The sequence below is a fragment of the Pseudomonas sp. EggHat1 genome, assembly GCF_014892995.1.
Taxonomy (GTDB): Bacteria; Pseudomonadota; Gammaproteobacteria; order Pseudomonadales; family Pseudomonadaceae; genus Aquipseudomonas; species Aquipseudomonas chaetocerotis.
This window is the reverse complement of the sequence record NZ_JACKQK010000010.1, coordinates 113,862-171,532: the sequence shown is the minus strand read 5'-3', so window position 1 is coordinate 171,532 and position 57,671 is coordinate 113,862. Positions and strand designations below refer to the sequence as shown.

Genomic DNA, 57,671 nt, shown 5'->3' with positions numbered 1-57,671 from the left:
TTGTCCACCAAAGGCGGCACCCCTGCCTTCCGGCAATGGTGGATAAACACAGCGTTATCCACCCTACGGCGGATTTACCCGCCTCCGCCTGTAAACGCCCGGCACATGCCGGGCGTTTACATGACCGCCAACTCACTCGAACGGCTGCGGCCGCGGCGTATCGTTGTTCGACGGCGGCAGGATCGGCAGGGCAAAGCTCGGCTGCTCGCCGGTCAGTGTCTTGAGGAAGGCGGTGATCTTGCCGATCTCCTCCTCGCTCAACTTACGCCCCAACTGCAAGCGCGCCATGATGTCCACCGACTCCTCCAACTTCCAGTAGGCGCCGTCGTGGAAGTAGGGATAGGTCAGTTCGACATTGCGCAAGGTTGGCACCTTGAACTTGAAGCGGTCGGCATCCTTGCCGGTCAGGCCAGCCACGCCCTCGGCCGGATTGCTGGTTTCGTAGGGTTCGACCAACCCCATCTTCTGGAACGAGTTACCGCCCAGCGCCGGGCCGTTGTGGCAGGCGACGCAGCCGATGGACTTGAACAGCTGGTAGCCCTCCAGTTCGGTCTGGGTAATGGCCTGCTGGTCGCCCTTGAGCCACAGGTCGAAGCGCGAATTGGGCGTGACCAGAGTCTTTTCGAACTCGGCGATGGCGTCGGTCACCTCATCGAGGGTGATTTCATCGGTCTTGTACACGGCCTTGAACGATTCGCGGTATTGCGGGATCGAGCGCAGCACGTCGATGGCGAGAATGTGAGTGAAGGCCATCTCCATCGGGTTCGCGATGGGGCCAGCAGCCTGTTCCTTGAGATCGGCGGCGCGGCCATCCCAGAACTGCGCGAGGTTGAGACTGGAATTGAGCACCGTGGGCGAATTGATCGGCCCTTGCTGCCAGTTATGACCGATGGAGCTGGGCAGGTTGTCACTGCCGCCCATCGACAGGTTGTGGCAGGAGTTGCAGGAAATGAAACCCGAGCGCGACAGGCGCGGATCGAAAAACAGCTGCTTGCCCAGTTCCACCTTGGCCGGATCGGTGATCTCGGCCGGTGAGATAGGCTCGACGGGTTCGTTGATCGGTACATTGGCCCAGGCGCTGGCGCCCAGGCACAACCCGACCATCAGGCTCAGAGTGCGCATGCGTATATCTCCTCGGGTATTGGCTGTTCTGGTTATGCCTTGACCATGCCCAGCGCAAACCAAGGGCGACTTGATCTGAATCAAACCGCGTACGCATCTCGCCTCAGTGGATATGTTTCATTTCATTTTGCAGGTGTTGATACCCAGTAGTGGATACACAGGGCAGAAGCGGAAGATGCCGGTTGCCAGTGGCACTACACCGATCCAGCCCCACAGACCGATCACGCCGGCCAGACTCAGCGCGATCAGAATCAGACCTGCGACGATGCGCAGACTGCGGTCGAGCGTTCCAACATTGGCTTTCATCGAGTTTCTCCAGGTCAACGTCCGCGCCGGCCTTCCAGCGCAGTAAAGATCAGCATCCCGGCGAGCATCGCCGCGACGAACAGTAGTGCCTGCCAGTGCCCGGTCAGCAGGATGGCAACGGCCGGCCCCGGACAGATGCCGGCGATACCCCAACCGACACCGAAAAGCAGGCTGCCACCAATCAGACGAACATCGAGGTCGCGACGCCTCGGCAACTGCATGGCGCCGCCGAGCAGTGCCTTGGCGCGCCGCTGCGCCAAACTCAACGGCAGCGCCGCGACGCCAATGGCGCCCGCCATCACCAGGGCGAGAGACGGGTCCCAGTTACCGGCCAGATCGAGAAAGGCCAGCACCTTGGCCGGATCGGCCATGCCCGCCAACAGCAATCCAAAACCAAACAGCAGGCCGCAGGCGAATGCACTGAGTCTGACCATGTTCATGCCCCCAGCAGATGACGCAGGACAAATACCGTGACGAAACCGCTGGCCATGAAGCCCAACGTGGCCACCAGCGAGCGCGGCGACAGACGGGAAATACCGCAGACGCCATGGCCGCTGGTGCAGCCCGAGCCATAGCGGGTACCGATACCGACCAGCAAGCCGGCAACGATCAAGCCCAGGCTGCCCGTCTCGAATCGAATAGCCGGCAATGCCGCGAACACTCCCCAGAGCAAGGGCGCCAGAAGCAGGCCAAGAAGGAATGCCGCCTTTTCACCTCGCCCCTCAGCACCGCGTTGCAGCAGACTGCCGAGCAGGCCGCTGATACCGGCAACCCGGCCATTTACCAGGGCGAACACGGAGGCCGCCAGGCCGATCAGGGCACCGCCAGCCAGAGCACTCCAGGGCGTGAAAGCAGCCCAGTCGACGTTCATTGCCGGCCCTCGCAGAACAGGTGGTAGAGGGTTTCGATCACCGCCAGCGCCGCCGGACTGCTGATGCGATAGAAGATCTGCTTGCCGTCGCGACGGGTTGCCACCAGCCCTTCACGACGCAGCACGGCCAGTTGCTGTGACAGCGTGGGCTGCTGGATACCGAGCAGCGTCTCCAGTTCGCTGACATTGAGCTCGCCCTGCGACAGCTGGCATAGCAGCAGCAGACGATCCGGATTGGCCAGCGCCTTGAGCAGTTGTCCGGCAGCGTCGGCATTGGCGCGCAGTTGCTGGATATCGATGGATTCGACCATGGAACACCTTCACTTAATACAATATGTATTTTTATATATTGTATTTTGGAAAAGTGATAGCCCAGCTGACCAGCGGTTAAGGAGGGGATTGAACAGGCCTTACAGGAGCGCGCCTACCTGCATCAACCGATGCATGCACAATCGTGGGAGGGGCTTTAGCCGCGACAAGAGCTCGCCGCTGAAGCGCCTCCCACAAGGGTATCGTCACTCCCCGGATTACATCCGGGCTACCACTGACGCCCTACAAGCGACTTCATTAGCGGAGCCCAGAAACGCAGAAACCCGCCGTAGCGGGTTTCCGGGTCGAGGCCAGATGAATCAGGCGTCGGCGTCAGCAGCGGCTTGATAGGCTGCAGCGTCCAGCAGCTTGTCCAGCTCGCTGGCGTCGCTCGGCTTGAGCTTGAAGAACCAGCTGCCGTATGGGTCGCTGTTGACGCTTTCCGGGCTGTCGGTCAGCGCTTCGTTGATGGCGATCACTTCGCCGCCAACGGGTGCGTAGATGTCGGAGGCAGCCTTGACCGACTCCACCACGCCCGCTTCCTGGCCAGCATTCAGTTGCTTGCCAACTTCCGGCAGCTCGATGAACACCACGTCGCCAAGGGCTTCCTGGGCATGGTCGGAGATGCCCACGGTCACGCTGCCGTCAGCCTCCAGGCGCGCCCACTCGTGGCTGGCGGCATAACGCAGATCGGCGGGGATATTGCTCATGTGTCTTTCCTCGTAAGCGATGACGGCAAGTGGGCCGTCAGGACAATTTAGCAGGCCGCGGCGCCAGGGGAAGCCAGCACCGCGACCTGATGATTCAGATAAGGGTTTTGCCGTTGCGCACGAAGCCCGGCCTGACCACCCGCACCGGGTACCACTTGCCACGGATCTCCACCTCGGCCCGATCCCCGGTCGCTGCCGGCACCCGTGCCAACGCGATGGATTTGTTCAGCGTAGGCGAGAAGCTGCCACTGGTGATCTCGCCGTCACCGATACCTTCGACGCGCACCACCTGATGCGCGCGCAGCACGCCGCGCTCCTCCAGTACCAGGCCCACCAGCTTGCTCGGGCAACCGGCAGCGCGCTGCGCCTCCAGCGCCGGACGGCCGATGAAATCGCGATCGACCGGCTCCCAGGCGATGGTCCAGGCCATATTGGCGGCCAGCGGGCTGACCTGCTCATCCATGTCCTGGCCATAGAGGTTCATCCCCGCCTCCAGGCGCAGCGTGTCGCGTGCGCCAAGGCCGATGGGAGCGATACCGGCACCGACCAGATCGTTGAGCAAGGACACCACCTCGCTCACCGGCAGGACGATCTCCAGCCCGTCTTCGCCGGTATAACCGGTACGGGCGATGAACCAGTCGCCCTCGGGCAACCCCTGGAACGGCTTGAGCTCATGGATCAGCGCTGCACGTGCCTGGCTCAACAGTTCCGATACCCGTGCCCGCGCCTTGGGCCCCTGAATGGCGAGCATGGCCAGGTCACGACGCTCACGCAGCTGCACATCGAAATCGCCAGCCTGGGCGTGCATCCAGGCCAGGTCCTTGTCACGGGTGCCGGCGTTGACCACCAGCCGATAGCCCTGCTCCTGGGAAGATGAGCTGGTGAGGTAGACGATCAGGTCGTCGATCACCCCGCCCTGCTCATTGAGCATGGCGCTGTACAGCGCCTTGCCGGGGCTCTCCAGACGGGCCACATCGTTGGCCAGCAGACGCTGCAGAAAGGCCTGGGCCTGGCTGCCACTCACGTCCACCACGCACATGTGCGAGACATCGAACACGCCGCACTCGCGGCGCACCTGATGATGCTCCTCCACTTGCGAACCGTAGTGCAGCGGCATGTCCCAGCCGCCGAAATCCACCATCTTGGCCCCCAGTGCCAGGTGCAGGTCATAGAGGGGGGTGCGCTGTCCCATGGGTTATCTCCTTCCGGGCTTGGCGAAGCGATTTAGCCCCCTAGAAGCTACCTCCGTTGCCATTGCTGCGTTGAAAGTGGGCTCGAAATGCTCATGTACAAAAGTACATTCCGCTTTCTCTCCCACTGTCGCCTTGCACTGGCTGCCTCGGCTACGCTTCTAGATGAGTCCTGTCGGGCTGCCCCGACTCGCGAATGGCGCGCATTGTAGCCGCATGCGTCCGGGGGGTCATCCTGGCTTCAGGTCGTAGAGCGGGTGTAACCCGCCATGCCCCGACACTGGCGGGTTGCACCCGCCCTACAGCGCTGTATTGATCAACCGAAACCGCGTGCCGAACGACGAATCAGCAAAATCACCGGCAGCAGTCCGACCAATACCAGGGTCAACGCAGGCAGCGAGGCGCGCGCCCATTCGCCCTCGCTGGTCATTTCGAAGACTCGTACCGACAGCGTGTCCCAGCCGAACGGGCGCATCAGCAGGGTCGCAGGCATCTCCTTGAGCACATCGACGAACACCAACAACGCCGCCGACAACGTGCCAGGCAGCAGCAGCGGCAGATAGACCCTGAAGAACAGCCCGAAGCTGCCAACACCCAGGCTGCGCGAAGCCTCCGGCAGGGACGGACGAATACGCGCCAGGCTGGTTTCCAGAGGCCCGAAGGCCACCGCCATGAAGCGAATCAGATAGGCCACCAACAGCGCCGCCAGGCTACCCAGCAATAGCGGCTTGCCGGCACCGCCCAATACCGTGGACAGTGGAATTATCAGCTCACGATCAAGAAAGCTGAACGCCAGCATGATCGCCACCGCCAGCACCGAACCCGGCAAGGCATAGCCGAGGTTGCCCAGCGCCACACCGAAACGCACGCCGCGATTCGGCGCCTGACGCCGGGCGAAGGCCAGCAGCATGGCCACGCTGACGGTGATCAACGCCGCCATGCCGCCCAGATAGAGGGTATGCAGGATCAGCCCGGCGTAGCGCTCATCGAGGTCGAAGCGGCCGCGCTGCCAGAACCAGGCCAGCAGTTGCAGCAGCGGGATAACGAAGGCGCAGGCGAACACCAGACCGCACCAGGCGCTGGCGGCGAAGGCCTTCCAACCGTGCAACTGATACAGCGCCTTGCCCCGTGGCCGCTCGTTGGCTGGCCGCGCGGCGCCACGCGCACGGCGCTCACCATAGAGCACCAGCGCCACCGCCAGCAGCAGCAGACTCGCCAACTGAGTGGCGCTGGTCAGGCTGTAGAAGCTGTACCAGGTCTTGTAGATCGCCGTGGTGAAGGTGTCGAAATTGAACACCGACACCGCACCGAAATCGGCCAGAGTTTCCATGATCGCCAGAGCCAGGCCGGCACCGATGGCTGGCCGCGCCATCGGCAGCGCCACACGCCAGAACGCCTGCCACGGGCTCTGCCCCAGTACCCGCGCCGCCTCCATCAGGCCCTTGCCCTGAGCCAGGAAGGCACCACGGGCGAGCAGGTAGACGTAGGGATAGAACACCAGCACCAGAACGATGATCACGCCACCGGTAGAGCGCACTCGCGGCAAGCGCAAGCCGCTGCCGAACCATTCGCGCAGCAGCGTCTGCACCGGGCCGGCGAAATCCAGCAAGCCTACGAAGACGAAGGCCAGGACATAGGCGGGAATGGCGAAAGGCAGCATCAGCGCCCAGTCCAGCCAGCGCCGCCCGGGGAACTCGCAGAGGCTGGTGAGCCAGGCCAGGCTGACGCCCAGCAGCGTCACACCCACACCGACCCCCATCACCAACGTCAGCGTGTTACCAATCAGCCGCGCCATCTGCGTCTGCCACAGGTGCGACCAGATTTGCTGATCGACCTCATGCCAGCTCAACAGCAATACCGACAGGGGCATCAGCACAAGAACGGCGACGGCAAGAACGATGGGATACCAGCGACGCTGGACGGGATGCGGCACGCGGATTCCTCTACTACGGAAATGACGACGCCCCGGCTAGGCGGGGCGTCGCAGTATAACGGCAGCGCTGTGCTCGTCGATGATCGTTCCCACGCTCTGCGTGGGAACGCAGCGCTCGACGCTCCAGCGTCAGAAGCCAACAGGCGTGACGCGGAGCGTCACTGGCGACGTACCCACGCCGGAGCGTGGGTACGATCTCCTTTACTGCCAGCCGGCGCGATCCATCAGCATGGTCGCTTCAGCCTGACGCTTGCCCGCCACTTCGGTCGCAACCGAGTCAGCCTTGAAGGTACCCCAGGCAGCCACTTCCTCGGACGGTGCGACCGCCGGGTTGGCCGGGAACTCCTGGTTGACGCCGGCGAAGATGCTCTGCGCTTCCGGGGTGGTCATCCACTCCAGCAGCTTCTTGGCCTGTTCGGCGTGCGGTGCATGCTTGGTCACACCGGCACCGGCCAGGTTGACGTGCACGCCACGGTCGTCCTGGTTCGGCCAGAAGGGTTTGACCTTCAGATCCGGCTGCTGCTTGTGCAGACGGCCGTAGTAGTAGGTGTTGGTAATGCCCACGTCGCACTGGCCGGCGTCGATGGCCTGCAGCAGCGCGGTGTCATCCGGGAATACGTCGGTAGCCAGGTTGTTGACCCAGCCCTTGACGATCTCCTCGGTCTTCTCGGCGCCATGGGCTTCGATCAGAGTGGCGGTCAGCGACTGGTTGTAGACCTTCTTGCTGGTCCGCAGGCACAGGCGGCCTTCCCAGTTTTTGTCAGCCAGGGCTTCGTAGGTGGACAACTCTTGCGGCTTGACGCGCTCGGTGGAGTAGAAAATGGTCCGCGCACGCAGCGACAGGCCAGTCCAGCTGTCGGTGCTGGAGCGGTACTGGGCGGGGATGTTGGCGTCGATCACGTCGGACTTGGTCGGCTGCAGCACGCCTTCCTGCTCGGCCTGCCAGAGGTTGCCGGCGTCGACGGTAATCAGCAGGTCGGCCGGGGTGTTGGCGCCTTCGGCCTTGAGGCGGGCGATCAGCGGGGCTTCCTTGTCGGTGATGAACTTCACCTTGACCCCAGTTTTCTCGGTGTAGGCATCGAACACCGGCTTGATCAGCTCATCGATGCGGGCGGAATAGACCACCACTTCGTCGGCAGCCTGAACGGCGGTTGCCAGGGTGCTGAGAGTGAATGCAGCGAGAAGCGCGTTGCGAGCCTTCATGGGACCAGCCTCTTGTGGGTGAGCAAAGTGGCTGAATAGTAGTGAATGTTATTTGCCTTCTCAACGTAAACAGCAAGACAACACGCAGCAGTTATTACAAGTTGCGTCCGCTCAGGCCCGCGCCAATTCCGGCAGGTCACCGGCTAGCCCAAGCGCCTGACGCACGAACAGCGCCTTGGCCTCGGCCTGACCGTCGACCAGATCGAGACCGACATTGCGCAGCAGGCGCAGCGGCAAGGGGTCGGCCTGGAACAGGCGCTGAAAGCCTTCCATCGCCGCCATCATCGCCAGGTTGTGCGGCATGCGCCGACGCTCGAAACGGCTCAGCACGCGCTCATCACTGAGGTGCTCACCCCGTTCGGCGGCATGCAGCAGCACCTCGGCCAGCACAGCAGCGTCAAGGAAACCCAGGTTGACCCCCTGCCCCGCCAGTGGATGGATGGTGTGCGCGGCATCGCCGATCAGCGCCAGCCCAGGCTCCACATAGCGCTTGGCATGACGCTGGCGCAGCGGGATGCACAGACGGCGATCAGCATGCAGCACCTTGCCCAGGCGCGATTCGAAGGCCTTGCTCAGCTCGATGCAGAAGGTTTCATCGTCCAGCGCCATCAGACGCTCGGCCTCCACCGGCACGGTCGACCAGACGATCGAGCACCAATGCTCGCCAGCAGGCCCTGCCAGCGGCAGGAAGGCCAGTGGACCATCGTCGGTGAAGCGTTGCCAGGCGGTGGCCTGATGCGGACGCTCGCAACGCACGCTGGTGACGATGGCATGGTGCAGATAATCCCATTCGCGCGTGGCGCAACCGGCCAGGCGCCGCACCGCGGAATTGGCGCCATCAGCCGCCACCAGCAGCGGCGCACGCAACTGACGGCCGCCTTCCAGGGTCAGCAGCCAGTCATCGCCGCTGCGGCGCAGTTGCTCCAGGCGTGTGCCGGGCAACAGACCGATCTGGCTGTCGTGCAGACGTTCGAGCAGGGCATCCTGCACCACGCGATTCTCGACGATATGACCAAGCGTGTCGGCATGCACGCTGGCGGCGGCGAAGTGGATGCTGCCGGTGCCGGAGCCGTCCCACACGCGCATCTCGCCATAAGGGCAGGCACGCCGCGCGGCGATGCCCTGCCAGGCGCCCAGGCGCTCGAGAATGCGCTGACTGGCCATCGACAATGCACTGACGCGCGGCTCGAACGGCGCCTGCGCATCGAACGGCGCCACGCTCAGCGGGCTGCCATCGACGATCACAATCTCCAGACCGCTGTGTTCCAGCGCCAGCGCCAGGGTACTGCCGACCATACCGGCACCGACGATGATCAGATCCGCGCGCATATCACTCCTCAAACCGTAGGGTGCGCTGTGCGCACCCTGGCTTCCGATTGGTGCGCACGGCCTGGGCGGCCCCGCGACACCCTAAGGAATTGCTCATAGATTGCGGGTTCCCATGCCCATGGCCTGGCGGGCGAACCAGCGCTTGGCCGGCGGCAGCAGGTCAAGGCCGAGCAATCCCAGGTTACGCCCGGCGGTCAGCAGCGGCTGCCCATTGCTGAACAGACGCGTCACCTGGTCGGAGAAACCGACGGTCATTTGTTGATCGAGCTTTTGCCGTTGCTGGTAACGCTGCAGAGTGGCGAAATCCCCCAGCGCTGCCTCGCTACCGATCAGCACCTCGGCCAGCGCCAGGGTATCGCGCAGCGACAGGTTGTAGCCCTGACCGGCGATAGGGTGCAGGCTGTGCGCGGCGTTGCCCAGCACCACCAGATGCGGGCGCACCTGCTCCTGCGCCTCGACCAGGCTCAGAGGATAGAGATGCCGTGCTCCCACCTGCTTCAAGGCGCCCAGGCGATAACCGAAAGCCTGCTGCAATTCACCGAGAAAGCTCGCCTCGCTGGCGCGCAGCAGGCGCTCGGCGTCAGCGGCGGCGCGCGTCCAGACCAGTGCACAACGGTTATCGCTCAGGGGCAGCAGCGCCATCGGCCCGTCATCGGTAAAACGCTCGAAGGCCTGCCCGCGATGCGCCTCCAGCGGGCTGATGTTGGCGATCAGCGCACTCTGCCCGTAAGGCTTGATGCTGACGCCAATACCGAGCTGCTCACGCAAGCCGGAACGTCCACCGTCGGCGAGAATCGCCACGTCGCAGTCGAGGCAGGTTTCGTCGTTCAGGGTCAGCCGATAACCGTCGTCGAGACGCTGCATGCCGACCACTTCGGCCGGGCAGCGCCACTCGATCACATCCTGATCCAGCGCCTGCCACAGACAATGGCCGAGCCAGGCGTTCTCCGCTACGTAGCCGAGCGCCGGCACGCCTTCCTCGATGGCCTGCAGACGCGTGGCACCGAAACGGCCACGGTCGGAAACATGGATTTGCTGAATCGGCTCGGCACGCTGGGCAATGCTCTGCCACAGGCCCAGGCGCTCGTAGATCAACCGGCTGCCATAGGACAGCGCGGTAGAGCGGGCGTCATAGCTGGGCTGGTATTCGCTGCCCGGGGCGAAGGGTTCGATCAGGGCGATGCGCCAGCCACGCTGGCGTGCCGTGTCCTGCAGGGCCAGCGCCAGGCTGGCGCCGACCAGACCGCCGCCGATGATGGCCAACTGTACCCGCGTCATCGACATGCCTCCGCCGTCAGCATCAGGCTGGCACCGAACCATTCACCAACAGCCCCGCCACCGATGATCGTCAGATTCACACGTGACATGGGCTCAGGCCGCCTCGGTGCGCGCGGCCGCCATCAGTGCCTCGATCTCGGCAACGGTCTTGGGCACACCGCTGGTGAGAATCTCGCAGCCCTTCTTGGTCACTACCACGTCGTCCTCGATGCGCACGCCGATGCCGCGCCATTTCTTGGCGACCTTGTCGTTGTCGGTGGCGATGTAGATGCCCGGCTCCACGGTCATCGCCATGCCGACTTCCAGCACCCGCCATTCGCCGCCAACCTTGTAGTCGCCGACATCGTGCACATCCATGCCCAGCCAGTGGCCGGCGCGGTGCATATAGAAAGGTTTGTAGGCTTCGCTGGCGATCAGCTCGTCGACATCGCCCTCGAGCAGGCCCAGTTCAACCAGACCGGCAGTGATCACCCGCACTGTGGCTTCGTGGGCCTCGTTCCAATGCTTGCCCGGTGCGATTTCCTTGAATGCGGCTTCCTGCGAGGCCAGCACCAGCTCATAGATAGCCTTCTGCTCGGGGGAAAACCTGCCGCTGACCGGGAAGGTACGAGTGATGTCGCTGGCGTAGCAGTCGATCTCGCAGCCGGCGTCGATCAGCACCAGGTCGCCGTCCTTGAGCACCGCGTCGTTCTCACGGTAGTGCAGGATGCAGGCATTGCGGCCGGCGGCGACGATACTGCCGTAGGCCGGCATCTTCGCTCCACCCTTGCGGAACTCGTAGTCCAGCTCGGCTTCCAGGTGATATTCGAACAGCCCGTCGCGACTCGCCTGCATTGCGCGTATGTGAGCACGCGCACTGATCTCGGCCGCTTCCTTCATCACCTTCACCTCGGCAGACGACTTGTAAAGGCGCATGTCGTGCAGCAGATGGTTGAGGGCGACGAATTCGTTTGGCGGCGTCGCGCCCTGGCGCGCCTTGGCGCGGATATGGTTGACCCACTCCATCAGCCGATGATCGAACTCCTGATTGCTGCCGATGGCGTAGTAGACACGCTCGCGACCTTCGATCAGCCCCGGAAGAATGTCGTCGATGTCGCCAATGGGGAAGGCATCGTCGGCGCCAAACCGGCTGATCGCACCGTCCTGGCCGGCACGCAGGCCATCCCACAACTCGCGCTCCGGATCGCGTTCACGGCAAAACAGCACGTACTCACCGTGCTCGCGCCCAGGGATCAGCGCCATCACCGCCTCCGGCTCAGGGAAACCGGTGAGGTACTGGAAATCGCTGTCCTGACGGTAGACATGCTCGACGTCACGGTTGCGGATATACACCGGCGCCGCTGGCAGAATGGCGATGCTGTTGGGTTCCATCTGCGCCATCAGCGCCTTGCGCCGACGGGCATATTCGGACTTGGGGATGCTGATCAAGGCAGGCTCCGACGAACAATCAGTGCAGGGACGGTTTGGCAGCAGGCGCCGCAGGTTTGGCGCACTCGGTGAACAGCAACAGCGGTGCCACGCGCAGGTATTCCATCACCTCCATGTAGTCGCTCTCGCCATCTTCCGATTCTTCCAGGGCACTCTGCACCTGGGCGATGGCGGAGAGATCCTGCAACACTTCCATGGCTTCGGCGCTCAGCGCACCGTCGCGAGCGGTCAGGCCGAAGCCACCGAGAAAGCCCTGACACCACTGGCCCAGTGCGACCGCGCGCTGCGCCAACGGGGTTTCGTCATCCGGCAGCAGCAGCACCACGGTGACGTCTTCGCTGCACAGCTCACCCTTGACCATTTCCTGCAGACCGATCAGCGCCTGGCGCACGCTGTCCTGCGGCTCGCCGCCGAGCAGGTCGGCAGCGTCGAGCAGCCAGGCATCGGCATCGAAGCCGGCGCCGGCACAGCTGCGGCCCAGCAGCAGGCCATGCAGTTCAGCAGGGGAAACGGAATGCCCGGCGCTGCTGAGCAGGGCGGCGAAGGCGGCGTAGGGAGAGCTTGGAATCGACATAGATAGCTAGGCGCCAGACGGCGCAATCTCTAGAATGGAGGCCTCGTATCCTAGCACCGGCAGACGCGGCAAGACCATCCGAGGCCGCCGGGGTGATGCCGTCATCTGCATCACACCACTGCTATCTGGGTTTGACCCCTAACCGGGACAGGCCTATACAGTCCAGCCAGCCATCCCATAGCGAGAGCCCATGGAAGACGCCGATCTGCACGCATTGACCGCCAAGCTGGAACTGCTGATCCAGCGAGTCGAGCAGCTAAAGGCTCACAACCGACTCCTGCTGGCGAATGAACAGGCCTGGCGCGAGGAACGCGCCCATCTGATCGAAAAGAACGAAATGGCCCGGCACAAGGTCGAATCGATGATTTCGCGCCTTAAAGCCCTGGAGCAGGACTCATGACCCAGTCGAACACCGTGACCGTCCACATTCTGGACAAAGAATATTGCATCGCCTGCCCGCAGGACGAACGCGCCAATCTGGAAAGCGCGGCTCGCTACCTGGACGGCAAGATGCGCGAGATCCGTACCAGCGGCAAAGTGATCGGTGCCGACCGCGTCGCCGTGATGGCAGCCTTGAACATCACCCACGACCTGCTGCACAAGCAACAGCGCCTGGATCAGGACGCCAACTCCACCCGCCAGCAGGTGCGCGAGCTGCTCGATCGTGTCGACCATGCGCTGGCCGACGACCCGAGCGCCTGAGCACCGTCATGCCTGCCAGTTCGTCGCAGGCCGCCCCGCAGACCCTCTGTTCGGGTATACTGGGCGCAACTTCCTGGGGTGTGCGCCAGTCGGTGATGTCCCTGAGCCGATACGCACAACCACGGGGGTTGCACGTTGGGGCCGGTGTGCATGTCCGCCTGACGGAAAGCCTTAACGCCTCCTGCAACCTCCACCTTGAACTTTCGGGTTCAAGGGCTAAACCGACAGCGGCACGCCGGGAAGTCATCATTTCCAGCAGTGACCTTCAGCGCTGCTACCCGCCTCGTCCAAGCCCCAATTCATGACTACGCCAGCCACGCTCAGTCGCCCGCAACTGCGCCGCGTGCTGCGTCAGCGTCGTCGCGCGCTCAGCCGCAGCCAGCAACGTCTTGCCGCACGCAACCTGTATCGCCAGTTGGCACAAAGCCCGCAGTTTCGCCGCGCCAGGCATATCGCCCTGTACCTGCCCAACGATGGCGAAATCGACCCGAGGCCTTTGCTGGCCGCTGCACAGAAGCGCGGCAAACGCACCTACCTGCCGGTACTCAGCGCCTGGCCGCGCACCAAGATGGTGTTTCAGCGCGTCACTCGGCACGAGAAACTGGCGGGTAATCGCTTCCGCATCCTCGAGCCACGCACACAGCCCAAGCGCCAACGCAAGGTCTGGGCGCTGGACCTGGTGCTACTGCCGCTGGTGGGCTTCGATGATCGCGGCGGCCGCCTGGGCATGGGCGGCGGTTTCTACGACCGCAGCCTGGCTTACCTGCGCATGCGCAAAAATTGGCACATGCCGACACTACTGGGCCTGGCGCATGAATGTCAGCGCGTGGAAGAACTGGCGATGGCCAGCTGGGACGTACCCTTGCAGGCAACGGTGACGGACAAGGCGTGGTATTGAATCGAAAGATGCGGCACCGCGTTCCCTGCGGCGCTTACGCTGGCAGCCTGCGAATCAGGGCTGCTGCGTTACATTGATCGGAGCGTCGCTCTGGCGCTCCCAAAAGCTCTGGGTGTAACCCGTGGTAACCACGCCCAGGCTGAACAGTACGACGAGAACCCACAAAAGATCTGGCTTGCGTTTCATCTATTGCCTCCCCCTTCAAGGCAATGCGCGCGTTGGTCGCGCGTTATTGTTGTGTGCAATACGACGGCGCCAAGCTTAAGCCGGGCATTGTCCGTCAGCGCCAAGCACTGTGCAATTTCTGGCGCCAACCGGCCGTCGGAGATATCCCTCAAACGAGCGTCCGCTTACGGACAGACCTGCAGGAGCAAAGTTCATGCCTTATTGGCTGATGAAGTCCGAACCCGATGAGTTGTCCATCCACGACCTGCAACGACTGGGCAAAGCGCGCTGGGATGGCGTACGCAATTACCAGGCGCGCAACTTCATGCGGGCGATGAAGCCCGGCGATCTGTTCTTCTTCTATCACTCCAGTTGCCCGCAACCCGGCATCGCCGGCATCGCGCGCATTGCCGGCGAGATCTACCCGGACCCCACCGCACTGGACCCGCAAAGCCATTATCACGATCCCAAGGCCAGTACCGAGAAAAATCCCTGGAGCGCCCTGGACGTCGAGTTCGTCGAGGCCTTCGACGAGGTGCTGGCGCTGCAGCAACTGAAGAACAATCCGCTACTGGCCGAACTGGCATTGGTACAACGTGGCAGTCGCCTGTCGGTGATGCCGGTGAGCGATGCCGAATGGGCAGCAATTCTCGCCATGCGTTGAGTAGCATGCGGCACTGTGCTATCACCACACAGAGCCAAGGAGTTTTTCCATGCCGGCATCCTCCGCCTGGCCGGCGCGACTTGCGCTGGCGTTCCTGTTACTGGTGCTGAGCGGCGCCAGCGTCCTGCTTTGGCGTCAGATCGAAGCCGTGCAGCAGCAGCGCGTCGATGAACGCATCGGCTACCAGGCACGCAGCCTGGCACGTCAGCTGGAGAGCACGCTGCACCTGGAAGTGGCCAGCCTCGAACGCATCGCTCGCTTGTGGAACAGCCTGGGCCGCCTGCCGCGCGCCAGCTGGGACGAGGAGGTAGAGCGCGCAATACGCGGCTTTCCCGTCTATCAATCAATCCAGTGGGTTGGCGATGATCTGCGCATGCGCTGGCTGCTACCGGTAGCCGGCAACGAAGCGGCGCTGAATTTTCGCCTGCACCCTGAGCACCCCAACTACCCGCTGGCGATGGAAGCCCGCGAGAGCGGCGAGCAGCGCTTCTCCAACAGCTTCGACCTGGTCCAGGGTGGACGCGGCTTCGTCCTCTACACACCGCTGTACCGCGAACAGGACGGCAGCAAGGTGTTCGACGGTTTCCTCCAGGGCGTTTTTCGCGTCGAAACGCTGATGCTGCAGTTGCTCACCCAGATCGATCGCGAAGCCTTCAACCTCGAGCTGCTGGAGAACAGTCATAGCTTGTTCCGTCATGGTGCAGCGGACACCGATGCGCGGCACAGCCTGCAACTGGGCCTGAGTCTGCTCAACAATCAGGACTTCCGTCTGCGCCTGAGCCCTACCGAACAATTGCTCGATCAACTCGAGTCGCCCCTGCCCGGCGTGGTACTCGGCGCCAGCCTGGCGATCAGCCTGCTACTGGTGGCCGCCCTGGCCCTGGCGCTGGAAAACAGCCGCCGTGCCCATGCCCTGCAACTGGCCAACCGCCGCTTCAAGCTGGAGGCCGAACGCCGCGAAGAGACCGAGCAGCGCCTGCGCGAAAACCGCGAACGCCTGCAGCTGGTGCTCGACCTGACCGACTCCAGCCATGACGGTCTGTTCATCTTCGATAGCAGCACCCGCGAACTGCTGCACATGAATCAGGCCACCTACGCCACGCTCGGCTATCGCCCGGAACAGTTCGCCGAGCTGCTGCGCGATGATCCGGAAAAACTCCTGCCAGGCTTCCATCGCTGGCTGGAGCAGGCGCGCCAGGCGCAGCGCGACAATCTCTCGCGGATATTCCAGCGCGAGCTGATCCGCCGCGACGGCAGTCGCCAGCCTGCCGAGATCAACACCCAGTTGGTGCAGTTGCATGACCGCGAATACCTGATCGCCGTTTCCCGCGACAATAGCGAGCGCCTGCAACTGGAAGCGCAACTGCAACGCCTGTCGCAGCTCGACGGTCTTACCGGGCTGTACAACCGCCGTTACTTCGATCAGCAACTACTCGCCGAATGGCGCCGCCTGCGCCGTCTCGGCGCGCCCTTGGCGCTGCTGATGCTCGATATCGACCACTTCAAGGCCTACAACGATGCGCTCGGCCATCTCGCTGGCGACGACGCGCTGCGTAAAGTCAGTGCAGCCCTGCGCGAAAGCCAGCAACGCGAAGGCGACACGGCCTGTCGCTACGGCGGCGAGGAATTCGCCATCATTCTCGCCAACACCAACCTGGAGGGTGCCGAACAGGTCGCCGCACGCATCCATGCGGCAATCGCCGGCCTGGATATCCATCACCCCGCCAGCCCGTTCGGTCGGCTGACCCTGAGCATCGGCCTCACGGTGGCCGACCCGGTGAGGGACGAACAGCCAGGCGAACTGCTCGCCCAGGGCGATCAGGCGCTATATCGTGCCAAGCATGAGGGTCGCAACCGTACCAGCCTGTGGCAACCGCCCGAGCTTGACCTGCATCAAGCCCCCTGAGGCGTACCTGGCAGACAATGGATATGTCGTGAAAGCCCCAGCCATGGGGCTCTACAGGTAAGCCGAAATGATCAACGCCAAACGTCGCCTGCCCTACCTGATCGCCGTCGGCCTGGCCGCGCTGGCAGCCGTGGCCTGGTGGCAACTGCGCCCGACGGGGCTGGGCGAGGGTTTCGCCGGCGGTAACGGGCGCATCGAAGCCACCGAAGTGGATGTGGCGACCAAACTCGCCGGGCGCGTCGCCAGCATCGACGTCGACGAAGGTGACTTCGTCGAGCCTGGCCAGATTCTCGCCCGCATGGACACCCAGGTGCTCGAAGCCCAGTTAGCGCAGGCCCGTGCCCAGTTGCGCCAGGCAGAGAATGGCCAGATCACCGCCGCCAGCCAGATCAGTCTGCGCCAAAGCGAAAAGCTCGCAGCCGAGGCCGTGGTGCGCCAGCGCCAGGCGGAACTGGATGCCGCACGCAAACGTCACGCGCGCAGCGCCACGCTGGTCAAGCGCAACGCCCTGGCTCAGCAGACGCTGGATGACGACCTGGCCCGCCTGCAGAGTGCCGAAGCTGCGTTGGCAGCGGCGCGAGCTCAGGTCAGTTCCGCCGAGGCCGGTATTGCCGCCGCACAATCGCAGGCCATCGAAGCGCAATCGGCGACCGAAGCGGCCCACGCCAGCGTCGAGCGCCTGCAGGTGGACATCGACGACAGCCAGCTCAAGGCGCCGCGTGCCGGCCGCGTGCAATACCGCGTCACTCAACCCGGCGAAGTACTGGGTGCCGGCGGCAAGCTGCTCAACCTGGTGGACCTCACCGACGTCTACATGACCTTCTTCCTGCCCGAGCGCCAGGCCGGTCGCGTCGCCCTAGGCAGCGAAGTACGCCTGGTGATCGACGCCGCGCCGCAATATGTGATTCCGGCCAAGGTCAGTTATGTCGCCAGCGTTGCCCAGTTCACGCCCAAAACCGTGGAAACCGCCAGCGAGCGCGAGAAACTGATGTTCCGGGTCAAGGCGCGCATCGACCCCGAGCTGCTGAGCAAGCACCTGCAGCAGGTGAAAACCGGCGTACCGGGCATGGCCTACCTGCGCCTCGACCCTGAAGCCGAGTGGCCTGCACATCTGGCGATCAAGGTTCCGCAATGAACGCTGCGGTCGCACGCCTGGCCGGCGTCGGCCTGCGCTACGGCCAGACCCGCGCCCTGCAGCAGATCGACCTGACGCTGCCAGCCCGTTGCATGGTCGGTTTGATCGGCCCCGACGGCGTCGGTAAATCCAGCCTGCTGGCACTGATCGCCGGGGCGCGCAAGCTGCAGGACGGCAACGTCGAGGTGCTCGGTGGCGACATGGCCGATGCCAGCCACCGCCGCCGCGTCTGCCCGCATATCGCCTATATGCCACAGGGCCTCGGCAAGAACCTCTATCCGACGCTCTCGGTGTTCGAGAACCTGGATTTCTTCGGGCGCCTGTTCGGCCAGGACGCTGCCGAGCGCGAACGGCGCATCGACGACCTGCTGCGCAGCACCGGCATGGCCGCCTTCCGCGAGCGTCCGGCCGGCAAGCTGTCCGGCGGCATGAAGCAGAAGCTCGGGCTGTGTTGCGCGCTGATCCATGACCCGGATCTGCTGATCCTCGACGAGCCAACCACCGGCGTCGACCCGCTATCGCGCAACCAGTTCTGGGAGCTGATCGCTCGCATCCGTGAACAGCGCCCGCAGATGAGCGTATTGGTGGCCACCGCCTACATGGAGGAAGCCGAGCGCTTCGACCACCTGGTGGCGATGGACGCGGGCCACATACTCGCCAAAGGCAGCCCGGCCGAATTGCGCGCCCAAACCGAAAGCGCCAGCCTGGAGCAGGCCTTTATCGCCCTGCTGCCCGAGGAACGCCGGCGCGGCCATCAGCAGGTGATCATTGCGCCGCTGCAAGACAGCAACGAAATCGCCATCGAAGCCAAGGGCCTGACCATGCGCTTCGGTGATTTCGTCGCCGTCGATTCGGTGTCGTTTCGCATCCGCCGTGGTGAGATTTTCGGCTTCCTCGGCTCCAACGGCTGCGGCAAGAGCACCACCATGAAGATGCTCACCGGCCTACTGCCGGCCAGCGAAGGCGAGGCGCTGCTGTTCGGCCAGGCGGTCGATCCGCGCGACATGGCCACGCGCAAGCGGGTCGGCTACATGTCCCAGGCATTCTCCCTGTACGGCGAGCTGACGGTGCGGCAGAACCTGGTGCTGCACGCCCAGCTGTTCCATGTACCGACCGACGAGATCGAGCCGCGCGTGGCGCACATGGCGGCACGCTTCGACCTCGGCGAAGTCATGGACATGCTCCCCGAGCGATTGCCACTGGGCATCCGCCAGCGTCTGTCGCTGGCCGTGGCGGTGATCCACAAGCCGGAGATCCTGATCCTCGACGAGCCCACCTCGGGCGTCGATCCGGTCGCCCGCGACGGCTTCTGGCAACTGATGCTCGACCTCTCGCGCCAGGACGGCGTGACCATCTTCATCTCCACCCACTTCATGAACGAGGCGCAGCGCTGCGACCGCATCTCGCTGATGCACGCCGGCAAGGTGCTCGACAGCGATACCCCGCAGGGCCTGATGGCCAAACGCGGCCTGGACAGCCTGGAAGCCACCTTCATCGCCTACCTACAGGAAGCGGTTGGCGAGCAACCGGTGAACACGGCACCGCCGCTGGAGCAGGCACCACCGCCACAGCGTCAAAGTTTCAGCCTGCGCCGCCTGCTCAGCTATGCCCGCCGCGAAGCACTGGAGCTGCGCCGCGACCCGATTCGCGGCGGCATGGCCCTGCTGGGTACAGTACTGCTGCTGTTCATCATCGGCTATGGCATCAGCCTGGACGTGGAGGACCTGACCTTCGCCGTGCTGGATCGCGACCAGACCACCACCAGCCAGCAATACCACCTCAACCTGTCCGGCTCCCGCTACTTTCAGGAGAAGGCGCCGCTCTCCGACTATGCAGAGCTGGAGCGGCGCCTGCGTAATGGCGATATCAGCCTGGCGGTGGAAATTCCGCCGCACTTCGGCCGCGACCTCAAGCGCGGCGCCAGCCCACAGATCGGCATGTGGATCGACGGCGCCATGCCAACCCGCGCCGAAACCATCAAGGGCTACGTCACCGGCCTGCACCAGCACTACCTGAGTGAGCTGGCGCGCAGCTCGTCACAACCGCAGGCAGCCAACGCCGCCGAGCTGGAGGTGCGCTATCGCTACAACCCGGACGTGGAAAGCCTCAAGGCCATGGTGCCGGCGGTGATACCGCTGCTGCTGATGCTGATTCCGGCGATGCTCACCGCGCTTGGCGTGGTCCGCGAGAAGGAACTGGGCTCGATCATCAACCTCTACGTCACCCCGGTTACCCGCCTGGAATTCCTGCTCGGCAAGCAGCTGCCCTATATCGCCCTGGGCCTGTTCAACTTCATCCTGCTGATGCTGCTGGCGGTGACCGTGTTCGACGTACCGCTCAAGGGCAATCCGCTGACGCTGCTGGCTGGCGCCCTGCTCTACCTGGCCTGCGCCACCGGCCTCGGTCTGCTCATGTCGACCTTCACCAAGAGCCAGATCGCCGCCGTATTCGGCACCGCCATCGTCACCTTGCTACCAGCCATTCAGTTTTCCGGGTTGATCTACCCGGTGGCCTCGCTGGAGGGCGCAGGCGCGGTGATTGGGCAGCTCTACCCGACCTCGCAATTTCTGGTGATCAGCCGCGGCATCTTCTCCAAGGCGCTGGAGCTGCAGGACCTGGCCAGCTACTTCTTCGCCCTGATGCTGACCATCCCGCTGCTGACCCTGCTCAGCGCCAGCCTGCTGCGCAAACAGGAGGTCTGATGGAACGCCTGGCCAATATCCTGTATCTCGGCATCAAGGAGCTGCGCAGCCTGCAGCACGACCTGGCGCTGGTGCTGCTGATCCTCTGGGCCTTCAGCATGGGCGTCTACTCGGCCGCCACCAGCATGCCGGAGAGCCTGCACAACGCCGCCATCGCCGTGGTCGACGAAGACCAGTCGCAGCTCTCCGAGCGACTGATTCAGGCCTTCCAGGAACCCTATTTCCGTACCCCGGAGCGTATCGACCTGAGCGAGATGGATCGCGGCATGGATTCAGGGCGCTACACCTTCACCCTGAACATTCCGCCGAACTTCCAACGCGACGTGCTCGCCGGCCGCAACCCGGCGATCCAGCTCAACGTCGATGCCACCCAGGTGAGCATGGCCTTCACCGGTGCCGGCTACATCCAGAACATCGGCGCCAGCGAAGTTGCCGAGTTCGTCCGCCGCTACCGTGGCGAGCTGCAGCAGCCGGCCGAACTGGCGCTGCGCATAAAGTTCAACCCGAATCTGACGCGTGCCTGGTTCGGCTCGGTGATGGAGGTGATCAACCAGATCACCATGCTGTCGATCATCCTCACTGGTGCGGCGCTGATTCGTGAGCGCGAGCACGGCACCGTGGAGCATCTGCTGGTGATGCCGGTGACACCGCTGGAGATCATGCTGGCCAAGGTCTGGTCGATGGGGCTGGTGGTACTGACGGCGGCGACGCTGTCGCTGCTGCTGGTGGTGCAAGGCTGGCTGCAGGTGCCGATAGAGGGCTCCATCGCGCTGTTCCTGGTCGGCGCGGCGCTGCATCTGTTCGCCACCACCTCGATGGGCATCTTCTTCGGCACCGTGGCGCGCTCGATGCCGCAGCTGGGCCTGCTGATCATCCTGGTGCTGCTGCCATTGCAGATCCTCTCCGGTGGCACCACGCCACGCGAGAGCATGCCGGAGCTGGTGCAGCAGATCATGCTGGCGGCGCCGACCACCCACTTCGTCGCGCTGGCCCAGGCAATTCTCTATCGCGGCGCAGGGTTCGCGATCGTCTGGCCTTACATGCTGGCCATCGCCGCCATCGGCACGCTGTTCTTCGTCGCGGCGCTGACGCGCTTTCGCAAGACCCTGGCGCAGATGGCCTGAACAAACTGTAGGAGCGGCTTCAGCCGCGAATCACTGTGGCCTTCACCGCTGAAGCAGCGCCCGAACGCCAAGGGGATTCGCCGCTACTGGATGATCAGATTGTTGAACAGCAGGTCTTCGACGATGGGCTTGCCCTCTTCGCCGTTGATAGCATCCTGCACCCTCTTCAACGCTTCCAGGCGCAGATTCTCACGGCCATCGGGTGCGTTGATGATCTCGCTGGTCTGGGCCGAGAACAGCATCACCATCTGATGACGGATCAGCGGCTCATGCTGCTTGAGCTTCTCCTCGGCCTCGGTGCCGGTCACTCGCAAGGACACATCGGCCTTGAAAAACTTCAGACGATTGCCCTGATCCGCCAGGTTGCCGATCAGGGCCGGGAACAGGTTGTGATAAATCGTCGTCGGCGCCTCTTCCTTCTCTTCCGAAGAGGCCAGGGCAGGCAGGCAGATCGACAGGCTCAGCAGCAGGGCGGTCAACAGTTTCACGTTCGGCACTCCATCGGGGATGTGCCTAGCATAGCCATCCACAGGCCAGCACCCAAGCCCGGCGCTTATGCCGACCTATCAGGCATCGGCATGCTCGTTGACCCTCGGCGGGCGCTTTCTACACTGCAAGGCACCCCGCAAGAGGAATGACCTTGATGAAAGCCCTGCTGTGCAAAGCCTTCGGCCCCGCCGACACCCTGGTACTGGAAGACCTGCCAAGCCCCGAACCGAAAAAGAACGAGGTGCTGATCGAGGTGCAGGCCGCCGGGGTCAACTTCCCCGACACGCTGATCATCGAAGGCAAATACCAGTTCAAACCGCCCTTCCCCTTCGCCCCGGGCGGCGAGGTAGCCGGCGTGGTCAAGGCCGTTGGCGAGAAGGTCAGCCACCTGCGCGTCGGTGACCGGGTCATGGCGCTGACCGGCTGGGGCGGCTTCGCCGAAGAAGTCGCCGTGCCGGCCTACAATGTGCTGCCAGTACCCAAGAGCATGGACCTGACCACCGCAGCCGCCTTCGGCATGACCTACGGCACCTCCATGCATGCCCTCAAGCAACGCGCCAACCTGCAACCGGGCGAAACCCTGCTGGTGCTGGGCGCCTCCGGCGGCGTCGGCCTGGCGGCGGTGGAAATCGGCAAGGCCATGGGCGCCAAGGTCATCGCTGCGGCGAGTAGCGCCGAGAAACTGGAAGTGGCGCGCAAGGCCGGCGCCGACGAGCTGATCAACTACAGCGAACAAAGCCTGAAGGACGAAGTGAAGAAGCTCACCGGCGGCCAGGGCGTCGACGTGATCTACGACCCGGTGGGCGGCGCACTGTTCGAGGAAGCCTTCCGCAGCATCGGCTGGAACGGCCGCTTCCTGGTAGTGGGTTTCGCCGCCGGCGGTGGCATCCCGGCCCTGCCGGCCAACCTGCCTTTGCTCAAGGGCGCTTCGCTGGTCGGCGTATTCTGGGGTTCGTTCGCTCAGCGCCAGCCGCAGGACAACGCCGAGAACTTCCAGCAGCTGTTCGCCTGGCATGCCGAAGGCAAACTCAAGCCGCTGGTGTCGCAGACCTTCCCGCTGGAGCGCGGCGGCGAAGCGATCGATGCCCTTGGCCAGCGCAAAGCCGTCGGCAAGGTGGTGGTGGAAGTCCGGTAGGGTGCGCCGCGCGCACCGAAGCTATTCGCAATGACGTAAACAGGGCCGCCCTCGGGGCGGCCTTTTGCCAACGCCGCGCGGGGTTTCAGCCGCCGTTTGATCCCTATGGATGACTGGCGCGACTCGGTCGCAGCCAAGAACGAGGAAACGGGCTCGACCGGGTCAATTCATCAGGTTCGGCACTGGAGAAACTCTGCCGCTAAAAAGCAGAGCAGGTTGCTTTGAGTCTTGACGCCAGGCCGGCTAATGGGTGTCCCCTTTTCCTGCCGACTATCTTTAGCTAAGCTCATAACGCCTAATGAAAAGAACATCACCGACATCGACCTCTGGGAAAACCCAAGTTCTCCAATTATCCACAAGCCACCTACTTTTGATAGCTCTTCCGTCACAACTCTCTTTTGGGAGTAGAACTAATATTAGTCCTGCTTTTTGCCCGGTCACAGCCATCAACCCCATCCCCGCTTGCGGATCCTGCGGATCAAAAACCATAAGATCTATTTCACCCTCAGCCTGGCGACTTTGAGGCGATCTCAAAATAGAACCATGGCCGATATACTCTTGTGTCAAATCAACCAACTTAGTCCAGCTCATCACTTAACCCTCAGATCATGCCCACCAGAAGTATCTAACGAATCCTTAATAGGAGTCATGTTCATATCAACCTCCCCACAAAAAAGGGGACAGATTTGAATGGCACTTACTTAACCTTCCTTGGATGTCCATTTTTCCTGATTTCCTTGCGCTCCGCTTGGCGTGCTCGAGTCAGCAATGGATAGGGTTTCTGCCTTCGCTTTACTGCTCTCGGCTCCATTCGGCCCGACCGGCGGCCTACAGGCTGCTGGGCAATGAGCATCAGGAGCTGATGGAAGCGCTCGTCAATATCCGAACCATCAAATTGTCGCCAAGCAAGCCACAGTTGCAGGGTGTGCTTGAAGCTCAGCTGGCGTGGCAGACAGTCCACGATTGATGCCGATTGCACCATGAGCAGCCGGATCAAGTTGTGCGCCAATAGATAAACCCACAGCTCCTTCACTGCCATGGCGGCTGTTTTGCATTAGTATTAGGGGACAGACCACGATTTAACTAGGAAGAAAACGTGGTCTGTCCCCTATTGTTTACTATTGTTTCCCTGTGTTTCCCTGGAGTAGATTTGTGGGGATTCCTCAGAATCTGTCCCCTTTTCCTTAAGGCTCGTCATTGATTAGGAAAAGCTCTTCTCGAAACAAAGTCTTAAGCTCAGCACGGCGCTTTGAAAATAACGGAAAGTCGTCCACCACATCTTGAATACTATCTGTAACTCTCACCAAGTAACCATTCCCTATTCTCTCAATAGGGAACCCTGACGCAGCGATCAGATCGGAATTAACTTCTTGGGAAAATTCGTCACCATAAAACATTGCCCAGCCTATATTCGGGATATCTGGCTTCAATGCAGCATTGAAAGAACCGATCTGGAAGCTACCATTTCTTTCAGCGGGACTTAGCTCGGGTCCAGTAAAAGGATGAAGCATTCCAAGTTGAGGAGGAAAAAATTCACACCACGCCTTGAAGAGCGAATACCAATCAGCCTTATCGCTAAAAGCAGCGCTCAGGGAAATAGATCCAGGAACAAGTTGACCACGAGTATTTCGAGATGTATGAACAACACTGCCCGATGATTTAATCGCTTTCTTTCTTCTCCATGCAAAATCTTGGTAAAAATCCAACAAAGCACCATTAGCGCGGATCGAAGCCTTAGAAGCCCATACACTCTCACACGAAGCCTTCCCGAGGAAAGGCTCCGTGAATTTATCTGCATTATGCGACACCTGCTCCGGAAACAGTAACTCTCCGTTCAAGCCCAACGAATCAATGAGCTTTTCACCACTGTTCCAGCCTATCGTTTCGACTTTTGTCCTAATCGCTATTTGTATATATGGTTTCATATACCCATCAAAAATTTGTCAATTCGCCAGTAGTAGGATTGTATCTGTAGACATTACCGCCAGTACTCCTAACTTGACGCATGAGTTCTCCAGACACACTATTCGTTCTAGGACTCACAACAAGATTAAGAGGCTGACCTGGAGTATTAGGGGACAGACCACGATTTAACTAGGAAGAAAACGTCGAAAAAGGGGACACGAAAAAGGGGACAGATTTATTTTTCGGAATTACGCGTCGGCCTGCCCTGACCTCGTAACTCAACCCGCACACCTTGGATTCTTTCTATTTCATCCACGAAACGGGCACTGCCCGTTAGCTGCCCCCTCTGCAGCGCAGCACGAATCAAATCAATCTCACTTGATGGAACGGCTTGTCGCATGAATTCCATGTAACGGATACGACGCCTTTCAGGCGTGTCGCCAAGTGCGACGAAGCAAGGGTCCATGTCCAACCAATCGCTGTCCGCCTGATCCGTTACCCGCATCCGATGGCTCGACCAGGGATAATCAACCGCTTCGGCAACCATGCGGGCTCGAACCGGGTTCAGTTCGATATAGCGACAGCAGGCAAGCAAGTAGGCATCTGATTCGACTACGCTGGACTTGTAGCGACTCTCCCAGAGAGTGCCGGTACGCCCTTCTAGACGATTTCGATAGCGCGTAGCGCGCGCCGCTAGCGCCTTCATCAACTGACCCAACCCGGCAATGGCCTCGCCGGGTTCCAGAAGCAGATGAACATGGTTCGTCATCAGGCAATAAGCGTAGACCTTGACCCCGAAGACATCTTTTAGCTCACGTAGGTCAGAAATGTAACGCTGATAATCCTGCTCAGCGGCAAACACTACCTGCCGGTTATGGCCACGCTGCACCACATGATGCGGGTAGTTCGGCAACACAATACGCCCCATCCTCGGCATAACGATCTCCCTCCGTTGAGACCTTCATCTTAGTCGATCAGGTGAAAAATAAATCTGTCCCCTTTTTCCCGCAGGCTCAAACGACAGGCAAGTCATGCCGCTTTCAGAGCAACAGCGTCAGGCATAAACCCGTGCTGTCGCTCTGGCGTATCGGCCTCGAATACCTCAGGCGCTCGGCTAGCGATTTATCATGCTCGGCTCTGGCGAAGATGGAGCTTTTGCTACGTGAGGAGGTATACCGGCAAGCTCAGGTGCAGGAGTAGGTTTGTGGGGATTCCTCAGGGTCTGTCCCCTATTGTTTCCCTTTTTGTTTCCCTTTTCGTCCGACTGTTTGCTCTTAAATTTCACGCCGCTTAAATACCCAAATTCCCTGATCAAGTATCGGCTCCGAGGCATCTAGCCGCAAGCACTTCACTATAACCGTCCAGTCATCCTCGTAATCAGCAATCACCTCAGTTTCAACACAGGAGGCAGACTCAAAATCATCATCATCGATTTCTCCGTCAAAATAGAATCTAATATTCAGAATCAGCCCCGATACTGAAAATATAACAGCACGAAGCTTCCCTGAAACCTCACCTAACAACGCTCTTTGAATATTCAGACGGGCCATCACGATCACATCATCAAGAGAACACATTATTCACGGCCTCGCTGGCACAATGTGGATACCATCCTTAGAGTAGTGAATTATTCCATTCGCTGTAGGTGTTGCCACGCCTGCTCCATCTATATACGTCCCTATAGGCCCACCAAAATTCACCCTTTCTTTCGAGCCTGGCATGCCAACTGGAATATTACCGACCTGCTGTCCAGTTCCAGCACTTTCGGCAAGCTTGCGGGGGTCACTGCTCAAAACACTACGGCCTAGCGTGTACGAATTATGACCTGGAAAGTGCTTCTCTTGAGCACTCCATTTAACAGCGGGAACCTCTTTTGGACCAACCGGCTGATTCAGCGGTCCAAAATCTCCATCCACCCGCGAAACGGCATTGTCCCACTTCGGCGTCGTCTCGCCAGTCGTCGCTCCTGTCTTCGCCGGCCCTGCAACCTTCGGCGTATCGGTTGATGATGACTTGCCGCCCGCTAACCCTCCCAAAGCAGCAGGGTTTATACCAAACGGATTGAACCCTTGCTGATCAAGAAAGTGACCAATCTCCGACATCGCCCCAGGCTTGCCGTCCAGCGCCGCATTGGCAACCTGAGTTGCAACCCGCGGCCCAGAGCTCGACCATTCGTTTATGTTGTTACGCAGAAATTCATCGGTTATGCCAGTAGAGTCACTCTGCCATAGTTCATTTAGTGCGCGTGACCCCATATCCAGCTCATCACGAATTTGCGCGCAATCCGTTGTACAGGCCTCTAACCGAGCACGATTTGCTGCGTCTCGTTTCCGGAATTCTTCTCGAACCTCCTCACAGTCCCCCTGACATCCTTCCAGCGCCTCTCCTAGGTCATCTACGTCCTGATGATTGAGGAAGTTGTACTGCGTAGCATTCCCCGCCACCTGCGAGCCAACCTGCAGCGCCTTCTCATCCCCTCCCTGCGCCGCAGCGGCAAGCACCCCGATCACCTGCGAGTTCATCACCAGCAGCGCGTTTCTGTCCTCAATACTCATCTTCTTGTACTGGGCATCCAACTCAGCAACCAGCAGCTCATTCACCCCTGCCGCCAATGCCCCAGTCTTGAAGTCACCACCTGCCGCCTCTGCCGCCAAGCCTCCCATCACGGCATGCATCGCGATCTTGGCCGGGCTACCGTCTTTCAAATCCCATTTAGATTTTGACGTTTGATCCCCAACCCAGTTGAAACCCGCCGCCGCAAAGGTATTGGCCAGACTGCTGCGCAAGGCATCGCTGAACGAGCTATCACCTCCCAGAGCGCGATCAAGGACGGTGGAAGTACCGTTTTGCAGTAACTGGTTACCGGCAAAGCGACCGATGCCCTCCACAGTGGATAAGCCACCATTGGCAATGACTTTGCCGCCGTTCTGAATAGCTCCCGCTGAGCCTGTTTCTGTTCCCAACCAGCCGTCATAAAGACCATTGGTTAGGCCTGCAGTAATGCCCGCCACAGCGTAGCCACGTAACGCATCCTCAGAGGTTACGTCCTTGAATACCGCGCCTAGATTCCCTCGGTTATTAATAGCGCTGACAGCGCCATTGCTGGCCATCCCCGTCAAACCAGCCGTTACGGCCGCATTTGCCCAACCGATACCTGATAAAGTTGCCCCTGTGCCCGCTGCCCAGGCACCTCCGGCGGCAGTAGCGGTTGTGGCGCCAGCGGCCGAGGCGCCACTCGCCACCAAACCACTCGCCGCCCCCGCCGTGAAATACGCCACTACGATGGCAATCACCATCGCCGCAGCCCCACCCAACCCCGAATGGCTGTACTTGAAGGAGTCATGTATCTCCTTCACCTGCCGCCAATCGACATCCCCGCGCTGCTCCATCTCCTTGAGCCAGGCCAGATCAGGATCGGCCTTGACCATGGCGTCGATGGTCTGGCTGACGCTCTGCTGATTGACCTCCTTGACGTCGATCTTCAGGCCGTCCACGGCCTGTATCACCAGGTCACCTTTGGCGATCAGTTGGCTCTGGTAGAGGGTTTCATCCGTCGTGCCCTTGCCCTTGGCTGAGGTCCAGGCCAGGCTGTTGCTGCTCTTCTCGTGGCTCTCCTGATCCAGATCCTTGACCGCTTCGAAGGTGATGCTGCCGCCGCTGTCGAGGATCAGGTCGTTGCCGCTTTCCAGGCGTGCCTTCTGGTAGAGCTGGTCACCTTCGCTGACCAATGCCAGATCACCACCGGTGGTGATGGAGCTGCCGACGTTGCGCACGGTGGTGACTTCGTCTCGCTGGGTCTTCTTGCTGCCCCAGGAGCCTTTCTTCTGCATGTCATACAGCGAGTACTCGCTGTTCTGCGCTGCCAGCAGGGCCAACTCTCCCCCCGCGTACAGGTAGGCGTCGCCCTCGGCCTCCAGGCGGCTCGCAGCTAGCACCAGGTCATTGCCGGCTTGCATCGCCAGGTCGCCGCCCGCACTGATTTCGCTGCTGCGCTGCACGACGCTGTCAGCCTGCTGGGTCGTCTTGGTCTTGCCCTGTTTGCGATAGGAATATTGATGCTGTTCATCGGCCGCCGAGGCAATGATCAGGTCGCTACCGGCAACCATGTCGATATCGCCACCAGCCTTGACCTGGCTGGCAACTACAGCCAGATCACGCTCCGCCGAAAGCGTCAGATTGCCACCAACCTCGAGGCTGGAACCATGCTGGGTGATGCTGTTGTCATGACCGCGTTCACGCTTGCGCCGATACTCGTAAGTGTCGATTTCGGCCTGGCTGACCAGGCTCAGATCGCGCCCAGCACTGAGCACCGCATTACCATCGGCCTGGATGACGCTGCCCACGCTCTGGATATCGCGACCGGCACTGATGCTCAGGTCGCCACGCGCTTCGATGCGTGCCGCATTGTTGACGATGTCGTTGCGCAGCCGATCACCACCACCGGCGGCGTGCACGGTGGTCACGCTGCGTTCGTTGATCACGTCGCCGGTCAATGCCGTCAGGCTCACGTCGCGCCCGGCAATGATGCCGCCCTGGGCATTGCGGATGCTGTCGGTGGCCAGCAGTTGCAGGCGCTCGCCCGCTTCCATCAGACCACCGTTGAAGATGTTGCCCGCCGTGGCGTTGAGGTTGCCGCTGGCTCGCAGGGTGCCGATGTTGTTGAGGTCGCCGCCGCTGATCAGGTTGAGGTCGCTGCCCTGGATCAGTGCGCCATTGCCGGCCAGGCGTCCTCCGGCCTGCGCCAGGTAGAGCACCGGGACCAGAACCTTTTCACCCAGAACCTCGCGCTCTTCCATCCAGACGATGTCGTGGGTCAGTGCCGCCACTTGCTGGGCGGTGAGGCTCACCCCCAGCGACAGGCCCAAGCGGTCCTTGCTGGCGAGGGCGTTGTCCATCAGGTAGCGGAACATCGCTTCGTCGCTGTACAGCCCGGCCAGATAGCGCTGGCCGGTGCGCTCGACGATGGCTTGGCGAATCAGGTGCTGCTCATACAGGCCGTCGCCGAGACGCTTCTGCGCCTGATCCGGGTCGTAGCCCAACTGGCCGAGCAGGTAGTCCGAGCCGAGGAAGTTCTTGAGATTGGTCAGCGCCGGGTTGGTTTCGATCAGGTATTTGTGTGCGCCCGGCGAGCGGCCGGACGTGGGCAGGCCGCCGGCCTTCTGTAGCTGCTGAGCCAGGGGACCGTCGCCAAAGCCGCCGCTGATCACCTGATCACCGACCCACGTGTTCTCGCCGGCCTGGCTGGCTTGACCGTCATAGCCCTGCTGCCCGCTCTGACCACCCAGGCCACTGAGGCGGAATAGCCCGTTGTCGCCCGTGGGCAGGCTGAAGCCGGGAAGGCTGAGTGGATCGACCTGTTTCTGCGCCAGGTCCGGCGGCAGTTGCGAGGTGATCGCCCAGTTCGTGGTGCTGGCGTTGGTGTTCACGCCGGTGTTCTGTGCGCCAATCTCGCCCACGCCGGCGGCGTATTCGCGCACCACGCTGTTGTCGATGCGCTGGCTGGCGGTGATGTTGACCGCACCGCCTGCCTGAATGATCGCCGAGGCCACCACGGCGCCGGAGGTCGGCACGCTGTAGGAGGTCACATTGAAGAAGGCACCGGCGGGCGCCGTGGCGCGGATGTCGGCCAGGGTGACTTCACCGGGGCGGTAGTCGCCGCCATGCGGATTGTTATAGAGATTGAACAGGTTCTTGGTGCTGATGAAGTTGTTATAGATGCTGCGATCGCGGGTGTATAAACCGCTGTTGTAATGGCGCTGCTCGCCACCAGCCATGCCGATGTTACGCAGGGTGTCGACGGTGATACCGATGTTGCCGGCAGCCGAGACGGTGCTGTAGAGGTTGTCGAAGCTCGAGCCGAGGATGTCGAGATTAGCGCCGCTGGTGATGAAGGCGATCGGCGCATCCGGGTCGCCAATGATCACGTCTTCGTAGTTTTCCACCGAGGTGAAGTACAGCTCGCACCCCTTGCCGTCGCAGAAGTCATCCCAGTACACGTTGAGGTTGCCGGAGACCAGGCGCATTTCGGTGGCGAAGTCGGCGCGCTGGTTGATCAGCCTGTTGGCCAGGATGCGCATGTTGCCGGCGCTCTCCACCGAGCCGGAGGTGTTCTCGAAGCGGCTGGCCCAGCCCGAATTGTCGTTGGCGGCGATGTCCAGGCCGCCCAGGCTATAGAGGTTGCCCCGCAGGTTGGTGAGGTTGAGGCTGCGCAGCGCCATGTCCCCGCCGCTGAAGATCAGCCCGCGCTCGTTGTAGAGGGTCGGTGCGTAGAGGCTCAGGCGCTCGGCACTGCCCAGGGTGCCATGGTTGTTCAGCGTGGCCGCGCGCAGGGTGAAGTCGCCGCTGGAGGTGAGTTGGCCACGGTTGACGGCCAAACCACTGAAGGTCAGCTGGCTGAGCGCGCCACCGGCGATGCTGCCGGCGCTGGCCAGGTCAAGGCTGGCGGCCTCGAGGCTCAGGTTGCCGAGGCTGGTCAGACGGCCACTGCCGTCGTAGGCGCCGGTCAGGGTCAGTTCTAGGCTGCCATCGCTGGCGATCAGGCCGGCGTTGCTCCAGTTGCCGCCACTGGCGTTCAGGCGCTGGGTCGCCAGCAACTGGCTGCCGGCGCCCTGGGTGAAGGTGCCGACGTTGAGGGTCAGTTCGCGTGCCTGCAAGGTGCCGCTGTGGTTCCAGGTGGTGGCGTTGACACTCAGGGCGCCGCCTGTGACCAGGGTCCCACCGGCCTCCACCAGGGTGCTGCTGGCCAGGCCGAAGTTGCCGCTGCCGACGTGCAGGATGGAGCCGCCGGCATTGAGCAGGCTGCCGAGGTTCAGGGCAAGGTTGGCGTTGGCGACTTCGAGGCGGCCGCCACGGTTGTCCAGGGTGCCGCTGGTGGTCAGACGGCTCTCGCCGCTTTGTCCCAAGGCACGCAGGGCGCCCTGGCGGTTGTCCAGACTGGCGACACCGAGACGCAGCGCGTCGCCAGCCTCGATCAGGCCGTGGACGTTGTTAAGCGCACCGGCCAGGCTGAAATCGACGGTACGTGCCGAGACTTTGCCGCCCTGGCCTGCGGCCGCCCCCTGGTTGGCGAAGCTGTCGGCGTCCAGGTCGAGCAGGTTGCCGGCGTAGAGGCCGCCGCCCTGGTTGTCGAAGGTTCCGGTCTGGATGCGTGCATTGCCTGCAACGGCGGAGAGATGGCCGCCGGCATTGCGCACCTGGCCGTTGGCCGCGGTGCTCAGGTCGATATCCTGCCTGGCCTGCGTGGTGCCGCCACGGTTGTCGAACAGGCTGGCCAGGGCCAGCCGAATGCTGCCGAGGGTGCTGGCCAGGATGCCGCCTGCGCTGTTGTCCAGCCGCTCGGCGCTCATATCGAGGTCGCCGGTCTCGCTGAGTATGCGCCCGCCCTTGTTGCTCGCCAGCGCGTCGATGTCGGCGTCGAGCCGGCCCCTGGCCTGCAGGGTGCCGGTGTCGTTGTCGAGGCTGGCGGCCTCGATGCCCAGCGCGCCCTGGCCACTGTAGATCAGGCCGTCGCCACGGTTGACCAGGGCGCCGCTGAGCTTCAGCGTCATGTCACCCTGCGCCGCCAGGGTGCCTTGATCGCTGTTGTCCAGGCTGGCAGCGAACAGTTGCAGCAGGCCCTGACTGGCCAGTTGACCACTACGGTTGTCGAGGCTGCCCAGGTTCAACAACAGGGGGCCGCCACTGGCGAGCTGGCCGGCGTTGTTGTTGCGCAGGGCGCCGGTCAGGCTGGCGCTCAGGGCCTGGGCGGCGCTCAGGGTGCCAGCACTGTTGTCGAGGCTGCCGCCGCTGAGCAGCAGATCGCCCGTCGAGCTGATCTGGCCGCCCTGGTTGAGGGTCTGGCCGGCCTGGATGCGCAGGTCCGGGGCGCTGATAAGGCCCTGGCTGGCATTATTCAGCGTGCCAGCGATATTCAGGTCGATGCCGCTTTCGCTGGAGAGAATGCCCTGGTCACGATTGTTCAGGCTGGCGACCTGGATACGCTGAGCACCCTGGCTGACCAGTGCGCCTTTGCCACTGTTATCCAGCACGCCGCCGAGCGTCAGGTCCAGCGAGCCATCACGACTGGAGACGGTGCCTTGGTTACGGTTGTCGAGGCTGGCGCCGTCGATGCGGACACCCTGCCAGCCGGAGAGCAGACCGGCATCGGAGTTGTGCGTCGCGTCGACATCCAGCGCCAGTTGTCCGGCAGCGATCACCCGGCCGCCCTGGCTGTTGTTCAGTTGCTCGGCGCTGATGGCGATGTCGCCCGCACTGGACAGTTCGCCAGCCGCATTGTCCAACTCGCCGACATGCTGCAGTTCGAGGCCGCCCCGGGCATTGATCAGGCCACCCTGGTTGTCCAACTTGCCGCCCTTGAGATCGAGGCTGACCTTGCCTTCACCGCTCAGTTGGCCGCCCCGCTGCACCAGCTCGCCCAGGCTCAGGTCGATGTCCCCCGCAGCGGAGACTTCGCCCAGTTGGGAGGAGTCGAGCCGGCTGGCGGCGAGCGTGAGGGCGCCGGCGCTGTTGATCAGGCCCTGGTCACGGTTGTCGATATTCCCGGCCAGCAGTTCCAAACCCTGTTTACCGTGGATGACGCCGCTGCGGTTGTTCAGCGATCCGTTCCCAAGGTCGAGGCTGACATGCCTTTCCCCGACCAGACGCCCCTGCTCCTGAATCAGCTGCGCCAGGCGCAGGCGGATATCGCCCTGGGCAGAGACCTCGCCCTGGTTGGAGGAGTCAAGGCGGTTTGCCGCCAGCACCAGCAGCCCGCCACTGCTGATCAGCCCCTGGGCGCGGTTGTCGATGTCATCAGCAAGCAGGTTCAGCCCCTGCTTGCCATGCAGCACACCGCCACGGTTGTCCAACTGGCCGCTCACCTCGACCCTGACCCCAGCCTGGCCGAGCAGCCGGCCATTGCGTTGCAGCAACTCGCCCAGTTGCAGGTCGAGAGCGCCATTGGCCGAGACCTCGCCCCGATTCGACGAGTCCAGTCGTTCAGCATCGAGCACGAGCGCGCCAGCGCTGCCGATCAACCCCTGGTCACGGTTGTCGACCTGCCGGGCGCTGACCGCCAGTCGCTGTTGGGCGCTGAGCGTGCCCGCCCGGTTGTCCAGTTGGCCGACATTACCCAGCGTTAGCTGGCGTTTGGCCGCGATCAGGCCACCTTGGTTGTCCAGCTTGCCGCCCTTGAGGTCGAGGCTGACATTGGCTTCGCCGATCAGTTGGCCGCCCTGCTGCAGCCACTCGCCAGCGCGGAGGCTCATGTCACCCTTGGCCGAGATTTCACCCTGGTTGGCGGCCTCGACACGTCCGGCGTCGAGCGTCAGGGCCGCGCCGCTACTGATCAGGCCCTGGTCGCCGGTGTTCACGCTGCCAGCCTTGAGCGTCAGCCCCTGCTTGGCACTGAGCCCGCCGCCACGGTTGTCCAGGCTGGCGACATCGGTCGCGAGCGTCGTCTGGCTGGCGATCAGCCCGGCCTGGCGGTTGTCCACGGCACCGGCAGTTAGAGTCAGCGCAGTGTTGCTGCGGATGTCACCCTGGCGGTTGTCGAGTGTATTGCTTGCGCTGATAGTGGCGGCGCCCTGGCTCTGGATCAGGCCGGAGGCATTGTTCACATGCGTGCTATCGACCTTTAGCTGCTGCTCGGACAGCAGCCGACCGCTGCGGTTGTCCAATTGCGCAGCATCGATCTGGGTCAGCGCCTTGCCGCTGAGGGTGCCGCCCTGGTTATCCAGCGCCTGGCTGGCATTGACCTGCAACTGGCGATTGCCAATCAGTGTCCCGGCATTGCGCACCTGCTGGGCGCTGATGTTCAGGTCAGCGGCGGCGCGAGTGTTGTCCGGCCTGACGCCCGCCTCGATCACGCCCTCGTTGACGACCTGCGCACCGCGCAGGTCGACGTTGCCCGCCGCTGCCAGGCTCTCCTTCACCTTGAGTTGATTTTGGGCACTGACATCCGCCTTGCCGCCAGCGTAGGTCTTGCCGCCCAACTCGATGTCCTGCGCCTTGAGGGCGATATCCCGGCTGGCCGCCGTCTGCGCCAGGCTCAGCTTGCCACTGGCATCGATCTGGATATCCCCGGCGCTGGCAGCCATGTCGCCGGCCAGTTTCACGCCCACGCCCTGCTCGGTGCCGACCAGGCGAATGGCGCCTGCGTACATGCCACCGAGGGCCGAGCTGTCGATGGCCAGCATCGGCTTGTTCGAACCGTCGTCGGTCTTGGCGGTTGCGGCCAGGGTGGTGGCATCCACTTCATTGCGGCCGGTGACGATGTTGAGCGTGTTCGCGTGCAGTTCGGCATTGATCTGCGCGCTGCGGGTGATCAGGTCGAACTGGTCGACGTTGCCGGCATTGAGCCCTTGGCCTTCGATGGCGATTTGCCCGCCGTCGACGTCGAAACGCTGCAGACGGCCGTTATCGATCACCGGTGTACCGGTGCTGAGGGTGACGCGCGGGGTGTTGATGAAGCCGCAGCCATCGCAGGTGATGCCGTGCGGGTTGGCGACGATGACTGCTGCCGAGCGCCCGGCCACTTCCGTATAGCCCTTGAGCTGGCTGGCGTTGCCACCGGTGACTTCGTTGAGGATCAGCCCGGCGGCGCCATTCTTGAGATTGGAGTTGCCGATGATGATGCCGCCCAGTTGGGTGCTCTGCAGCTTGTCGGTGGCGTTGTTGAGGATCAGCCCCTGCTGGCCGACGTTGTAGTCGCTGAACTTGTTGTGCGACAGGCCGCTGCCATTGGGCGTGGCGATGTTGACCACGGGCACGCCATTGCCGGCCTGGGTCAGCGACGTGTTGCCACCTGCGGCCTGGTCAACCGCCAGTTGCGCCGCCGTGGCGACGATGGGGTTGAGGAACAGCACGCCGGCAACGATGAGGGCGATGTTCTGGAACAGGGGACTGCGTACGTCCATGTCGAAACTCCAACCAGCCATCCGGCCGGGTAATCAGAAAAACAGGTCGAATCGGAAATAGACCGGGCGCTCGTCGCGCTCGATGGCGTCGGGGCGCTCCAGGGCATGCGCGAAGCTCACCGAAGCCGACAGGTGCTGGCCGCGTAGGGCGAACTCGAGGGCGTTGCCCGTCATGCGTCCGCGCTGCTCGGGGTTGTGCCGACCGCCGTGGATCACGCCGACGTCATAGGCAAAGGCCAGGCTGTATTCGTGCACAAAGGGCCGCAGCGCCTCCCAGGTGACCGGGCGGCGCCAGCGCAACTGGTTGCGCCAGTAGCCGCCGGTGTCGCCGGCCAATGACTGGTCCTTGAAGCCGCGCACCGAGCTGAGGCCGCCGATGCTGATGCGCTGCGGGCTGAACAGCACGTCTTCGCTCTTCTGGCCGTAGGCGAGGCTGTCGAAACTGAAGGACTCGCCCCACAGCGCAAAGGGCTGCAGGTAGCTCAGGGCCAGGGTGTATTTGTTGTAGCGCGCCACCGGCTGACTGCCTTGCGGGTCGCCGGCGCGCTGGGCGTCGAAGGCACCGATACCGCGCTGCCAGCCGAAATCGGCGTTGACGAAGGCGCTGCCGATACGTCGACCATGGTTGAAGCCCAGCTGCGCTTCGGACAGGCGCGTGCTGGAAGTGTCGATGCGGTTGCCGAGAATGAAGTTGTTGCTACGCAGGTGGCTGACACCCAGGTTGAATGCCGTCTTGCTGACGCTGTCGCGGTGCAGCACACGCTCACCGCGCAGGGCGTGGGTCTTGCTGTCACCGTCCTGGTCGAAGAGAAAACCACCGCCATCGCTCTGCGTGCGGTAGTAGCTCTGGCTGTAGCTGTAGCTGAAGTTCCACCAGCCGTAGGGCACCTGGTAGATCAGGCTCTGGCTGTGGGAATGGCGATAGCTGTCGCTCACCGCATCGCGATTGGCGCGCAGGCTGAGCTGGTCGGCCAGACCGAGCGGGCTGTCCCAATCGAAACTCAGGCCCCACTGCTGCTCGCCGGTACTTTTCTGCCCGTCGTTGTGACGGTTGAGCCCGGCGCGCCATGGCTTGTCGCGCTGGCCTTGCAGCTTGACGCGACTGCCGCCGACGGCCTCACCGGGCACCAGCTCAAGCTGGGCCTGACGCGACGGCAGACGGTTGAGCTGATCGACCAGTTGCTCCAGCTCGCGCAGGTCCAGCACTTCACCCGGCTGACCGGGAAAGCCCATGGCCAGTTCGCGGTCGCTGGCAAGCGTGGAGCTGTCCAGCCCTTCCAGGCGCCCTTCGACCACGATGACCCGTAGCTCGCCCGAGGACAGATCCTGCTGCGGCAGGTAGGCGCGCGAGGTGACGTAGCCCCGGTCGATGTAGAACTGGGTGATGGCCTTGAGTAGCTCGTTGAGCTGACCAACGCCCAAACACTCGCCAGCGAAGCGCTGCAGAATGGCCTGCTGGTCGTCCTCAGCGAGAAGAGTGGCGCCTTCCAGGCGAATCTGCTCGATAGCGAAGCAGCGCTCGTCTTCGACGGGGGCGGTTTGCAGTTGAGGCGTTTCACCCGGCAGCTGCTGCAGCTCTTCGAGGCGCCGCTGCTGCTCTTGCAACAGGCGCTCCTGGCGCTCGCGGATCAGCTCACGGTCGCCCGGCGTCTGCGCCAGCGCGATAGCGGGAAGAGAAAAACACAGCCATACGGCCCAAAAAAGGCCGGGAGCCACTTTAAATGTCGCGCAGCGACGGCCCGTAGGGTGGCCGCCAGGGATGGCAGGCCATAAAGGGCTGATACGGAAAGACATGCCTTCAGTCCTTTGAATAGCAGAAAAACGGCGGCGGAAAATCGGCGGCGATTAGAACATATGGCCTCCTGCCATCAAATGTCTAAAAACTGAACAACTTCACGTTTGGGGACATTGATCCGGGCGCCCCCGATAAACGGTACCTGACGAAACTTAAAAGTGAGACGTACTGCCTGTTTAAGAGCCGCACCTCACCGCGAACAAGGGCGAGGCGGACTCGGAAACATGCAGCGAGCGCTTTTGCCTCCCGTCTGTGATGGCCCGAAGTGATACCGCCAAGAACGCGAGCAACGAAAGCTTCGCCCCGGGGTGGAGCTCCTACCAAAGGCGGCGCTGGCAGTCTTACCTGATCGCCCTTGACCTCTAGCGCGGCGCGTAGGCGAACACGTCGGCGCGCATCTGGTGCGCGTCCATCCCCGCTTCGACCAGCGCATCGAGCGTGGCGTAGACCATCGCTGGCGAGCCGCTGGCGTAGACGTGCAAGGCCTTGAGATCCGGGAAGTCCTCGCGCACCGCTTCGTGCAGCAGACCGCAACGACCCTGCCAGCCGCACTGGTCGCTGACTACCTGGTGCAGGAACAGATTGTCCAGCTGTTGCCACTGCGCCCAATGTGGCAGTTCGTAGAAATCCTCGGGCCGACGCGCGCCCCAGTACAGGTGCACCGGATGGGTGAAACCCGCCGCGCGGCAATGCTCGATCAGGCTGTGCATCTGGCCCATGCCGGTGCCAGCAGCGATCAGCACCAGCGGGCCATCGGGCAGGTCGGCGAGGTGGGTATCACCGTAGGGCATCTGCACGCGAGCCATGCCGGTGCTGCGCAGATGCTCCAGCAGGGCAATGCTGCTGTCTTCGCGGGCGAGGATGTGCAGCTCCAACTCACGCCCGGCGTGCGGCGCCGAAGCCAGGGAGAACGCCGCCATCTCGCCATCCGGGCGCTGTAGCAGCAGGTACTGCCCGGCGTGATAACGCGGCGCCTTGCCGGCTGGCGTACGCAAGCGCACACGGAACACGTCGCCACCCACTTCCTGGCACTCGATCACCTGGCAGCTCAGTTCGCGCACCGGCAACTCACCCGGCACCAGCACGCCGTCCCAGTGCAGCACGCAGTCTTCCAGCGGTTCGGCCAGGCAGGTGAAGAACTCACCATGATCCAGCTCGGCGTCGTTCTGCCTGACCCGCCCCTCAACCAGCAGCGCGGCGCAGATATGGCAGTTGCCGTTGCGGCAGCTCTGCGGGCAGTCGTAGCCCAGGCGCCGGGCACCATCGAGGATGCGCTCACCCGGCTGCAGCGCGAGAGTGATACCGGAAGGTTGCAGGGTGACGTTCATCAATCGATTCCCAGCTCGCTCCAGAGCGCGTCGACGCGCGCCACTACGGCAGGGTCCTTCTCGATGGCGCGGCCCCATTCGCGGGTGGTCTCACCCGGCCACTTGTGGGTGGCGTCCAGTCCCATCTTCGAGCCCAGGCCGGAGATCGGCGAGGCGAAGTCGAGATAGTCGATCGGTGTGTTGTCGATCATCACCGTGTCTCGCTTGGGGTCCATGCGCGTGGTAATCGCCCAGATCACGTCATTCCAGTCCCGTGCGTTGATATCGTCGTCGGTGACGATAACGAACTTGGTGTACATGAACTGTCGCAGGAACGACCAGACACCGAGCATTACGCGCTTGGCGTGGCCCGGGTACTGCTTCTTCATGGTCACCACCGCCATGCGGTAGGAACAGCCTTCCGGCGGCAGGTAGAAGTCGGTGATCTCGGGGAACTGCTTTTGCAGGATCGGCACGAACACCTCGTTCAGCGCCACGCCGAGGATCGCCGGCTCATCTGGCGGCCGGCCGGTGTAGGTGCTGTGATAGATCGGATCGCGGCGACGGGTGATGCGCTCGACGGTGAACACCGGGAAGGTGTCGACCTCGTTGTAGTAGCCGGTGTGATCGCCATAGGGGCCTTCCGGCGCGGTCTCGCCCGGATGGATAACGCCTTCTAGCACGATCTCGGCACTGGCCGGCACCTGCAGCTCGCTGCCACGCGCCTTGATCAGCTCGGTGCGATGGCCGCGCAAGAGGCCGGCGAAGGCGTATTCGGAGAGGGTATCGGGCACTGGCGTCACGGCGCCGAGAATGGTCGCCGGATCGGCACCAAGCGCGACACAAACCGGGTAAGGCTTGTCCGGGTGCTTCTGGCACCACTCACGGTAATCCAGCGCGCCGCCACGGTGGCTGAGCCAGCGCATGATCACCTTGTTGCGGCCGATCACCTGCTGGCGATAGATACCGAGGTTCTGGCGTTCCTTGTTCGGGCCTTTGGTGATGGTCAGGCCCCAGGTGATCAGCGGCGCCACGTCACCCGGCCAGCAGTGCTGGATCGGCAGTCTGCCCAGGTCGACGTCGTCGCCCTCCTCGATCACTTCATGGCACGGCGCATCCTTGACCACCTTGGGCGCCATGGAAATGACCTTCTTGAAGATCGGCAGCTTGCTCCAGGCATCCTTGAGGCCCTTGGGCGGCTCGGGCTCCTTGAGAAAGGCCAGCAGCTTGCCGATCTCGCGCAGTTCGGACACCTCTTCGGCGCCCATGCCCAGCGCCACGCGCTTGGGTGTGCCGAACAGATTGCCAAGCACCGGCACGTCGAAGCCGGTGGGCTTTTCGAACAGCAGCGCCGGGCCGCCCTTGCGCAGGGTGCGGTCGCAGATTTCGGTCATTTCCAGAACGGGCGATACCGGCGTCTGAATGCGCTTGAGTTCGCCGCGTTTTTCCAGTTCACGGATGAAGTCGCGCAGGTCGCGATACTGCATGCAGGAGCCTCGTGTCGGACAGGCAAGAGTCGGCCGCAAAGTTTAGCGCCGAAGTCGGGCTTTCAGAAGGCTTGAAAGCCTCCAGATACGACAAGGCCGGGTTTCCCCGGCCTTGTGGCAGTGCAATCGGATCGTAGCGAGCGGAGGTCAGGCAAGGCGCAACGACCAACGGGAGTAACAGCCAAAGGCTGGCCCGAAGGGTGAGCGCCAGCGAATCAAACAGGCGAGAGACGGTCGGAGTCGCGGGCGACTGTACGACTGTACGACTGTACGACTGTACATGAGCATCTTGAGTCTGTTTTTAACGCAGCATCACCTTCGCGCAGTAGATCCTCTTACTTGCGCTTCATCGACAGAAAGAACTCATCGTTCGTCTTGGTCGCTTTCAGCTTGTCGATGAGGAACTCGATGGCCGCAATCTCATCCATCGGGTGCAGCAGTTTGCGCAGAATCCACATGCGCGACAGCTCTTCTTCACCGGTCAGCAGTTCTTCGCGGCGGGTGCCCGACTTGTTGATGTTGATCGCCGGGAACACGCGTTTCTCGGAAACACGGCGATCGAGGATCAGCTCCATGTTGCCGGTGCCCTTGAATTCCTCGTAGATCACTTCGTCCATCTTCGAGCCGGTTTCCACCAGCGCAGTAGCGATGATGGTCAGCGAGCCGCCTTCTTCGATGTTACGGGCAGCGCCGAAGAAGCGCTTGGGCTTCTCCAGAGCGTGGGCGTCGACACCACCGGTGAGTACCTTGCCGGAGCTCGGGATCACGGTGTTGTAGGCACGCGCCAGACGGGTGATGGAGTCGAGCAGGATGACCACATCCTTCTTGTGCTCGACCAGGCGCTTGGCCTTCTCGATCACCATTTCGGCAACCTGTACGTGACGGGTCGGCGGCTCGTCGAAGGTCGAGGCAACCACTTCGCCGCGCACGGTGCGCTGCATTTCGGTCACTTCTTCCGGGCGCTCGTCGATCAGCAGAACGATCAGGTGGCACTCGGGGTTGTTGCGGGTGATGTTCGAGGCGATGTTCTGCAGCATGATGGTCTTGCCCGCTTTCGGCGGGGCGACGATCAGGCCACGCTGGCCCTTGCCAATCGGCGCGCAGAGGTCGATCACACGGCCGGTGATGTCCTCGGTGGAGCCGTTACCGGCTTCCATGGTCAGGCGCTTGTTGGGGAACAGCGGCGTCAGGTTTTCGAACAGGATCTTGTTCTTGGCGTTTTCCGGACGGTCGAAATTGATGCTGTCGACCTTGAGCAGGGCGAAGTAACGCTCGCCTTCCTTCGGCGGACGGATCTTGCCGACGATGGTGTCACCGGTACGCAGGTTGAAACGGCGGATCTGGCTGGGCGAGACGTAGATATCGTCCGGGCCGGCCAGGTAGGAGGAGTCAGCGCTACGCAGGAAGCCGAAACCGTCCTGGAGGATCTCCAGCACGCCGTCACCGGAAATTTCCTCGCCGCTTTTGGCATGCTTTTTCAGCAGGGCGAAGATGATGTCCTGCTTGCGCGAACGAGCCATGTTTTCCAGGCCCATCTGTTCGGCCATGTCCAGCAGTTCGGCAATCGGCTTTTGCTTGAGTTCGGTCAGATTCATAGGAATGACGTGATCATCGAGAGGAGAAGAAAGCTGTTAGCTTGAGAGGCCGCGCCGCAGAGAAGGCGACAGGATCGCGAACGAGTTCGTATAGGAATGAATCGGCGACGGCGTGCAGAGAGCTGCATGGAGGATGCAGCGGGGTCGAATTTAACACCGTGAAAAAACAGCGTCTAGCCCCGAAAACGAAAAACCCCGCAAATTGCGGGGCCTCTTGCAGAGCGGTAGGGTGGGCTTCAGCCCACCGCCACGCCAACTGCAACCAGCTTGGTGGGCTAAAGCCCACCCTACTTCTTAAATGTTGCTGTCGAGAAACGCAGCCAGCTGCGACTTGGACAGCGCGCCGACCTTGGTTGCTTCGACGTTGCCGTTCTTGAACAGCATCAGGGTCGGGATACCACGCACGCCGTACTTCGGCGGGGTTTCCTGGTTCTCGTCGATGTTCAGTTTGCAGATCTTCAGCTTGCCCTGGTATTCCTTGGCGATCTCGTCGAGCACCGGTGCAATCATCTTGCACGGGCCGCACCACTCAGCCCAATAGTCGACCAGAACCGGACCTTCAGCCTGGATGACGTCCTGGTCGAAGCTGGCGTCGCTGACGTTGGTGATGAATTCGCTCATGAGGAGTCTCCGTGATTCGGAAGCAAAAAAGTGGCGCCATCATAGCCCGGCTTGAGTGACACCGAAAGGCACTGACGATTGAGCCTTTCAATAGCGCTGCATGTACGCCTCAATCGCCCAGCGTGGTGAAGGCAATGCCGGTGCGCAGCGCGGCGGCGCGGATGTGCTGCTGCATGGCCTTTTGCGCCGGGCCAGCGGCATGCCGCGCCAGGGTCTTGAGGATCTTGCGGTGCTCCTGCCAGGTCTCCATCGCTCGCTCCGGACGGATGAACGGCAGCTTCTGGCTCTCCAGAAAGATATCGGCGCTGGAGGTGACCAGGGCAAACATCGCCTGGTTGCCACTGGCGGCGAGGATGCGCTGGTGGAACTCGAAATCCAGCCGCGTCGCCTGCTCGAAGTCACCCGCGCGCAACTCACGGCGCATCTGCTCGACGTTGTCTTCGAGGATATCCAGCTCCCCGGCGGTCATCACGCCGGCCGCCAGGCCACAGGCAAAGCCCTCCAGCGCGAAGCGCAGCTGGAAGGTATCGGCCGCCGACACCTGCGCGGCGAAAGGCCAGACAAATCCACCGGATGCCTCGCCCCTGCTTGCCTCCTGAACGAACACACCCTTGCCAGCCTGCACGCTGACCAGGCCCAGCGCGCTGAGCGAGGACAGCGCCTCACGCAAGGATGCCCGGCTCACGCCCAGGCGCTCGGCCAGATCGCGCTGCGACGGCAGCGCATCGCCGGGGCGATAGCCCTCTTCCTCGATCAGGCGGCGGATCGCCTGCAGGGCATATTCGGGTACCGCGCGGGGAGCAGAAGCATTCATGACTGTTCGGGCCGGTCAGTCCAGTGAAGTCGCCTTTGTACGGCCAGAACACTGCTCCAGGCAAGCGACGCCCCTTTGTGGAACAGGCCACCAGGCGTACGCACCGAGATAGCCCAGAAATGCTTCTGACCAATTGGTCAGCTACGCCAACTGTTCAGACCAGTAAGACCTTGTTTCCACTCGCCTGTAACGATGAAAGCCCTTATTTCATTGAACTTGGCACAGCCGATGCACTGCACGAGCCAGGCAAAACGCTTCAGTTTTCGTTCATTCATCGGGAGTTCGACATGCGCAAATTTCACCGCACCCTGCTGGGTACCCTGTTCGCTGCCCTGGCCTTCGGCGCCAGCACCGCTCACGCCGATGCACTCGAGGACATCAGCAAGGCCGGCGTGCTGAAGGTCGCCGTGCCGCAGGATTTCCCGCCGTTCGGCTCGGTCGGCCCGGACATGAAACCGCGCGGGCTGGATATCGATACCGCGCAACTGCTGGCCGACAAGCTGGCGGTGAAACTGGAGCTGACCCCGGTCAACAGCACCAACCGTATCCCCTTCCTCACCACCGGCAAGGTCGATCTGGTGATCTCCAGCCTCGGCAAGAACCCAGAGCGTGAAGCGGTGATCGACTTCTCAGCCGCCTATGCACCCTTCTACCTCGGCGTGTTCGGCCCGGAAGACGCCGCCATCGCCAGCCTCGACGACCTGGCCGGCAAGACCATCAGCGTCACCCGGGGCTCCATCGAGGACATCGAGCTGAGCAACGTCGCCCCGAAAGGCGCCACCATCAAGCGCTTCGAGGACAACAACTCGACCATCGCAGCCTACCTCTCCGGCCAGGTGGAGCTGATCGCCAGCGGCAACGTGGTGATGGTGGCCATCTCCGAGCGCAACCCCAAGCGCGTGCCGAGCATGAAGCTCAAGCTCAAGGATTCGCCGGTGTACGTCGGCGTGAACAAGAACCAGAGCGCGCTGCTGGACAAGGTCAACACCATCATCACCGCCGCCAAGGCCGATGGCAGCCTCGATACGCTCAGCCAGAAGTGGCTGAAGCAACCGCTGCCGGCCGGCCTCTGAGCCCGGAGAGCTGAGCCATGGCGTACCAGTTCGACTTCGCCGCCGTCCTGCAGCACAGCGATCTGCTGCTGCAGGGCGCGGTCTTCACCCTCGGCCTGACGGCGATCGGCACCCTGCTGGGGGTCGGTCTCGGCATCGTCGGGGCGATACTGCGCGCCTGGCGCATCCGCCCGTTCGACCGGATTTTCGGCGTCTACGTGGAACTGATCCGCAACACGCCGTTCATCGTCCAGCTGTTCTTCATCTTCTTCGGCCTGCCCTCGCTCGGCGTACGCCTGAGCGAGTGGGAGGCCGCCATTCTGGCGATGGTGATCAACCTCGGAGCCTACTCCACGGAGATCATCCGCGCCGGTATCCAGGCCATCCCGCATGGCCAGCTCGAAGCCGCCGGCGCACTGGCCATGAGCCGCTTCGAGACGTTCCGTCATGTGGTGCTGCGCCCGGCGCTGGGCAAGGTGTGGCCGGCGCTGTCGAGCCAGATCATCATCGTCATGCTGGGCTCGGCAGTGTGCTCGCAGATCTCCACCGAGGAGCTGTCGTTCGCTGCCAACTTCATCCAGTCGCGCAACTTCCGCGCCTTCGAAACCTACCTGCTGACCACCGCGCTGTACCTGCTCATGGCCATCCTGATTCGCCAACTGCTGGCCTGGTTCGGCCGCCGCTTCATCATGGGAGAGCGCTGATGGACTTCACCCTCTGGGACATCCTGCGCAACCTGCTCACCGGCCTGCAATGGACGCTGCTGCTTTCGCTGGTGGCCTTCGTCTGCGGCGGTATCGCCGGCCTGCTGGTACTGCTGGCCCGGCTGTCGCCGCTTTCTGCACCGCGCATCCTTGCCCGTGGTTACATCGAACTGTTCCAGGGCACGCCGCTGCTGATGCAGTTGTTCCTGGTGTTCTTCGGTATCGCCCTGCTCGGCATCGACGTGTCGCCCTGGCTGGCGGCAGCCACCGCACTGACGCTGTTCACCAGCGCTTTTCTCGCCGAGATCTGGCGCGGCTGCGTCGAGTCGATCACCCGCGGCCAATGGGAGGCCGCCGAAAGCCTGGCCATGAGCCGCCTGGAAACACTGCGCCATGTGGTGCTGCCGCAGGCCCTGCGTATCGCCGTGGCACCCACCGTCGGCTTCTCGGTACAGGTGGTCAAGGGCACTGCGGTGACTTCGATCATCGGTTTCACCGAGCTGACCAAGACCGGCAGCATGCTGGCCAACGCCACCTTCGAGCCCTTCATGGTCTACGGCTTCGTCGCCCTCGGTTACTTCCTGCTTTGCTACCCGCTCTCGCTCGCTGCATACCGCCTGGAAAGGAGGCTGAATGTCACTGCTTAACGTCACCGCCCTGCACAAGTATTACGGCGACAACCACGTGCTCAAGGGCATCGACCTCAAGGTCGAAGAAGGCGAAGTGGTCGCAGCGGCTCGGGCAAGAGCACCTTCCTGCGCACGCTCAATGGCCTGGAGTCGATCAACGACGGCGTGATCGAAGTCGATGGCGAGTATATCGACGCTGCCCGCGCCGACCTGCGCAGCCTGCGGCAGAAGGTCGGCATGGTGTTCCAGCAGTTCAACCTGTTCCCGCACCTGACCGTCGGCGAGAACGTCATGCTGGCACCGCAGGTGGTGAAGAAGACCTCGCGCGCTGAAGCCGAGAAGATCGCCCGGCAGATGCTCGAACGCGTCGGCCTGGCGGAGAAGTTCGACGCCTACCCCGAACGCCTCTCCGGCGGCCAGCAGCAACGGGTAGCCATAGCCCGGGCCCTGGCCATGTCGCCCAAGGTGCTGCTGTGTGACGAGATAACCTCGGCGCTCGACCCCGAGTTGGTCAACGAGGTGCTGGCGGTGGTCAAGCAACTGGCCAGCGAGGGCATGACCCTGATCATGGTCACCCACGAGATGCGCTTTGCCCGCGAAGTGGGTAACAAGCTGGTGTTCATGCATCACGGCAAGGTGCACGAGATCGGGGCCCCGAAAGCCCTGTTCGCCGCCCCGCAGACCGAAGAGCTGCGCAACTTCATCGGCTCGGTGAAACTGTGAACGCGCCAGCGCCCCTGGCGCTGCGCATCGAGCCGCTGACCCGCGCAGCCTTCGCGCCTTTCGGTGACGTGATCGAAACAGCCGGCGCCAAAGCCTTCCCGATCAACGCCGGCACCACCACGCGCTACCACGACCTGGCGCAGGTGGAGCTGGCCGGCGAATCACCAAGAACCCTGGTGAATATCTTCGAGGGCAAGGCCTGGCACGCGCCCATCGCCATCCGCATGCTCGAACGCCACCCGCTGGGCAGCCAGGCCTTTTATCCGGTGGATGGCGGGCGCATGCTGATCGTCGTCGCCCCGCCCGGCGAGCTGGACGAGTCGCAGATCCGCGCCTTCGTCAGCGCGCCAGACCAGGGTGTGAACTACGCCCGCGGCACCTGGCATCACCCACTGCTTTGTCTGCAGCACCCCGGCCGATTCATCGTGGTGGACCGCGGCGGCGAGGGTCACAACTGCGACGAGCAGGTGTTGAAACAGCCACTGAGCGTGCTGAACCTGCAGCAATCACAGGTCTAGACCAGTTTCATGCGACATCCGTATGCGTTGGCTCATGCGCTCAGTCGTGGCACGATGGCGCGGAAATCGAACGAGATGCCGTAATCATGCCCAAAGCCCCTGCCGAAAGTTTCCCCCTGATCGCTGCCATCGACCTGGGTTCGAACAGCTTTCATATGGTGCTGGCCAAGGCCGACAATCACGAAATTCGCATCCTCGAGCGCCTCGGCGACAAGGTGCAGCTGGCCGCCGGCCTGGACGACGAGCGTCAGCTGAGCGAGGAAGCGATGCAGCGCGGGCTCGACTGCCTGCGCCGCTTCGCCCAGTTCACCACCACGCTGCCGGAAGGCGCCGTCCGTATCGTCGGCACCAATGCCCTGCGTGAAGCGCGCAACCGCGCCGTATTCATTCGCCGCGCCGAGGAAATTCTCAACCATCAGGTCGAGGTAATTTCCGGCCGCGAGGAAGCACGCCTGATCTACCTGGGCGTTTCCCACAGCATCGCTGACACCCCAGGCAAACGCCTGGTCGCCGACATCGGCGGCGGCAGCACCGAGTTCATCATCGGCCAGCGCTTCGAGCCGCTGCTGCGCGAGAGCCTGCAGATGGGCTGCGTGAGCTTCACCCAGCGTTACTTCAAGGACGGCAAGATCACCCCGGCGCGCTACGCCCAGGCCTACACCGCCGCTCGTCTGGAACTGATGGGTATCGAACAGGGCCTGCGCCGCCTCGGCTGGGAAGATGCCGTCGGTGCATCCGGCACCATCAAGGCCATCGGCCTGACGACCAAGGCTGCGGGTCTGAGCAATGGCGAAATCACGGTCGAGGGTCTGGCCTGGCTCAAGCGCAAACTGTTCAAGCTCGGCGAGGTGGACAAGATCGACCTCGACGGCATCAAGCCGGACCGCCGTGGCATCTTCCCCGCTGGCCTGGCGATTCTCGAAGCGATCTTCGACGCCTGCGAGATTCAGCGCATGAGCCACTCCGAAGGCGCCTTGCGCGAAGGCGTGCTGTATGACCTGCTCGGCCGCCACCAGCACGAGGACGTGCGCGAACGCACGCTGGCGGCTTTCATGGAGCGCTACCACGTCGATGTCGACCAGGCCGTGCGGGTCGAGGCCAAGGCACTGTCGGCGCTGGACAAGGTGTCCGCCGATTGGGGCCTGACCGACGACTGGCATCGCGAACTGCTGAGTTGGGGTGCCAAGGTGCATGAAGTGGGCCTGGATATCGCCCACTACCAGTACCACAAGCACGGCGCCTACTTGATCGAGCACTCCGACCTGGCCGGCTTCTCGCGTCAGGACCAGCAGATGCTCGCCTTGCTGGTACGCGGCCACCGCCGCAACATTCCCAGGGACAAGTTCGCCGACTTCGGCGAGGAAGGCGTGAAGCTGATGCGCCTGTGCGTGCTGCTGCGCTTCGCCATCCTCTTCCACCATATTCGCGGCACGCAGAGCATGCCCGAGGTGCAGTTCAAGGTTGGAGAGAACAGCCTGGAAATCGTCTTCCCCGAAGGCTGGCTGGCCGCCAACCCGCTGACCCTGGCGGACTTCGAAGCTGAAGCTGAATGGCTCAAGCGTATCGATCTGACGTTGAGCGTGCGCTGATACCCCGGTGCGCATGGCGCACCCTACGGGCGCGGCTCGACCTGTAGGGCGGGTGAAACCCGCCAGGACTCAAAAGCCCCCTATCCCCCCCTTCGGGCACCCTCTCCGCGCCCCGGCCTGATCGCCAGCGATCAGGCACTCATCGGCGCAGGAAGTGCGTCGCAGAGCTACGGCACGCGACCCTCGAAGCCCTCTCCCGCCCTTCGGGCACCCTCTCCCGCAAGCGGGAGAGGGTCATCAGATGGCTGCACGCAGCCGTTTTTTATCGCGCGATGATCACCGGCGCGGTCAGCTTCTCCAGCAGCCCGGACTGAGCGCTGCGTGGATTCTGGTTGCCGGTGGGCTGCTGGCGCAGGTAGCGGCCATCGGACTGCAACACCCAAGCCTGGGTGTTATCGGTCAGGTAGCTTTCAAGCTCCTTCTTCACCCGGGTGATGAGCTTCTTGCCCTCGACCGGGAAGCAGGTCTCGACACGCTTGTCGAGGTTGCGTTCCATCCAGTCGGCACTGGACAGGTAGATCTGTTCGTCACCGCCATTGAGGAAGTAGAACACCCGCGTGTGTTCGAGGAAGCGGCCGATGATCGAGCGCACATGGATATTGTGCGACACCCCGGCAATACCCGGTCGCAGGCAGCACATGCCACGCACTACCAGGTCGATCTTCACCCCGGTCTGGCTGGCCTTGTACAGCGCACGGATGATCTTCGGATCGGTCAGCGAGTTGAACTTGGCGATGATCTGCGCCGGCTTGCCCTCAGCCGCGGCCGCAGTTTCCCTGGCGATCAGGTCGAGCAGGGTCTTCTTCAGGGTGAAGGGCGCATGCAGCAGCTTCTTCATGCGCAGGGTCTTGCCCATGCCGATCAACTGGCTGAACAGCTTGGACACGTCCTCACCAAGCGCGACGTCGGCGGTGAGCAGGCTGTAGTCGGTATACAGCTTGGCATTGCCGGCGTGGTAGTTGCCGGTACCAAGGTGGGCATAGCGAACGATTTCGCCATTCTCGCGACGCAGAATCAGCATCATCTTGGCGTGGGTCTTGAAGCCGACCACACCGTAAATCACCACTGCACCGGCAGCCTGCAGGCGGCTGGCGAGGGCCAGGTTGGATTCTTCGTCGAAACGCGCACGCAACTCGATCACTGCGGTGACTTCCTTGCCGTTACGCGCTGCTTCCACCAGGGCGTCGACGATCTCCGAGTTGGCGCCAGAACGATACAGGGTCTGCTTGATCGCCAGCACGTGCGGGTCCTTCGCCGCCTGGCGCAGCAGGTCCACTACCGGGGTGAAGGACTCGAAGGGATGCAGCAGGAGGATGTCCTGCTTGCTCACCACGCTGAAGATGTTCTCGGCGTTCTGCAGCAGCTTGGGGATCACCGGGGTGAACGGCGCGTACTGCAGGTCCGAGTGGTTATCCAGGCCAGTGATGCTGAACAGGCGGGTCAGGTTGACCGGGCCGTTGACCTGGTAAAGCTCGCCCTCGGTCAGGCCGAATTGCTTGAGCAGATAATCGCGCAAGTGTTTCGGGCAGGTGTCGACCACTTCCAGGCGCACCGCATCGCCATAACGACGACTGAACAGCTCGCCACGCAGGGCACGCGCCAGGTCCTCGACGTCCTCGGTGTCCACCGACAGGTCGGCGTTACGGGTCAGGCGGAACTGGTAGCAACCCTTGACCTTCATGCCCTGGAACAGATCATCGGCGTGGGCATGGATCATCGACGACAGGAACACGTAGTTGTCGCCAGGGCCGCCAACGTCTTCCGGCACCTTGATGATGCGCGGCAGCAGGCGCGGCGCCGGGATAATGGCCAGACCGGAATCGCGACCGAAGGCATCGACGCCTTCCAGCTCGACGATGAAGTTCAGGCTCTTGTTCACCAGCAACGGGAAAGGGTGCGTCGGGTCGAGGCCGATGGGGGTGATGATCGGCGCGATCTCGTCGCGGAAATAGCGACGCACCCAGGCCTTGAGCTTGGTGGTCCAGTAGCGGCGGCGGATGAAGTTGATGTTGTGCTTGGCCAGCGCCGGGAACAGGGTGTCGTTGAGGATCGCGTACTGGCGGTCGACCTGCTCGTGCACCAGTTCGCTGATTCGCGCCAGCGCCTGGTGCGGCTGCAGGCCATCGGCGCCGGCCTGTTCGCGGGCGAAGTTGATCTGCTTCTTCAGGCCGGCGACGCGAATCTCGAAGAACTCGTCGAGGTTGCTGGAGAAGATCAGCAGGAACTTCAGGCGCTCGAGCAACGGATAGGACTCGTCCAGCGCCTGCTCCAGCACCCGGATATTGAACTGCAGCTGCGACAGTTCACGGTGGATGTACAGGCTGCTGTCATCCAGGCTGGGAATCGGAGCCGGCGGCGGGGTTTCCACCACGGGCGTCTCGGCGACCACCTCGACCTGAGGCGGGTTGTTGTCGAGCACTTCGCTGTTGAGTCCTTCGCTGTTCATCGCTGGGTTCCTGAGGGCGTCATCGCCCTTGTTTTAGCAGTTCAGCCGCCCGTACGGCGAAATAGGTGAGGATGCCATCGGCACCGGCACGTTTGAAGGCGGTGAGTGATTCCAGTATGACCGCCTCACTGAGCCAGCCGTTCTGGATCGCCGCCATGTGCATGGCGTACTCGCCGCTGACCTGGTAGACGAAGGTCGGCACCTTGTAGGCATCCTTCACCCGCCAGAGGATGTCCAGGTAGGGCATGCCGGGTTTGACCATGACCATGTCGGCACCTTCGGCCAGATCGGCGGCCACTTCATGCAGCGCCTCGTTGCCGTTGGCCGGGTCCATCTGGTAGCCGAGCTTGTTGCCCTTGCCGAGATTGGCGGCCGAGCCCACGGCGTCACGGAACGGGCCGTAATAGGCGCTGGCGTACTTGGCCGAGTAGGCCATGATGCGCACATTGACGTGGTCAGCCAGTTCCAGCGCCTCGCGGATCGCCTGCACGCGGCCGTCCATCATGTCCGACGGTGCCACCACCTGGGCACCGGCCTCGGCATGCGACAGCGCCTGCTTGACCAGGGCATCGACGGTAATGTCGTTCTGCACGTAGCCGGACTCGTCGAGAATGCCGTCCTGACCATGAGTGGTGAAGGGGTCGAGCGCCACATCGCTGATCACGCCCAGTTCGGGGAATTTCGCACGCAGGGCACGAATCGCGCGCTGGGCGATGCCGTCCGGGTTCCAGGCCTCGGCACCGTCGAGCGACTTCTTCTCCAGCGGCGTGACCGGAAACAGCGCCAGCGCCGGAATGCCCAGCTCGACCCAATGCTCGGCTTCCTTGAGCAGCAGGTCGATGGACAGGCGCTCGACGCCCGGCATCGACGGCACGGCTTCGCGACGGTTTTCGCCGTCGAGGACGAACACCGGCAGAATCAGGTCATCGACGCTCAGGCGATTTTCGCGCACCAGACGGCGGGAGAAATCGTCGCGGCGATTACGCCGCAGGCGAGTGGCAGGGAACAGACGATTGGCGGGGGTAACGCTCACGGCAGACTCCAGAGCCCGCACGGGCGGGCCAGTGTGACAGGTTATAGAACCTGTGCACGATTTCGCGAGCTAGAGCTGTGCCAGGCAAAAATCAGGCGAGGAGGCGAAGTGTGCCCCAGCACATGAGCAGTCTGAGCCTGTTTTTAACGCAGCAGAGCCGACGCGCAGCAGATCGTGGATAGGTTCTACGAACATTATGACCAAATGATGACGACCAGATGACCACGTGCGACGGCACGTCGCACAGCCAGTCGCGCATTGTGGCATGACGCGCCACCTTCCGGGTTTGCCATGGTCAGAGTAGTCTTCAGCACCTGCATCGTTGAGCTCACGGCATGCTCCAAGACCTGATCCGCCAGTTTGGCTATCCGGCACTGGTACTCGGTACCTTTCTCGAAGGCGAAGTGTCGCTGCTGCTGGCGGCCTACCTGGCCGTGCGCAACGTGCTGGAGATCGAATGGGTGGCGCTGTGCGCCTTTCTCGGCACCTTCGCCAGCGACCAGCTGTGGTACTACCTCGGCCGCCGTCACGGCCGTGCGCTGCTGGCACGCAAGCCACGCTGGCAACCGCTGGGCGAACGCGCCAGCGCGCTGATCCAGCGCTACCCGGATCTGTGGGTGCTGTGCTTTCGCTTCCTTTACGGTCTGCGCACGGTGATGCCGCTGGCCATCGGCCTGTCCGGCTATCCCTGGCGCCGCTATCTGCTGCTCGATGCCATCGGTGCCGGTGTATGGGCTGGCGGCATCAGCCTGCTGGCCTACAGTCTGGGCAATGCCATGGGTGGGCTACTCGAAGAACTGCGCCACTATCAGGTCATCCTGCTCGCGGCCGTGGTGCTGCTGCTCGCCCTCGCCTGGCTACACCGCTGGCGTCAGCGCCGGCGCGGATGAGCCACGCAGCAGGGCGTACCGGGCGGCGAACTGTTCGCTTCGCTACGAGCGGCCGGCGTTCCAGTCGGCCCTCCGCGCTGCACCAGCCATAATCCGAGCAGGCTGATCAGGCTGTAGCCCGCCAGGCAACTGCAGACAGCTGCGTTCATGACCAGCATGCCCAAACCATCGGCCAGCCACAGCAGGGGCAGATTGGCCGCCAGGCGCAATAACTCGAATCTCGACGCCCAGGCACGATTCTCCAGCCACATGCCAATGCTGCAAAGACCCAGGGCCATCCACAGGCACGCCAGCAGCACAGCGCCGATTGCAAGCGAGTCTCCGTGCGCCAGCAGCCACACGCCGGCCAGCAGGTAGCAGACGAACTGCAGCAACGCGTAGACCTGCGCGCCACGTCCCAAAGGCACCTCGAACTTGCGGAAATTGCGCAGATCCGCCTTGGTCTGCGGATAGCGTGCCGCCACGTCAGCCGGGCGCCAGCCGGTGGGCATGAACCAGATGCGCAGCCGGTCCCACCAGGAACTGGCGCGTTTGGCATCGCGCCACAGCCCGGCATACACCTGCAGGTTGGCCCATAAGGGGTTCCAACTGGCCAGCGGCACGGTCACACCGAAGATTACCGGCTCTTCGTCGAGCTCCTCCTGGAAGGTGCCGAATATTCGATCCCAGAGAATGAACACACCGCCGTAATTGCGATCCATGTAGATAGGGTTCTGTGCATGGTGCACACGGTGGTTGGACGGGGTGATGAACAGCCACTCAAACCAGCCCAGCTTGGGGATATGCCGGGTATGCACCCAGAACTGGTAAAGCAGGTTCAGGGCCGCGACGCTGAAGAACACCAGCGGCGGCACGCCGACCAGCGCCATCGGCAGGTAGAAGATCCAGCCGAAGATGAAACCGGTGCTGGTTTGCCGTAGCGCAGTGGAAAGGTTGTAGTCCTCGCTCTGGTGGTGCACCGCATGGGCGGCCCAGAGCACGTTGCGCTCATGGCCCAGACGGTGGTTCCAGTAGTAGCAGAAGTCGTAGAAGACGAAGGCGAAGAGCCACACCCAGAGGCTGCCTTCGGACAGTTCGAACAGCGCCAGATGCTCCCAGGCGAAGGCGTAGGTCAGCAGGCCGACCACCTTGGTGAGAATCCCGGTGGCCTGCGACAAAACGCCGGCACTGAGGCTGTTCAGGGCATCGGCCAGGCGATAGGTGCGCATACCGCGCCAGCGGTCAGCGAGCAATTCCAGGCCGATCAGCAGGAAGAAGAAGGGCACTGCGTAGAGAACGAACACCATATCGTTGTACTTGTGTCGGGAATGAGCTGTTATTCATCCTATGCGCAGCTTCGCCAGCATTCGCGGCGGCAAATGACAGCCCGAGTGGCATTTGGCGACAACCCCAGAATTGGTAATACCCGCGCCCGCTTCACGGTCGCGTTTTTCCTCACCAGGAGTCGAGCATGAGCAAGAAAGTGGCAGTGATTCTGTCCGGCTGTGGCGTCTACGATGGCGCCGAGATCCATGAAAGCGTGATCACCCTGCTGCGCCTCGACCAGCGTGGCGCCGACGTGCAGTGTTTCGCCCCCAACGTGCCGCAGTTGCACGTGGTCGACCATTACAGCGGCGACGAGATGGACGAGACGCGCAACGTCCTGGTGGAGTCTGCGCGCATCGCCCGCGGCCAGATCAAGGACGTGAAAGAGCTGCATGTGGCCGAGTTCGACGCACTGATCCTGCCCGGTGGCTTCGGCGTAGCGAAGAACCTCTCCGACTTCGCCACCAGTGGCGCCGGCTGCACCGTACAACCGGACGTCCTGGCCGCCTGCAAGGCCTTCGTCGATGCCGGCAAGCCGGTCGGCCTGATGTGCATCGCACCGGCCCTGGCGGCGAAGATCTTCGGCGCCGGCGTGGTATGCACCATCGGCAGCGACCACGACACCGCCGCCGCCCTGACCCAGATGGGCGCCGAGCACCATGAGTGCGAGGTCAGTGAAATCATCGAAGACAGCCAGCGCAAGCTGGTGACCACACCGGCCTACATGCTCGCCCAGTCCATCGCCGAAGCAGCATCGGGCATCAACAAACTGGTCGACCGCGTGCTGGAACTGACGCACCACTGACTGACGCTATGCCGGGACTTTGTAGGGTGGGCAGGAAGGCGTTCCGCTTGAGCTTCAATATCGATCAGTGTGGGCTGAAGCCCACCCTACAAAGTTCAAGGTTCCAGCCTACCGGCTAGCACCCTATTACAGGGCGCATCGGTCATTGGTCAGGGCAGTCCGGCCGCGCCGCTGGTCAAGCCGTTCCGGCTGCGGCAGCGTGGCGGCAGGATTTCCCGGAGCCCCTGCCATGTCCCAGCCCTTCGTCCTCAGCCCCGACCTGCAACAGGCGGTGGCCAGCTTCTTCCAGCGTATTCCCTTCAATCAGGTGCTCGGCATCGAGCTCGATGAACTGAGCCCCGAGCGGGTGACCATGCACCTGCCGATGAAGCCCGAACTGATCGGCAACTTCGTCCACGGCATTCTGCACGGCGGGGTTATTTCTTCGCTGCTAGACGTTTGCGGCGGCGCCATGGCGCTGATCGGCGCCTTCGCCAACCACCAGCACCTGCCGCCGGCCGAACGCATGAGCAAGCTGTCCAAGCTCGGCACCATCGACCTGCGCATCGATTACCTGCGCCCGGGCCGGGGGCAGCGCTTCAGCGCCACGGCCACACCGCTGCGCGCCGGCAACAAGGTGGCAGTGATCCGCATGGAATTGCACAACGACGAGGGCGTGCTGGTGGCGGTGGGCACTGGTACCTATCTGTGTGGCTGACCGAGCCCGCCATTCCCGGATTTCATCCGGGCTACAACGCTGAAAATGGGTTTGCCATACGTCCCGTAGCCCGGATGCAATCCGGGGCAGCTATCGACTCAGCCGCGTGAGAATTCGATCCAACGCATTGGCGAACGCCTGCCGGTCCTTTTCCGAGTACGGCGCCTGACCACCGCCCACCTGGCCCTGCTCGCGCAGGTCGGTGAACAGATTGCGCACCGCCAGGCGCTCGCCCATGTTGCGCTCGTCGAACTCGCGACCACGCGGGTCGAGCGCGGCTACACCCTTCTTCACCAGGCGGTCGGCCAGCGGCACGTCGCTGCAGATCACCAGCTCGCCGGGCACTGCATGCTCCACCAGATGATCATCAGCTGCGTCCGGCCCGCTGGGCACCACGATCAGTTTCACGCAGGCGAAATTCGGCCGGGCAACGGCCTGGCCGGCGACCAGCACCACTTCTAAACCTCGTTTGAGGGCGAACTTGACCACCTGATCCCGCGCCGCCCGAGGGCAGGCGTCGGCATCGATCCATATGCGCATGCAGCAACTTCCGCAGAGAAACCAGCGCCCAGTATGCCAGCAGGCGCGCGGTTCAGGCCTGGTAGAACGGCTCGCAGCGCTCACGCACGGCGCGCGACAGGTTGTCCTCGGCCAACTCGATCAGATCCAGCTCCACCTCGTCCGGCAGCAGCTCGGCGACCAGTGCCGCCAGGCGACGCTGACCACTCATGTCGGCGCCGGAAATGGCCAACAGCAGCCGCGGCTGCGGGCCGATTGCTGGATCGCGCAAGGCAGCGAGAAAGGCCTCACGTACAGCAAGTTGGGCACAGGCCGCTGAAAGTGCCTGCTCCAGGGCGGGGTGACGCAGTACAGCCAGCGCCAGATCGGGGCTGTCGGCGTAATGAGTGGAATGGATCGAAGAGGACATGCGCGCACTCGGCAAAGGGATTGGAAGCAGCCTAGGTGCACTGAGACTCGCTGTCGTAGCGGCGGTTCACGCTATGACGCAACGAGGGCGGGCAAAGCTCGCCCTCGTGTATGCCTGATTCGGTTACCTAGGCCTGCTCGGCCATGCGCCGACGTTCCCCCAGCAGGCTACGCCCATACAGCAACGCGATGCCGGCCAGTGCCAGCCCCTGAGCCGACAGGCTCCAGGCATCGGCATGAATGCCCAGCCAGTCGAACTCGAAGAAGGCCACCGGACGCGTACCGAGCACGCCAGCCTCCTGCAGCGCAGCCACGCCATGGCCGGCGAAGACCACGGACAGCACGCACAGCAGCACCGCATTGACGCCGAAGAAGGTCGCCAACGGCAGTTTGCGCGAGCCACGCAGAATCACCCAGGCCAGGCCGATCAACAGCACCAGAGCCGCGGCGGCGCCAGCCAGCACCGCGCCATGCCCAGCAGGCCCCGCCTGCAGCCAGAGGGTTTCGTAGAACAGGATGACTTCGAACAGTTCGCGATACACCGAGAAGAACGCCAGCATGGCGAAGCCAAAACGACCACCGCCACCGACCAGGCTGCTCTTGATGTAGTCCTGCCAGGCGGCGGCGTGGCGACGGTCATGCATCCACACACCGACCCACAGCAGCACCACACTGGCGAACAGCGCCGTGGCGCCTTCGAGCAGCTCTCGCTGAGCACCGCTGATGTCGATCAGGTAGGCCGCCACCGCCCAGGTCACGAC

At 62.7% G+C, this 57,671-nt stretch carries 49 protein-coding genes, 1 other RNA gene and 2 pseudogenes (1 of these 52 only partly in view); 19 read left to right on the top strand and 33 right to left on the bottom strand.

Annotated elements, in window-relative coordinates:
* Positions 1-132: 132 nt before the first annotated feature.
* The 13 genes from INS93_RS16940 to INS93_RS16880 all read right to left on the bottom strand — a co-directional run bounded on the left by INS93_RS16940 (position 133) and on the right by INS93_RS16880 (position 12,253).
* A complete protein-coding gene (locus INS93_RS16940; protein ID WP_192984105.1) occupies positions 133-1,122 on the bottom strand; it encodes a cytochrome-c peroxidase in 990 nt (329 codons plus the stop codon).
* Positions 1,123-1,239: 117 nt separating this feature from the next.
* Positions 1,240-1,428 (bottom strand): YgaP family membrane protein, encoded by a 189-nt coding sequence (locus tag INS93_RS16935; RefSeq protein ID WP_192984102.1) that lies wholly within the window; start codon positions 1,426-1,428, stop codon positions 1,240-1,242.
* A 14-nt stretch (positions 1,429-1,442) separates the two neighbouring features.
* Positions 1,443-1,862 carry a DUF6691 family protein gene (locus tag INS93_RS16930; protein ID WP_192984099.1) on the bottom strand — a complete coding sequence of 140 codons (420 nt, stop codon included), beginning with the start codon at positions 1,860-1,862 and terminating at the stop codon, positions 1,443-1,445.
* Between the two features lie 2 nt (positions 1,863-1,864).
* The gene (locus INS93_RS16925; protein ID WP_192984096.1) at positions 1,865-2,299 is read right to left on the bottom strand and encodes a YeeE/YedE family protein; all 435 of its coding nucleotides are present in this window, start codon (positions 2,297-2,299) and stop codon (positions 1,865-1,867) included.
* Positions 2,296-2,610: an ArsR/SmtB family transcription factor gene (locus INS93_RS16920; protein WP_192984093.1), complete on the bottom strand. Its 315-nt coding sequence runs from the start codon at positions 2,608-2,610 to the stop codon at positions 2,296-2,298. Before INS93_RS16920 ends, INS93_RS16925 begins: the two co-directional genes overlap by 4 nt.
* Positions 2,611-2,928: 318 nt before the next feature.
* Positions 2,929-3,318: a glycine cleavage system protein GcvH gene (gene gcvH, locus INS93_RS16915; protein ID WP_079784883.1), complete on the bottom strand. Its 390-nt coding sequence runs from the start codon at positions 3,316-3,318 to the stop codon at positions 2,929-2,931.
* Between the two features lie 94 nt (positions 3,319-3,412).
* Positions 3,413-4,510 (bottom strand): glycine cleavage system aminomethyltransferase GcvT, encoded by a 1,098-nt coding sequence (gene gcvT / locus INS93_RS16910; RefSeq protein WP_192984090.1) that lies wholly within the window; start codon positions 4,508-4,510, stop codon positions 3,413-3,415.
* Between the two features lie 314 nt (positions 4,511-4,824).
* Positions 4,825-6,441: an ABC transporter permease gene (locus INS93_RS16905; protein WP_192984087.1), complete on the bottom strand. Its 1,617-nt coding sequence runs from the start codon at positions 6,439-6,441 to the stop codon at positions 4,825-4,827.
* Positions 6,442-6,642: 201 nt separating this feature from the next.
* Positions 6,643-7,644, bottom strand: a complete 1,002-nt coding sequence (locus INS93_RS16900; RefSeq protein ID WP_160016802.1) for an extracellular solute-binding protein — start codon at positions 7,642-7,644, stop codon at positions 6,643-6,645.
* A gap of 111 nt (positions 7,645-7,755) precedes the next feature.
* Positions 7,756-8,973, bottom strand: coding sequence for a 2-octaprenyl-3-methyl-6-methoxy-1,4-benzoquinol hydroxylase (locus tag INS93_RS16895; RefSeq protein ID WP_192984084.1), 1,218 nt, complete (start codon positions 8,971-8,973; stop codon positions 7,756-7,758).
* A gap of 93 nt (positions 8,974-9,066) precedes the next feature.
* Complete coding sequence (gene ubiH, locus INS93_RS16890) at positions 9,067-10,251, bottom strand: 2-octaprenyl-6-methoxyphenyl hydroxylase (RefSeq protein ID WP_192984081.1); 1,185 nt, start codon at positions 10,249-10,251, stop codon at positions 9,067-9,069.
* Positions 10,252-10,344: 93 nt separating this feature from the next.
* Positions 10,345-11,679: a Xaa-Pro aminopeptidase gene (gene pepP, locus INS93_RS16885; protein ID WP_192984079.1), complete on the bottom strand. Its 1,335-nt coding sequence runs from the start codon at positions 11,677-11,679 to the stop codon at positions 10,345-10,347.
* A 19-nt stretch (positions 11,680-11,698) separates the two neighbouring features.
* On the bottom strand, positions 11,699-12,253 hold the full coding sequence (locus INS93_RS16880) for a YecA family protein (RefSeq protein ID WP_192984077.1): 555 nt from the start codon (positions 12,251-12,253) through the stop codon (positions 11,699-11,701).
* A gap of 190 nt (positions 12,254-12,443) precedes the next feature.
* Between INS93_RS16880 and INS93_RS16875 the strand changes: the two genes are divergently transcribed.
* The 4 genes from INS93_RS16875 to INS93_RS16860 all read left to right on the top strand — a co-directional run bounded on the left by INS93_RS16875 (position 12,444) and on the right by INS93_RS16860 (position 13,853).
* Positions 12,444-12,653, top strand: a complete 210-nt coding sequence (locus INS93_RS16875; RefSeq protein WP_003458652.1) for a TIGR02449 family protein — start codon at positions 12,444-12,446, stop codon at positions 12,651-12,653.
* Complete coding sequence (locus INS93_RS16870) at positions 12,650-12,955, top strand: cell division protein ZapA (RefSeq protein WP_192984075.1); 306 nt, start codon at positions 12,650-12,652, stop codon at positions 12,953-12,955. Before INS93_RS16875 ends, INS93_RS16870 begins: the two co-directional genes overlap by 4 nt.
* A 67-nt stretch (positions 12,956-13,022) precedes the next feature.
* A non-coding RNA gene (ssrS, locus tag INS93_RS16865) (6S RNA) lies at positions 13,023-13,201 on the top strand.
* 55 nt (positions 13,202-13,256) lie between these two features.
* Positions 13,257-13,853, top strand: a complete 597-nt coding sequence (locus INS93_RS16860) for a 5-formyltetrahydrofolate cyclo-ligase (protein ID WP_192984073.1) — start codon at positions 13,257-13,259, stop codon at positions 13,851-13,853.
* Between the two features lie 54 nt (positions 13,854-13,907).
* Here INS93_RS16860 and INS93_RS24815 read toward each other — a convergent pair whose 3' ends face one another.
* Entirely contained in the window at positions 13,908-14,039 is a 132-nt protein-coding gene (locus tag INS93_RS24815) for a hypothetical protein (RefSeq protein WP_256667014.1), read from the bottom strand.
* Positions 14,040-14,232: 193 nt separating this feature from the next.
* On the opposite strand from INS93_RS24815, the gene INS93_RS16855 reads away from it, so the two are divergent.
* From INS93_RS16855 to INS93_RS16835, 5 genes are all read left to right on the top strand, one after another.
* Complete coding sequence (locus INS93_RS16855; RefSeq protein WP_192984071.1) at positions 14,233-14,682, top strand: EVE domain-containing protein; 450 nt, start codon at positions 14,233-14,235, stop codon at positions 14,680-14,682.
* A gap of 49 nt (positions 14,683-14,731) precedes the next feature.
* Positions 14,732-16,588 (top strand): diguanylate cyclase, encoded by a 1,857-nt coding sequence (locus INS93_RS16850; protein WP_192984069.1) that lies wholly within the window; start codon positions 14,732-14,734, stop codon positions 16,586-16,588.
* Between the two features lie 67 nt (positions 16,589-16,655).
* Positions 16,656-17,723, top strand: a complete 1,068-nt coding sequence (locus tag INS93_RS16845) for an HlyD family secretion protein (protein ID WP_192984065.1) — start codon at positions 16,656-16,658, stop codon at positions 17,721-17,723.
* Positions 17,720-20,425, top strand: a complete 2,706-nt coding sequence (gene rbbA / locus INS93_RS16840) for a ribosome-associated ATPase/putative transporter RbbA (protein WP_192984061.1) — start codon at positions 17,720-17,722, stop codon at positions 20,423-20,425. The genes INS93_RS16845 and rbbA overlap by 4 nt, the downstream gene beginning before the upstream one ends.
* Positions 20,425-21,549, top strand: a complete 1,125-nt coding sequence (locus INS93_RS16835; RefSeq protein WP_192984056.1) for an ABC transporter permease — start codon at positions 20,425-20,427, stop codon at positions 21,547-21,549. Before rbbA ends, INS93_RS16835 begins: the two co-directional genes overlap by 1 nt.
* A gap of 83 nt (positions 21,550-21,632) precedes the next feature.
* Here INS93_RS16835 and INS93_RS16830 read toward each other — a convergent pair whose 3' ends face one another.
* A complete protein-coding gene (locus INS93_RS16830; RefSeq protein ID WP_192984053.1) occupies positions 21,633-22,037 on the bottom strand; it encodes a flagellar basal body-associated FliL family protein in 405 nt (134 codons plus the stop codon).
* A gap of 155 nt (positions 22,038-22,192) precedes the next feature.
* Between INS93_RS16830 and INS93_RS16825 the strand changes: the two genes are divergently transcribed.
* The gene (locus INS93_RS16825; RefSeq protein WP_192984050.1) at positions 22,193-23,173 is read left to right on the top strand and encodes an NADPH:quinone oxidoreductase family protein; all 981 of its coding nucleotides are present in this window, start codon (positions 22,193-22,195) and stop codon (positions 23,171-23,173) included.
* A 276-nt stretch (positions 23,174-23,449) separates the two neighbouring features.
* On the opposite strand, the gene imm45 is transcribed toward INS93_RS16825, so the two are convergent.
* The 12 genes and pseudogenes from imm45 to INS93_RS16765 all read right to left on the bottom strand — a co-directional run bounded on the left by imm45 (position 23,450) and on the right by INS93_RS16765 (position 43,592).
* On the bottom strand, positions 23,450-23,764 hold the full coding sequence (gene imm45, locus INS93_RS16820; RefSeq protein WP_192984048.1) for an Imm45 family immunity protein: 315 nt from the start codon (positions 23,762-23,764) through the stop codon (positions 23,450-23,452).
* Between the two features lie 106 nt (positions 23,765-23,870).
* Positions 23,871-24,227, bottom strand: a pseudogene (locus INS93_RS16815) (IS4 family transposase); the annotation flags it as partial.
* A gap of 130 nt (positions 24,228-24,357) precedes the next feature.
* Complete coding sequence (locus INS93_RS16810) at positions 24,358-25,098, bottom strand: hypothetical protein (protein WP_192984043.1); 741 nt, start codon at positions 25,096-25,098, stop codon at positions 24,358-24,360.
* 215 nt (positions 25,099-25,313) lie between these two features.
* Complete coding sequence (locus tag INS93_RS16805; protein ID WP_192984041.1) at positions 25,314-26,015, bottom strand: transposase; 702 nt, start codon at positions 26,013-26,015, stop codon at positions 25,314-25,316.
* 337 nt (positions 26,016-26,352) lie between these two features.
* On the bottom strand, positions 26,353-26,628 hold the full coding sequence (locus INS93_RS16800; protein WP_192984039.1) for a hypothetical protein: 276 nt from the start codon (positions 26,626-26,628) through the stop codon (positions 26,353-26,355).
* A 30-nt stretch (positions 26,629-26,658) separates the two neighbouring features.
* A complete protein-coding gene (locus INS93_RS16795) occupies positions 26,659-35,973 on the bottom strand; it encodes a DUF637 domain-containing protein (protein WP_192984037.1) in 9,315 nt (3,104 codons plus the stop codon).
* A gap of 33 nt (positions 35,974-36,006) precedes the next feature.
* Entirely contained in the window at positions 36,007-37,689 is a 1,683-nt protein-coding gene (locus INS93_RS16790) for a ShlB/FhaC/HecB family hemolysin secretion/activation protein (RefSeq protein WP_420707318.1), read from the bottom strand.
* Between the two features lie 441 nt (positions 37,690-38,130).
* The gene (locus INS93_RS16785) at positions 38,131-39,096 is read right to left on the bottom strand and encodes a CDP-6-deoxy-delta-3,4-glucoseen reductase (RefSeq protein ID WP_192984032.1); all 966 of its coding nucleotides are present in this window, start codon (positions 39,094-39,096) and stop codon (positions 38,131-38,133) included.
* On the bottom strand, positions 39,096-40,562 hold the full coding sequence (gene ubiD, locus INS93_RS16780) for a 4-hydroxy-3-polyprenylbenzoate decarboxylase (protein ID WP_192984030.1): 1,467 nt from the start codon (positions 40,560-40,562) through the stop codon (positions 39,096-39,098). Before ubiD ends, INS93_RS16785 begins: the two co-directional genes overlap by 1 nt.
* A gap of 335 nt (positions 40,563-40,897) precedes the next feature.
* Entirely contained in the window at positions 40,898-42,157 is a 1,260-nt protein-coding gene (rho, locus tag INS93_RS16775) for a transcription termination factor Rho (protein WP_003458629.1), read from the bottom strand.
* Between the two features lie 294 nt (positions 42,158-42,451).
* Entirely contained in the window at positions 42,452-42,778 is a 327-nt protein-coding gene (trxA, locus tag INS93_RS16770) for a thioredoxin TrxA (protein ID WP_003458627.1), read from the bottom strand.
* A gap of 109 nt (positions 42,779-42,887) precedes the next feature.
* Positions 42,888-43,592 (bottom strand): FadR/GntR family transcriptional regulator, encoded by a 705-nt coding sequence (locus INS93_RS16765; protein ID WP_192984027.1) that lies wholly within the window; start codon positions 43,590-43,592, stop codon positions 42,888-42,890.
* Positions 43,593-43,879: 287 nt separating this feature from the next.
* Here INS93_RS16765 and INS93_RS16760 point away from each other — a divergent pair, with 287 nt between their 5' ends.
* The 6 genes and pseudogenes from INS93_RS16760 (at position 43,880) to ppx (ending at position 48,807) form a co-directional block, all read left to right on the top strand.
* Positions 43,880-44,665: a transporter substrate-binding domain-containing protein gene (locus INS93_RS16760; RefSeq protein WP_192984024.1), complete on the top strand. Its 786-nt coding sequence runs from the start codon at positions 43,880-43,882 to the stop codon at positions 44,663-44,665.
* Between the two features lie 17 nt (positions 44,666-44,682).
* Positions 44,683-45,348 (top strand): amino acid ABC transporter permease, encoded by a 666-nt coding sequence (locus tag INS93_RS16755; protein WP_192984021.1) that lies wholly within the window; start codon positions 44,683-44,685, stop codon positions 45,346-45,348.
* Positions 45,345-45,995, top strand: coding sequence for an amino acid ABC transporter permease (locus INS93_RS16750; RefSeq protein ID WP_178094578.1), 651 nt, complete (start codon positions 45,345-45,347; stop codon positions 45,993-45,995). The genes INS93_RS16755 and INS93_RS16750 overlap by 4 nt, the downstream gene beginning before the upstream one ends.
* Positions 45,982-46,700: pseudogene (locus INS93_RS16745) on the top strand (amino acid ABC transporter ATP-binding protein). Before INS93_RS16750 ends, INS93_RS16745 begins: the two are co-directional and overlap by 14 nt.
* The gene (locus tag INS93_RS16740; RefSeq protein ID WP_192984018.1) at positions 46,697-47,218 is read left to right on the top strand and encodes an ureidoglycolate lyase; all 522 of its coding nucleotides are present in this window, start codon (positions 46,697-46,699) and stop codon (positions 47,216-47,218) included. The pseudogene INS93_RS16745 and the gene INS93_RS16740 overlap by 4 nt, the downstream one beginning before the upstream one ends.
* Before the next feature lie 86 nt (positions 47,219-47,304).
* Entirely contained in the window at positions 47,305-48,807 is a 1,503-nt protein-coding gene (gene ppx, locus INS93_RS16735; RefSeq protein WP_192984015.1) for an exopolyphosphatase, read from the top strand.
* Between the two features lie 262 nt (positions 48,808-49,069).
* Here the strand turns inward: ppx and ppk1 are convergent, their stop codons facing one another.
* Positions 49,070-51,253 carry a polyphosphate kinase 1 gene (ppk1, locus tag INS93_RS16730; protein WP_192984013.1) on the bottom strand — a complete coding sequence of 728 codons (2,184 nt, stop codon included), beginning with the start codon at positions 51,251-51,253 and terminating at the stop codon, positions 49,070-49,072.
* Between the two features lie 19 nt (positions 51,254-51,272).
* Positions 51,273-52,286, bottom strand: coding sequence for a porphobilinogen synthase (hemB, locus tag INS93_RS16725; RefSeq protein WP_192984010.1), 1,014 nt, complete (start codon positions 52,284-52,286; stop codon positions 51,273-51,275).
* 335 nt (positions 52,287-52,621) lie between these two features.
* Here hemB and INS93_RS16720 point away from each other — a divergent pair, with 335 nt between their 5' ends.
* Positions 52,622-53,176 (top strand): DedA family protein, encoded by a 555-nt coding sequence (locus tag INS93_RS16720; RefSeq protein WP_192984008.1) that lies wholly within the window; start codon positions 52,622-52,624, stop codon positions 53,174-53,176.
* Here INS93_RS16720 and INS93_RS16715 read toward each other — a convergent pair.
* Positions 53,158-54,462: a sterol desaturase family protein gene (locus INS93_RS16715; protein WP_192984006.1), complete on the bottom strand. Its 1,305-nt coding sequence runs from the start codon at positions 54,460-54,462 to the stop codon at positions 53,158-53,160. The two genes, INS93_RS16720 and INS93_RS16715, sit on opposite strands and share 19 nt — an antisense overlap.
* Before the next feature lie 164 nt (positions 54,463-54,626).
* Here INS93_RS16715 and elbB point away from each other — a divergent pair, with 164 nt between their 5' ends.
* Both elbB and INS93_RS16705 read left to right on the top strand, forming a co-directional pair.
* The gene (gene elbB, locus INS93_RS16710; protein WP_160016827.1) at positions 54,627-55,286 is read left to right on the top strand and encodes an isoprenoid biosynthesis glyoxalase ElbB; all 660 of its coding nucleotides are present in this window, start codon (positions 54,627-54,629) and stop codon (positions 55,284-55,286) included.
* A 229-nt stretch (positions 55,287-55,515) separates the two neighbouring features.
* Positions 55,516-55,983, top strand: coding sequence for a thioesterase family protein (locus INS93_RS16705; protein WP_160016828.1), 468 nt, complete (start codon positions 55,516-55,518; stop codon positions 55,981-55,983).
* A 90-nt stretch (positions 55,984-56,073) separates the two neighbouring features.
* On the opposite strand, the gene INS93_RS16700 is transcribed toward INS93_RS16705, so the two are convergent.
* The 3 genes from INS93_RS16700 to INS93_RS16690 form a co-directional block, all read right to left on the bottom strand.
* A complete protein-coding gene (locus INS93_RS16700; RefSeq protein WP_192984004.1) occupies positions 56,074-56,523 on the bottom strand; it encodes a YaiI/YqxD family protein in 450 nt (149 codons plus the stop codon).
* A gap of 52 nt (positions 56,524-56,575) precedes the next feature.
* Positions 56,576-56,911 carry an enhanced serine sensitivity protein SseB C-terminal domain-containing protein gene (locus INS93_RS16695; protein ID WP_160016830.1) on the bottom strand — a complete coding sequence of 112 codons (336 nt, stop codon included), beginning with the start codon at positions 56,909-56,911 and terminating at the stop codon, positions 56,576-56,578.
* 127 nt (positions 56,912-57,038) lie between these two features.
* Positions 57,039-57,671, bottom strand: partial view of an FTR1 family protein gene (locus INS93_RS16690; RefSeq protein WP_192984002.1) — the final stretch only. The gene runs 1,257 nt beyond the window's last position; only the last 633 of its 1,890 coding nucleotides appear in the window; the start codon falls outside the window, past its right edge; the stop codon is at positions 57,039-57,041.

Coding starts and splice junctions, on each gene's coding strand:
- INS93_RS16940 (WP_192984105.1), bottom strand. CDS start 1,122: ATGCGCACTCTGAGCCTGATGGTCGGGTTGTGCCTGGGCGCCAGCGCC.
- INS93_RS16935 (WP_192984102.1), bottom strand. CDS start 1,428: ATGAAAGCCAATGTTGGAACGCTCGACCGCAGTCTGCGCATCGTCGCA.
- INS93_RS16930 (WP_192984099.1), bottom strand. CDS start 1,862: ATGGTCAGACTCAGTGCATTCGCCTGCGGCCTGCTGTTTGGTTTTGGA.
- INS93_RS16925 (WP_192984096.1), bottom strand. CDS start 2,299: ATGAACGTCGACTGGGCTGCTTTCACGCCCTGGAGTGCTCTGGCTGGC.
- INS93_RS16920 (WP_192984093.1), bottom strand. CDS start 2,610: ATGGTCGAATCCATCGATATCCAGCAACTGCGCGCCAATGCCGACGCT.
- gcvH (WP_079784883.1), bottom strand. CDS start 3,318: ATGAGCAATATCCCCGCCGATCTGCGTTATGCCGCCAGCCACGAGTGG.
- gcvT (WP_192984090.1), bottom strand. CDS start 4,510: ATGGGACAGCGCACCCCCCTCTATGACCTGCACCTGGCACTGGGGGCC.
- INS93_RS16900 (WP_160016802.1), bottom strand. CDS start 7,644: ATGAAGGCTCGCAACGCGCTTCTCGCTGCATTCACTCTCAGCACCCTG.
- INS93_RS16895 (WP_192984084.1), bottom strand. CDS start 8,973: ATGCGCGCGGATCTGATCATCGTCGGTGCCGGTATGGTCGGCAGTACC.
- ubiH (WP_192984081.1), bottom strand. CDS start 10,251: ATGACGCGGGTACAGTTGGCCATCATCGGCGGCGGTCTGGTCGGCGCC.
- INS93_RS16880 (WP_192984077.1), bottom strand. CDS start 12,253: ATGTCGATTCCAAGCTCTCCCTACGCCGCCTTCGCCGCCCTGCTCAGC.
- INS93_RS16875 (WP_003458652.1), top strand. CDS start 12,444: ATGGAAGACGCCGATCTGCACGCATTGACCGCCAAGCTGGAACTGCTG.
- INS93_RS16870 (WP_192984075.1), top strand. CDS start 12,650: ATGACCCAGTCGAACACCGTGACCGTCCACATTCTGGACAAAGAATAT.
- INS93_RS16860 (WP_192984073.1), top strand. CDS start 13,257: ATGACTACGCCAGCCACGCTCAGTCGCCCGCAACTGCGCCGCGTGCTG.
- INS93_RS24815 (WP_256667014.1), bottom strand. CDS start 14,039: ATGAAACGCAAGCCAGATCTTTTGTGGGTTCTCGTCGTACTGTTCAGC.
- INS93_RS16855 (WP_192984071.1), top strand. CDS start 14,233: ATGCCTTATTGGCTGATGAAGTCCGAACCCGATGAGTTGTCCATCCAC.
- INS93_RS16850 (WP_192984069.1), top strand. CDS start 14,732: ATGCCGGCATCCTCCGCCTGGCCGGCGCGACTTGCGCTGGCGTTCCTG.
- INS93_RS16845 (WP_192984065.1), top strand. CDS start 16,656: ATGATCAACGCCAAACGTCGCCTGCCCTACCTGATCGCCGTCGGCCTG.
- rbbA (WP_192984061.1), top strand. CDS start 17,720: ATGAACGCTGCGGTCGCACGCCTGGCCGGCGTCGGCCTGCGCTACGGC.
- INS93_RS16835 (WP_192984056.1), top strand. CDS start 20,425: ATGGAACGCCTGGCCAATATCCTGTATCTCGGCATCAAGGAGCTGCGC.
- INS93_RS16825 (WP_192984050.1), top strand. CDS start 22,193: ATGAAAGCCCTGCTGTGCAAAGCCTTCGGCCCCGCCGACACCCTGGTA.
- imm45 (WP_192984048.1), bottom strand. CDS start 23,764: ATGAGCTGGACTAAGTTGGTTGATTTGACACAAGAGTATATCGGCCAT.
- INS93_RS16810 (WP_192984043.1), bottom strand. CDS start 25,098: ATGAAACCATATATACAAATAGCGATTAGGACAAAAGTCGAAACGATA.
- INS93_RS16805 (WP_192984041.1), bottom strand. CDS start 26,015: ATGCCGAGGATGGGGCGTATTGTGTTGCCGAACTACCCGCATCATGTG.
- INS93_RS16800 (WP_192984039.1), bottom strand. CDS start 26,628: ATGGCCCGTCTGAATATTCAAAGAGCGTTGTTAGGTGAGGTTTCAGGG.
- INS93_RS16795 (WP_192984037.1), bottom strand. CDS start 35,973: ATGGACGTACGCAGTCCCCTGTTCCAGAACATCGCCCTCATCGTTGCC.
- INS93_RS16785 (WP_192984032.1), bottom strand. CDS start 39,096: ATGAACGTCACCCTGCAACCTTCCGGTATCACTCTCGCGCTGCAGCCG.
- ubiD (WP_192984030.1), bottom strand. CDS start 40,562: ATGCAGTATCGCGACCTGCGCGACTTCATCCGTGAACTGGAAAAACGC.
- rho (WP_003458629.1), bottom strand. CDS start 42,157: ATGAATCTGACCGAACTCAAGCAAAAGCCGATTGCCGAACTGCTGGAC.
- trxA (WP_003458627.1), bottom strand. CDS start 42,778: ATGAGCGAATTCATCACCAACGTCAGCGACGCCAGCTTCGACCAGGAC.
- INS93_RS16765 (WP_192984027.1), bottom strand. CDS start 43,592: ATGAATGCTTCTGCTCCCCGCGCGGTACCCGAATATGCCCTGCAGGCG.
- INS93_RS16760 (WP_192984024.1), top strand. CDS start 43,880: ATGCGCAAATTTCACCGCACCCTGCTGGGTACCCTGTTCGCTGCCCTG.
- INS93_RS16755 (WP_192984021.1), top strand. CDS start 44,683: ATGGCGTACCAGTTCGACTTCGCCGCCGTCCTGCAGCACAGCGATCTG.
- ppx (WP_192984015.1), top strand. CDS start 47,305: ATGCCCAAAGCCCCTGCCGAAAGTTTCCCCCTGATCGCTGCCATCGAC.
- ppk1 (WP_192984013.1), bottom strand. CDS start 51,253: ATGAACAGCGAAGGACTCAACAGCGAAGTGCTCGACAACAACCCGCCT.
- INS93_RS16720 (WP_192984008.1), top strand. CDS start 52,622: ATGCTCCAAGACCTGATCCGCCAGTTTGGCTATCCGGCACTGGTACTC.
- INS93_RS16715 (WP_192984006.1), bottom strand. CDS start 54,462: ATGGTGTTCGTTCTCTACGCAGTGCCCTTCTTCTTCCTGCTGATCGGC.
- elbB (WP_160016827.1), top strand. CDS start 54,627: ATGAGCAAGAAAGTGGCAGTGATTCTGTCCGGCTGTGGCGTCTACGAT.
- INS93_RS16705 (WP_160016828.1), top strand. CDS start 55,516: ATGTCCCAGCCCTTCGTCCTCAGCCCCGACCTGCAACAGGCGGTGGCC.
- INS93_RS16700 (WP_192984004.1), bottom strand. CDS start 56,523: ATGCGCATATGGATCGATGCCGACGCCTGCCCTCGGGCGGCGCGGGAT.
- INS93_RS16695 (WP_160016830.1), bottom strand. CDS start 56,911: ATGTCCTCTTCGATCCATTCCACTCATTACGCCGACAGCCCCGATCTG.